Source organism: Paraburkholderia sp. RHO2 (genome assembly GCF_050955445.1).
In the GTDB taxonomy this organism is placed as follows: Bacteria; Actinomycetota; Actinomycetes; order Mycobacteriales; family Mycobacteriaceae; genus Prescottella; species Prescottella agglutinans_A.
The window spans coordinates 1,830,980-1,887,718 of sequence record NZ_CP162617.1; the positions used below are offsets into that span (position 1 = coordinate 1,830,980).

52 protein-coding genes and 3 pseudogenes (2 of these 55 only partly in view) are annotated in these 56,739 nt (G+C 68.1%); 29 read left to right on the forward strand and 26 right to left on the reverse strand.

What is annotated here, in order from left to right:
- The 3 genes from ABTV10_RS08445 to ABTV10_RS08455 form a co-directional block, all read right to left on the reverse strand.
- On the reverse strand, positions 1–334 hold the 5' portion of the coding sequence (locus tag ABTV10_RS08445) for a DUF7144 family membrane protein (protein ID WP_499033956.1). It extends 74 nt beyond the left edge of the window; only the first 334 of its 408 coding nucleotides appear in the window; it begins with the start codon at positions 332–334; its stop codon lies off the left edge, out of view.
- Positions 335–498: 164 nt separating this feature from the next.
- Complete coding sequence (locus tag ABTV10_RS08450) at positions 499–1,920, reverse strand: T3SS (YopN, CesT) and YbjN peptide-binding chaperone 1 (protein WP_499033958.1); 1,422 nt, start codon at positions 1,918–1,920, stop codon at positions 499–501.
- Positions 1,921–2,043: 123 nt separating this feature from the next.
- Entirely contained in the window at positions 2,044–2,742 is a 699-nt protein-coding gene (locus tag ABTV10_RS08455; RefSeq protein WP_499033960.1) for an NUDIX hydrolase, read from the reverse strand.
- 61 nt (positions 2,743–2,803) lie between these two features.
- On the opposite strand from ABTV10_RS08455, the gene ABTV10_RS08460 reads away from it, so the two are divergent.
- Both ABTV10_RS08460 and ABTV10_RS08465 read left to right on the forward strand, forming a co-directional pair.
- Complete coding sequence (locus ABTV10_RS08460; protein ID WP_499033962.1) at positions 2,804–3,784, forward strand: ADP-ribosylglycohydrolase family protein; 981 nt, start codon at positions 2,804–2,806, stop codon at positions 3,782–3,784.
- Positions 3,781–4,290, forward strand: coding sequence for an O-acetyl-ADP-ribose deacetylase (locus ABTV10_RS08465; protein WP_499033964.1), 510 nt, complete (start codon positions 3,781–3,783; stop codon positions 4,288–4,290). The genes ABTV10_RS08460 and ABTV10_RS08465 overlap by 4 nt, the downstream gene beginning before the upstream one ends.
- Before the next feature lie 85 nt (positions 4,291–4,375).
- Here ABTV10_RS08465 and ABTV10_RS08470 read toward each other — a convergent pair whose 3' ends face one another.
- The 3 genes and pseudogenes from ABTV10_RS08470 to ABTV10_RS08480 form a co-directional block, all read right to left on the reverse strand.
- Positions 4,376–5,230 (reverse strand): IS3 family transposase, encoded by an 855-nt coding sequence (locus ABTV10_RS08470; RefSeq protein ID WP_499028888.1) that lies wholly within the window; start codon positions 5,228–5,230, stop codon positions 4,376–4,378.
- Entirely contained in the window at positions 5,227–5,556 is a 330-nt protein-coding gene (locus ABTV10_RS08475; protein WP_499035126.1) for a transposase, read from the reverse strand. Before ABTV10_RS08475 ends, ABTV10_RS08470 begins: the two co-directional genes overlap by 4 nt.
- A gap of 33 nt (positions 5,557–5,589) precedes the next feature.
- Positions 5,590–5,718, reverse strand: a pseudogene (locus tag ABTV10_RS08480) (hypothetical protein); the annotation flags it as partial.
- Between the two features lie 169 nt (positions 5,719–5,887).
- Between ABTV10_RS08480 and ABTV10_RS08485 the strand changes: the two are divergent.
- The 3 genes from ABTV10_RS08485 to ABTV10_RS08495 are packed head-to-tail and all read left to right on the forward strand — an operon-like array spanning position 5,888 to position 8,804.
- On the forward strand, positions 5,888–6,649 hold the full coding sequence (locus tag ABTV10_RS08485; RefSeq protein ID WP_499033965.1) for a (Fe-S)-binding protein: 762 nt from the start codon (positions 5,888–5,890) through the stop codon (positions 6,647–6,649).
- On the forward strand, positions 6,646–8,160 hold the full coding sequence (locus ABTV10_RS08490; protein ID WP_499033967.1) for a lactate utilization protein B: 1,515 nt from the start codon (positions 6,646–6,648) through the stop codon (positions 8,158–8,160). Before ABTV10_RS08485 ends, ABTV10_RS08490 begins: the two co-directional genes overlap by 4 nt.
- Positions 8,157–8,804: a LutC/YkgG family protein gene (locus tag ABTV10_RS08495; RefSeq protein WP_499033968.1), complete on the forward strand. Its 648-nt coding sequence runs from the start codon at positions 8,157–8,159 to the stop codon at positions 8,802–8,804. Before ABTV10_RS08490 ends, ABTV10_RS08495 begins: the two co-directional genes overlap by 4 nt.
- On the opposite strand, the gene ABTV10_RS08500 is transcribed toward ABTV10_RS08495, so the two are convergent.
- Positions 8,777–9,508 (reverse strand): FadR/GntR family transcriptional regulator, encoded by a 732-nt coding sequence (locus ABTV10_RS08500; RefSeq protein WP_499033969.1) that lies wholly within the window; start codon positions 9,506–9,508, stop codon positions 8,777–8,779. The two genes, ABTV10_RS08495 and ABTV10_RS08500, sit on opposite strands and share 28 nt — an antisense overlap.
- A gap of 49 nt (positions 9,509–9,557) precedes the next feature.
- Positions 9,558–11,225 (reverse strand): L-lactate permease, encoded by a 1,668-nt coding sequence (locus ABTV10_RS08505; protein ID WP_499033971.1) that lies wholly within the window; start codon positions 11,223–11,225, stop codon positions 9,558–9,560.
- Between the two features lie 199 nt (positions 11,226–11,424).
- Between ABTV10_RS08505 and ABTV10_RS08510 the strand changes: the two genes are divergently transcribed.
- Genes ABTV10_RS08510 through ABTV10_RS08520 form a run of 3 tightly spaced genes read left to right on the forward strand, consistent with a single transcriptional unit; the run spans position 11,425 to position 14,323 of the window.
- Entirely contained in the window at positions 11,425–12,192 is a 768-nt protein-coding gene (locus ABTV10_RS08510) for a (Fe-S)-binding protein (RefSeq protein WP_499033972.1), read from the forward strand.
- Positions 12,189–13,703: a LutB/LldF family L-lactate oxidation iron-sulfur protein gene (locus ABTV10_RS08515; protein ID WP_499033973.1), complete on the forward strand. Its 1,515-nt coding sequence runs from the start codon at positions 12,189–12,191 to the stop codon at positions 13,701–13,703. The genes ABTV10_RS08510 and ABTV10_RS08515 overlap by 4 nt, the downstream gene beginning before the upstream one ends.
- Entirely contained in the window at positions 13,700–14,323 is a 624-nt protein-coding gene (locus ABTV10_RS08520) for a LutC/YkgG family protein (RefSeq protein WP_499033974.1), read from the forward strand. The genes ABTV10_RS08515 and ABTV10_RS08520 overlap by 4 nt, the downstream gene beginning before the upstream one ends.
- Positions 14,324–14,326: 3 nt before the next feature.
- Here ABTV10_RS08520 and ABTV10_RS08525 read toward each other — a convergent pair whose 3' ends face one another.
- The 4 genes from ABTV10_RS08525 to ABTV10_RS08540 are packed head-to-tail and all read right to left on the reverse strand — an operon-like array spanning position 14,327 to position 16,342.
- A complete protein-coding gene (locus ABTV10_RS08525) occupies positions 14,327–14,872 on the reverse strand; it encodes a hypothetical protein (RefSeq protein WP_499033976.1) in 546 nt (181 codons plus the stop codon).
- Between the two features lie 42 nt (positions 14,873–14,914).
- Positions 14,915–15,298 carry a hypothetical protein gene (locus ABTV10_RS08530; protein ID WP_499033978.1) on the reverse strand — a complete coding sequence of 128 codons (384 nt, stop codon included), beginning with the start codon at positions 15,296–15,298 and terminating at the stop codon, positions 14,915–14,917.
- A gap of 1 nt (position 15,299) precedes the next feature.
- Positions 15,300–16,010, reverse strand: a complete 711-nt coding sequence (locus ABTV10_RS08535) for a hypothetical protein (protein WP_499033979.1) — start codon at positions 16,008–16,010, stop codon at positions 15,300–15,302.
- Between the two features lie 29 nt (positions 16,011–16,039).
- Positions 16,040–16,342 carry a type VII secretion target gene (locus ABTV10_RS08540; protein WP_499033982.1) on the reverse strand — a complete coding sequence of 101 codons (303 nt, stop codon included), beginning with the start codon at positions 16,340–16,342 and terminating at the stop codon, positions 16,040–16,042.
- Between the two features lie 173 nt (positions 16,343–16,515).
- Here ABTV10_RS08540 and ABTV10_RS08545 point away from each other — a divergent pair, with 173 nt between their 5' ends.
- Together ABTV10_RS08545 and ABTV10_RS08550 are read left to right on the forward strand one after the other, a co-directional pair.
- Positions 16,516–16,797 (forward strand): exodeoxyribonuclease V subunit gamma, encoded by a 282-nt coding sequence (locus ABTV10_RS08545; protein ID WP_499033983.1) that lies wholly within the window; start codon positions 16,516–16,518, stop codon positions 16,795–16,797.
- A gap of 12 nt (positions 16,798–16,809) precedes the next feature.
- Positions 16,810–17,235 (forward strand): LutC/YkgG family protein, encoded by a 426-nt coding sequence (locus ABTV10_RS08550; RefSeq protein WP_499033984.1) that lies wholly within the window; start codon positions 16,810–16,812, stop codon positions 17,233–17,235.
- A gap of 492 nt (positions 17,236–17,727) precedes the next feature.
- Here the strand turns inward: ABTV10_RS08550 and ABTV10_RS08555 are convergent, their stop codons facing one another.
- Entirely contained in the window at positions 17,728–18,555 is an 828-nt protein-coding gene (locus ABTV10_RS08555; RefSeq protein ID WP_499033986.1) for a ferritin-like domain-containing protein, read from the reverse strand.
- Between the two features lie 405 nt (positions 18,556–18,960).
- Here ABTV10_RS08555 and ABTV10_RS08560 point away from each other — a divergent pair, with 405 nt between their 5' ends.
- From ABTV10_RS08560 to recD, 6 genes are all read left to right on the forward strand, one after another.
- On the forward strand, positions 18,961–19,242 hold the full coding sequence (locus ABTV10_RS08560; RefSeq protein ID WP_499033988.1) for an exodeoxyribonuclease V subunit gamma: 282 nt from the start codon (positions 18,961–18,963) through the stop codon (positions 19,240–19,242).
- Positions 19,243–19,254: 12 nt separating this feature from the next.
- A complete protein-coding gene (locus tag ABTV10_RS08565; protein WP_499033990.1) occupies positions 19,255–19,680 on the forward strand; it encodes a LutC/YkgG family protein in 426 nt (141 codons plus the stop codon).
- Positions 19,681–20,152: 472 nt separating this feature from the next.
- A complete protein-coding gene (locus ABTV10_RS08570; protein ID WP_499033991.1) occupies positions 20,153–21,643 on the forward strand; it encodes an Ig-like domain repeat protein in 1,491 nt (496 codons plus the stop codon).
- A gap of 291 nt (positions 21,644–21,934) precedes the next feature.
- A complete protein-coding gene (gene recC, locus ABTV10_RS08575; RefSeq protein WP_499033993.1) occupies positions 21,935–25,207 on the forward strand; it encodes an exodeoxyribonuclease V subunit gamma in 3,273 nt (1,090 codons plus the stop codon).
- Positions 25,204–28,536 carry a UvrD-helicase domain-containing protein gene (locus ABTV10_RS08580; protein WP_499033995.1) on the forward strand — a complete coding sequence of 1,111 codons (3,333 nt, stop codon included), beginning with the start codon at positions 25,204–25,206 and terminating at the stop codon, positions 28,534–28,536. Before recC ends, ABTV10_RS08580 begins: the two co-directional genes overlap by 4 nt.
- Positions 28,533–30,386 carry an exodeoxyribonuclease V subunit alpha gene (gene recD / locus ABTV10_RS08585; RefSeq protein WP_499033996.1) on the forward strand — a complete coding sequence of 618 codons (1,854 nt, stop codon included), beginning with the start codon at positions 28,533–28,535 and terminating at the stop codon, positions 30,384–30,386. Before ABTV10_RS08580 ends, recD begins: the two co-directional genes overlap by 4 nt.
- Positions 30,387–30,426: 40 nt before the next feature.
- On the opposite strand, the gene ABTV10_RS08590 is transcribed toward recD, so the two are convergent.
- Positions 30,427–31,110, reverse strand: a complete 684-nt coding sequence (locus ABTV10_RS08590; protein ID WP_499033998.1) for an SRPBCC family protein — start codon at positions 31,108–31,110, stop codon at positions 30,427–30,429.
- A gap of 711 nt (positions 31,111–31,821) precedes the next feature.
- On the opposite strand from ABTV10_RS08590, the gene ABTV10_RS08595 reads away from it, so the two are divergent.
- Positions 31,822–32,880 (forward strand): IS110 family RNA-guided transposase, encoded by a 1,059-nt coding sequence (locus ABTV10_RS08595; RefSeq protein ID WP_499033999.1) that lies wholly within the window; start codon positions 31,822–31,824, stop codon positions 32,878–32,880.
- A 352-nt stretch (positions 32,881–33,232) separates the two neighbouring features.
- On the opposite strand, the gene ABTV10_RS08600 is transcribed toward ABTV10_RS08595, so the two are convergent.
- Entirely contained in the window at positions 33,233–33,820 is a 588-nt protein-coding gene (locus ABTV10_RS08600; protein WP_499034000.1) for a TetR/AcrR family transcriptional regulator, read from the reverse strand.
- Positions 33,821–33,886: 66 nt separating this feature from the next.
- Here ABTV10_RS08600 and ABTV10_RS08605 point away from each other — a divergent pair, with 66 nt between their 5' ends.
- The 3 genes and pseudogenes from ABTV10_RS08605 to ABTV10_RS08615 all read left to right on the forward strand — a co-directional run.
- Complete coding sequence (locus ABTV10_RS08605) at positions 33,887–34,504, forward strand: NADPH-dependent FMN reductase (protein WP_499034001.1); 618 nt, start codon at positions 33,887–33,889, stop codon at positions 34,502–34,504.
- The gene (locus ABTV10_RS08610) at positions 34,501–35,931 is read left to right on the forward strand and encodes a DHA2 family efflux MFS transporter permease subunit (protein ID WP_499034003.1); all 1,431 of its coding nucleotides are present in this window, start codon (positions 34,501–34,503) and stop codon (positions 35,929–35,931) included. The genes ABTV10_RS08605 and ABTV10_RS08610 overlap by 4 nt, the downstream gene beginning before the upstream one ends.
- A gap of 8 nt (positions 35,932–35,939) precedes the next feature.
- Positions 35,940–36,179 (forward strand): annotated as a pseudogene (locus ABTV10_RS08615) (leucine zipper domain-containing protein); the annotation flags it as partial.
- Positions 36,180–36,284: 105 nt separating this feature from the next.
- Here ABTV10_RS08615 and ABTV10_RS08620 read toward each other — a convergent pair.
- Together ABTV10_RS08620 and ABTV10_RS08625 are read right to left on the reverse strand one after the other, a co-directional pair.
- Positions 36,285–36,974 (reverse strand): SIMPL domain-containing protein, encoded by a 690-nt coding sequence (locus ABTV10_RS08620; RefSeq protein WP_499034004.1) that lies wholly within the window; start codon positions 36,972–36,974, stop codon positions 36,285–36,287.
- A 34-nt stretch (positions 36,975–37,008) separates the two neighbouring features.
- Complete coding sequence (locus ABTV10_RS08625; RefSeq protein WP_499034006.1) at positions 37,009–37,773, reverse strand: 8-oxoguanine DNA glycosylase OGG fold protein; 765 nt, start codon at positions 37,771–37,773, stop codon at positions 37,009–37,011.
- A gap of 142 nt (positions 37,774–37,915) precedes the next feature.
- On the opposite strand from ABTV10_RS08625, the gene ABTV10_RS08630 reads away from it, so the two are divergent.
- Both ABTV10_RS08630 and ABTV10_RS08635 read left to right on the forward strand, forming a co-directional pair.
- Positions 37,916–38,383, forward strand: coding sequence for an NfeD family protein (locus ABTV10_RS08630; protein ID WP_499034008.1), 468 nt, complete (start codon positions 37,916–37,918; stop codon positions 38,381–38,383).
- On the forward strand, positions 38,377–39,249 hold the full coding sequence (locus ABTV10_RS08635; protein ID WP_499034011.1) for a slipin family protein: 873 nt from the start codon (positions 38,377–38,379) through the stop codon (positions 39,247–39,249). The genes ABTV10_RS08630 and ABTV10_RS08635 overlap by 7 nt, the downstream gene beginning before the upstream one ends.
- Before the next feature lie 6 nt (positions 39,250–39,255).
- Here the strand turns inward: ABTV10_RS08635 and ABTV10_RS08640 are convergent, their stop codons facing one another.
- Positions 39,256–39,837 (reverse strand): T3SS (YopN, CesT) and YbjN peptide-binding chaperone 1, encoded by a 582-nt coding sequence (locus tag ABTV10_RS08640; protein ID WP_499034012.1) that lies wholly within the window; start codon positions 39,835–39,837, stop codon positions 39,256–39,258.
- A gap of 1,012 nt (positions 39,838–40,849) precedes the next feature.
- On the opposite strand from ABTV10_RS08640, the gene ABTV10_RS08645 reads away from it, so the two are divergent.
- The 4 genes from ABTV10_RS08645 (at position 40,850) to ABTV10_RS08660 (ending at position 44,441) form a co-directional block, all read left to right on the forward strand.
- Positions 40,850–41,740 carry a sce7726 family protein gene (locus tag ABTV10_RS08645; protein ID WP_499034013.1) on the forward strand — a complete coding sequence of 297 codons (891 nt, stop codon included), beginning with the start codon at positions 40,850–40,852 and terminating at the stop codon, positions 41,738–41,740.
- A 7-nt stretch (positions 41,741–41,747) separates the two neighbouring features.
- On the forward strand, positions 41,748–42,680 hold the full coding sequence (locus ABTV10_RS08650) for a sce7725 family protein (protein ID WP_499034014.1): 933 nt from the start codon (positions 41,748–41,750) through the stop codon (positions 42,678–42,680).
- A gap of 154 nt (positions 42,681–42,834) precedes the next feature.
- Entirely contained in the window at positions 42,835–43,710 is an 876-nt protein-coding gene (locus tag ABTV10_RS08655; RefSeq protein ID WP_499034016.1) for an RES family NAD+ phosphorylase, read from the forward strand.
- A 215-nt stretch (positions 43,711–43,925) separates the two neighbouring features.
- A complete protein-coding gene (locus ABTV10_RS08660; RefSeq protein ID WP_499034017.1) occupies positions 43,926–44,441 on the forward strand; it encodes a very short patch repair endonuclease in 516 nt (171 codons plus the stop codon).
- Here ABTV10_RS08660 and ABTV10_RS08665 read toward each other — a convergent pair.
- From ABTV10_RS08665 to ABTV10_RS08695, 7 genes and pseudogenes are all read right to left on the reverse strand, one after another.
- The gene (locus ABTV10_RS08665) at positions 44,404–45,333 is read right to left on the reverse strand and encodes a NaeI family type II restriction endonuclease (protein WP_499034019.1); all 930 of its coding nucleotides are present in this window, start codon (positions 45,331–45,333) and stop codon (positions 44,404–44,406) included. The two genes, ABTV10_RS08660 and ABTV10_RS08665, sit on opposite strands and share 38 nt — an antisense overlap.
- 48 nt (positions 45,334–45,381) lie before the next feature.
- Entirely contained in the window at positions 45,382–46,650 is a 1,269-nt protein-coding gene (locus tag ABTV10_RS08670; protein ID WP_499034021.1) for a DNA cytosine methyltransferase, read from the reverse strand.
- 271 nt (positions 46,651–46,921) lie between these two features.
- The gene (locus tag ABTV10_RS08675; RefSeq protein ID WP_499034024.1) at positions 46,922–47,698 is read right to left on the reverse strand and encodes an HNH endonuclease; all 777 of its coding nucleotides are present in this window, start codon (positions 47,696–47,698) and stop codon (positions 46,922–46,924) included.
- 273 nt (positions 47,699–47,971) lie between these two features.
- Positions 47,972–48,784 (reverse strand): annotated as a pseudogene (locus tag ABTV10_RS08680) (FAD-binding oxidoreductase).
- 93 nt (positions 48,785–48,877) lie between these two features.
- Positions 48,878–49,612, reverse strand: a complete 735-nt coding sequence (locus ABTV10_RS08685; protein ID WP_499034027.1) for a hypothetical protein — start codon at positions 49,610–49,612, stop codon at positions 48,878–48,880.
- A gap of 35 nt (positions 49,613–49,647) precedes the next feature.
- Positions 49,648–52,029 (reverse strand): WXG100 family type VII secretion target, encoded by a 2,382-nt coding sequence (locus tag ABTV10_RS08690; RefSeq protein ID WP_499034028.1) that lies wholly within the window; start codon positions 52,027–52,029, stop codon positions 49,648–49,650.
- Positions 52,029–52,310 carry a hypothetical protein gene (locus ABTV10_RS08695; RefSeq protein WP_499034030.1) on the reverse strand — a complete coding sequence of 94 codons (282 nt, stop codon included), beginning with the start codon at positions 52,308–52,310 and terminating at the stop codon, positions 52,029–52,031. The genes ABTV10_RS08690 and ABTV10_RS08695 overlap by 1 nt, the downstream gene beginning before the upstream one ends.
- Positions 52,311–52,543: 233 nt before the next feature.
- Here ABTV10_RS08695 and ABTV10_RS08700 point away from each other — a divergent pair, with 233 nt between their 5' ends.
- The 3 genes from ABTV10_RS08700 (at position 52,544) to ABTV10_RS08710 (ending at position 55,402) form a co-directional block, all read left to right on the forward strand.
- A complete protein-coding gene (locus tag ABTV10_RS08700; protein ID WP_499034032.1) occupies positions 52,544–53,374 on the forward strand; it encodes a hypothetical protein in 831 nt (276 codons plus the stop codon).
- Between the two features lie 316 nt (positions 53,375–53,690).
- The gene (gene pnuC, locus ABTV10_RS08705; protein ID WP_499034034.1) at positions 53,691–54,317 is read left to right on the forward strand and encodes a nicotinamide riboside transporter PnuC; all 627 of its coding nucleotides are present in this window, start codon (positions 53,691–53,693) and stop codon (positions 54,315–54,317) included.
- Positions 54,314–55,402, forward strand: coding sequence for an AAA family ATPase (locus ABTV10_RS08710; protein ID WP_499034036.1), 1,089 nt, complete (start codon positions 54,314–54,316; stop codon positions 55,400–55,402). Before pnuC ends, ABTV10_RS08710 begins: the two co-directional genes overlap by 4 nt.
- A 9-nt stretch (positions 55,403–55,411) precedes the next feature.
- Here ABTV10_RS08710 and ABTV10_RS08715 read toward each other — a convergent pair whose 3' ends face one another.
- Positions 55,412–56,739, reverse strand: the 3' portion of a protein-coding gene (locus ABTV10_RS08715; RefSeq protein WP_499034037.1) for an FAD-binding oxidoreductase. It continues 52 nt past the right edge of the window; 1,328 of the gene's 1,380 nt are visible here — the last part of the coding sequence; the start codon falls outside the window, past its right edge; it ends in the stop codon at positions 55,412–55,414.

The following is a 56,739-nucleotide window of genomic DNA, read 5'->3' on the forward strand; positions in this document are numbered from 1 at the left end:
ACAACGGGTAGTACGGCAACCAGAGGAAGTTGACGATGATCGACACGGCGCAGATCACCACCGCTCCGATCCGCGCCCACGTTGCGCCCGTGAACAACACGGCACCCACGAGCGTGACCAGGACACCGAGCACGAGATGGATCCATCCCCACGCGGTGACGTCGAATTTGTATGTGTATTGGAGCCCGACGACGAACACGTCGTCCTTGGCTACCGCGGAGATTCCCTGCAGGAACTCGAGCACGCCGACGGTGACGAGGAGGACAGCGGCGCCCATCGAGGTTCCCTTGGCGACGCCCTGTTGGACGATCGATTCACCTGATACCTCTGACATGACCCTTCCTTCCCTCGGGTCCGAAGTGGTCTGGCGAGACTCATTGTCCACCCGACGGCCCTTCGGGGCACCGTGTTCGACGACCTTGATTTCGCAGATTTCGTCGGCACTGCAGGGGATCGGATCGAAAGATCAGTCGCCGGGCACTCGAGCGGGGTGAACACTCACTCGGAGCCCCGCGCGGTGTGGTCCGGGGGTTCGATCGTGTTCGCGTCGAACAGCGTCTGCTCGGTCGGCTCTCCGAACAGATCCATCTGATCGGGCTTGACGGCCGACGGCGTGAGCCGCGGGGGATCGGGGAGTGCGATCACCCGGAGCGCCGCGCGCAGCGATTCGTGCGTCTGAGCCCACACGCGAGCCTCGCAGTCGCAGACGTCTGCTTCCTCCGAATCATCGTCGGCGCGGGCTGTTCTCGAGGACTCGCGCCAGCTGAGCTCCTGTTCCTTGGTGATCTTCAGGAATTCGAGGACAGCGTCGCGGTCGTGTCCGCACACCGCCGCCACCTCGTGTGCGCTCAGCGCCCCGGAGCCGTTCGGGTCGAGGTGGAGCAGCGTCATCAGCGCCGGCGGCAGGTCGCCCGCGTCCTCGTCCTCGTCGCCGCCGACGGCGAGGAGGAGTTGCTCGTCGGCTTCGCCCCGAGGAAGTCCGTCGGCGAACCGCCTGCCGTCGAATCGCGCCGCGAACCCGGCGTCGACCGTGGGCGCGAACTTGCCGAACAGGTCGAGCGCGTCTGCGAGATGACGCGGTACGAAGGGGTTTCCGGAGATGTCGATCGACGCATTGAGTCGGTCGTCGTCCAGCGTGAAGCGGATGCCGGGCCAGCGCCGGGTGAGGTCGCAGACGATCTCGGCGGCGCGGGTGCGCCCCGCGACCGCGTACAGCAGCGGCACCCACACCCGCACGAGCGGCCGGTCGGGATGCGCGATCACGAACACCGGTTGGTCGTCCAGTTCGAGGACGACATCCCCGTCCTCGTCGAGTTCGGGCGGGAAGCCCAGGGCCTGTTCGACGGTGCGGGCGACGAGGTCGCGGAGTTCTCGAGGATCGCCGGGCACGACAGCCGCGGAGTCGTCGAGACCGAGGCCCGCGGGTTCGATGTCGACGTCGGTCGTGTCGGCTCCGATCAGGTCGGTCCCCTCGAGACTGCCGATCATCTCGGTGCGCAGGAAGCTGGGATGCGGGACGTTCCAGATCTCCCGCAGCGTCGAGACGGTCATCGCCGCGATCTGGTCGGCCCAGCGCTGCTCCTTGTCGACGAAGAACGCGGGCGACCCGTCGTCGGGCTCCTCGTGAGGAAGGTGCGTCGGGCGCCCCCACCCCAGCGCGCAGAGTCGGTTCTCGGACTCCGATGCGAGCGTGTACAGCGGCGCCAGGTACGCGTTCGACGACACCTCCGCGCGCACGAACTCGTTGTCCCACAGCAGGAATTGCATCCACGGCGTGAAGCCCTCGACGGTGGACTCCTCGATCCAGTCGAGGATCAGGATGTCGTCATTGCACATCGCGGAAAGATGGTCGGCGAGGTTGTGCTGGAAGGTGATCCACGACCGGTCGACTGCCTCGTCGAAGCTGGTGATCTCGAACATGTGCCCCCCCTGTCTGTCGGGCCCGAGTGTCACGGGCGGGTGCCGGTACGGCGCGTGTCCCGTGTCGAGTTCAACGTAGCGCGGCAGACCGACAAGTCCGGCCCGGCAGGCCGATCGGGCTCGTCAATCGGTGAGGAGTCCCGCGGCGCCGGCCGGAAGCTCGGCGTCGCCGCGGCGCCGGAACAACTCGGCCGGACGTCCGGCGCCGCTGGTCGACATCCGTCCGGTGGGCTCGATCGCGTCGATGACGAGTCGCCGGAACGAGTCCTTGGGCAGCGAACGATCGAACACGGTCTCGTACAGGCGTCGAAGTTCGAGCACCGTGAAGGTGTCAGGGAGCAGTCCGGACGGGTCGATCCGGCGGCCGTAGCGGACACGGAGGTCGTCGACGGCCCGCGAGACCATGTCGGCGTGGTCGAATGCCAGCGGCTCGGACGCGGCGCGCCCGTCGACGCGGACGAGTTCGGCGTCGCGGGGCAGTTCGTCGCGGGGCAGCGTCGCGCCGTGCGCCATCGACAGCACCCAGCCGCGGTCGTCGCGGTCGGGGGCGTCGAACATCGCCAGCTGATGGAAGTCGGCGCCGAGCAGTCCGGCCTTGGTGCTCAGCGCCCGCTCGGCCGCGTCGGCCAGGCGCTCGCCGGGCCGCAGGAACGACCCCGGGAGCGCGAGCCCACCGCGGGGGCTGCCGACCACCAGGACGTGGAGTCGGCCGGTCTGCACGGTGAGGACCGCGACGTCGACGGCCACCGAGGGCCGCGGGTAGTCCGTGAGTGCCTTGCCGCCGGTGTCCCGCCACTCGGAATCGGATGCGCGCTCAGTCACCCTTGCAGATTAGCGCAACGACGATCTAATCTTTAGCGCAAAAACGATCCAAGGGGGTTCGATGATATCGACCGAGGACCGCGCCGACCGCGCCGCGGGGGTGCTGCTGGCCACCGCCGCCGGCGACGCGTTGGGGGCCGGCTACGAGTTCACGACGCCGGCGACGGACGCCGTGATCGACATGATCGGCGGCGGCATCGGCGCGTTCGCCCCGGGGGAGTGGACCGACGACACCTCGATGGCCCTCGCGATCGCCGAGGTGGCCGCGACCGGCGGCGACATCTCCGGCGGTTCGGGACTGGATGCCGTTGCGGCGCAGTTCGTCCGGTGGTACGACTCGGGTCCGGCCGACATCGGGAACCAGACGTCGGCGGTGCTCTCACGGCGACCCGCGTCCGCCGACGAGATGCGGCAGATCGCGTGGTCGCTGCCGGGGCGCAAGGGCGGCAACGGCTCGCTCATGCGGACGGCCCCGGTCGCGTTGGCCTACCTCGACGACGCCCAGGGGTGCGTGCGGGCGGCCCGCGCGATCGGGCTGCTCACCCACCACGACGAGCGCGCCGTCGAGGCGTGCGAGATGTGGACCCACGCGATCCGCCACGCCGTGCTGCACGGTACCTTCGACGGGGTCCGCGAGTACCTCGACGCCGCCCCGGCGGGGGTGCGCGGCTACTGGGCGCCGCGGCTCGACACGGCCGAACGCGGCACGCCGGCCGACTTCCCCAACAATGGCTGGGTCGTCGACGCGCTGCTCACCGCGTGGTGGGCGATCACCACCACAATGGAGACGGGCCCGGCGTCCGAGCACCTGCAGCGTGCGCTGGAACGGGCGGTGCGCGCCGGCCACGACACCGACACCACCGCGGCGATCGCGGGCGGCCTGCTCGGGGCGCGGTGGGGTGCGTCCGCCGTGCCGGACCGCTGGCGGCGGATGCTGCACGGCTGGCCCGGCTACCGGGCCGACGACCTGGTCCGCCTCGCCGTCGGCACCGTCCGTGGCGGCGGTGAGGTCACTGCCACGACACCGCAGGAGGACGCATGACCGTCATCGACATCGTCCAGGGCGACATCACCGCGCAGCGGGTGGACGCCGTCGTCAACGCCGCGAACTCGTCGCTGCTCGGCGGTGGCGGCGTGGACGGCGCGATCCACCGCCGCGGCGGTCCCGCGATCCTCGCGGCGTGTCGCGCGCTGCGCGCGACCACGCTGCCCGACGGCCTGGCCGAGGGGGCGGCCGTCGCCACGACCGCGGGGGAGCTGCCCGCGAACTGGGTGATCCACACCGTCGGCCCGCGCTACTCGCGGAACGAGGACCGCCGCGAGGTGCTGCGCTCGTGCTACCGGAGCTGCCTCGCGGTCGCCGACGAACTCGGCGCCGCGACGGTCGCGTTCCCGCTCATCTCGGCGGGCGCCTTCGGCTGGCCCACCGGGGATGCGGTGGCGCAGGCGGTCACCGCCATCCGGTCCACCCGGACAGACGTCGGGACCGTCACGCTCGTCGCCTTCGATCCGATGGTCGCCGACCTGATGCGCCGCGCGCTCGGCTGAGCCGACGGCCCAGCTGAAGGGACCCTTCGTACGCTCGCAGCGCATGTGAACTGGTCCCCGATTGTTGGACTGGCTAAGTGGGAGCCTAAGCCGCGAGGGCCTGGGTCCGGTATTGCACCGGGCTCAGGCCCTCGAGTTTTGTGGAGATCCGTTCGGTGTTGTACCAGTCGATGTAGTCGTCGATCGCGGTGGTCAGCGCCTCGGTGTCGGGGTATCGGGTGTGGTCGAAGAGCTCGGCTTTGAGGTGGCCGAAGAAGTTCTCCATCACGGCGTTGTCGTAGCAGTTGGCCTTGCGCGACATCGATTGGGTCGCAGCGGCTTCAGCGAGCAGCCGTCGCCAGGACGAGTGCTGGTACTGGAATCCCTGATCCGAGTGCACGAGCGGGGCCTGCCCGTCGTCGAGGGTCGCGAGCGCGGCTTGCAGCGAACTGTTGGTCAGTTGCAGCGTCGGTGACGGGCCGATCGAGTGGGCGACGATCTGCCGGTCGAACAGGTCCATGACCGGTGACAGATACAGCTTGTCGTCGCCGATGCGGAACTCGGTCACGTCGGTGACCCACTTGCGGTTCGGGGCGTCGGCGGTGAAGTCGCGGTCGAGCAGGTTCGCCGCGATCGTGCCGACCTGGCCCTGATAGGCGACGTACTTGCGCTTGCGTCGGACCCGGCAGGCCAGCCCGAGCGTGCGCATCAGCGTCAGCACCGTCTTCTTCGCCACCCGCCAGCCGGCACGGGTCAGTGCGTGGTGGATGCGACGGTGCCCGTAGCGGCCGCGGCTGCGCACGAACGCCTCGGTGATCGCGGCCTTCAACTCGGCGTTCGGGTCCGGTGCCCGCAGACGCGCCTGGTGATAGAAGAACGTCGACCGGGCCACCCCGGTGGCCTCGAGCAGCACATCGATGCGGTGTTCGGCCTTGAGGGAGACGACGGCAGCGACCTTCACCGTCGTTGTTGCGCCCTCAAGGCCCGTAATTTTCCCAGGTAGGCGACCTGCGCCCGCAGCACCTCGTTCTCGCGGCGCAGCTGCTCGAGCTCACTGACCTCGTCCGGCCCGGGATCGGCGGGTTTCGGGGGACGCCCGGCCCGCTTCGGGCGCAGCCCGTCCTCGCCCTCGTTGCGGTACTTGCGCACCCACGTCTCGATCAGTTTCGGCGAGGACAGGTCGAACTCGCGGGCGAGGTCGACCTTCGCCTCGCCGGCGATAGCGCGGCGCACTACGTCGAGTTTCAACTCGAACGAGAACGACCGTCTGTCCCGAGGTTTGGCCACCAGAACTCCTCTTCCGCGAACCCGCCACCGGTCATACAACCGTCTGACGGCTGGCCGACCCACGCCCAACCTCGTCGCGACCGTGCGGTCACCCACACCGACCTCGAACAACGCTACAGCCACCACCCGCTGATCCTCGGACAGTGAACTTCGTGCACGCATAAAACTGCTCCCCGGACATCGGAACCGAATTTCTCAGTCCAACTTCCGGGGAGCAGTTCAATGAAGGGTCCCTTCAGCTGACAGGGCGCGAGCCGAGTTCCGCCGTACCCAGGCGTGGCTGTCGGATCGGCGATAGCGTGGTTGCTGCAGACCGACTGCGGGAGGTCCCATGCGAATTGCCCTGTTCGCGACGTGCATCGGCGACACGCTCTTTCCCGAGGCGTCGAAGTCGACCGCGATCCTGCTCACCCGACTCGGACACGAGGTGGTGTTCCCGCCCGGGCAGACGTGCTGCGGGCAGATGCACGTGAACACCGGCTACCAGCCCGACGCACTGCCGCTGGTCGAGAACTACGCCGACAGCTTCGGGGACGGGTCGATCGACGCGGTGGTCGCGCCGTCCGGGTCCTGTGTCGGGTCGGTCCGGCACCAGCACGAGATCGTCGCCGCCCGGTACGGGACCACCGCGCTGTGCGAGCGGGTGGCGACGGTGAAGGCCAAGACGTACGAGCTGTCGGAACTGCTGGTCGACGTGCTCGGCGTGACGGACGTCGGCGCCTACTTCCCGCACCGGGTGACCTATCACCCGACGTGTCACTCGCTGCGGATGCTGCGGGTCGGGGACAAGCCGCTGCGGCTGCTGCGCGCGGTTCGGGAGATCGACCTGGTCGAGCTGCCGGAAGCCGACTCGTGCTGCGGGTTCGGCGGCACGTTCGCGATCAAGAACGCGGAGACGTCGACGGCGATGCTGGCGGACAAGATCCGCAACATCGGCGACACCGGCGCCGAATTCTGTTGTGCGAGTGACTCGTCGTGCCTGCTGCACATCGGCGGCGGCATGACCCGGCTCCGCATGGGTGCCCGGACGATCCATCTCGCCGAGATCCTCGCGTCGGTCGAGGCCCGTGTGCCCGCGGGGGCGCCGGCATGACCGCCGTCGGTCTGGGGATCCCCGAGTTCCCGCCGCGCGCACCCGACGACATCGGCTTCCTGCGCGGCGACGAGACGTTCCCGCGGGCCGCGCACCACGAGCTCGCCAATCCGCAGCTGCGCCGCAACATCGGCAAGGCGACGCACACGATTCGGGCCAAGCGGCTGGCCGTCACCGGTGAGCTACCGGACTGGCAGGCGCTGCGCGACGCCGGATCGGCGATCAAGGTCGATGCGCTGAACCGGCTGCCGGAACTGCTCGAGCAGTTCGAGGCCGCGGTGACCGCGCGGGGCGGGATGGTGCACTGGGCGGCGGATGCGATCGAGGCCAACGCGATCGTCACCGAGTTGGTGCGCGACACCGGCTCGGACGAGGTCATCAAGGTCAAGTCGATGGCCACGCAGGAGATCGGTCTCAACGAGCACCTCGAGCAGCACGGCATCCACGCCTACGAGACCGATCTGGCGGAGCTGATCGTGCAACTGGGGCACGACCGCCCGTCGCACATCCTGGTGCCGGCGATCCACCGCAACCGCGCGGAGATCCGGGAGATCTTCCTGCGCGGGATGGACGGCGTGGATCCCGATCTCGACGACGACCCGCAGCACCTGGCCGCGGCGTCCCGAAAGTTCCTGCGGCGCAAGTTCATGACGGTGCCGGTGGCGATCTCGGGCACGAACTTCGGCGTCGCCGAGACCGGCACCGTCGGTGTGGTCGAGTCCGAGGGCAACGGGCGGATGTGCATCACGCTGCCGCGGACGCTCATCACCGTCATGGGCATCGAGAAGATCATCCCCACGTACGCCGACCTCGAGGTGTTCCTGCAGCTGCTGCCGCGCTCGTCCACCGGCGAACGAATGAACCCGTACACCTCGATGTGGACCGGCGTCACGCCCGGCGACGGGCCGCAGAACTTCCACCTGGTGCTGCTCGACAACGGCCGCACTGCCGCCCTCGCCGACGCGCTCGGCCGGCAGGCGCTCAAGTGCATCCGCTGCTCGGCGTGCCTCAACGTGTGCCCGGTCTACGAGCACACCGGCGGGCACGCGTACGGCTCCACCTATCCCGGGCCGATCGGTGCGGTGCTCACCCCGCAACTCACCGGCATGGAGGGCGCCGACGACCCCAACTCGACGTTGCCGTTCGCGTCGAGCCTGTGCGGCGCCTGCTTCGACGCGTGCCCGGTCGAGATCGACATCCCGGCCCTGCTGGTCGAACTGCGGCACCAGAAGGTGGAGCGCAGCGGCTTCGGCGCTGAGGCCGCGGCGATGCGGGCCGCGTCGGTGGCGATGTCGTCGGCCCGGCGGTTCTCGTTGGCGCAGAAGGCGGCCGGGCTCGGTCGGCTGATGGCGGGGAGGAAGGGCACGATCTCCACGCTGCCGCCGCCGCTGAACGGGTGGACGTCCGCCCGCGACATCCCGGCGCCGCCGAAGCGGACGTTCCGGCAGTGGTGGGACTCGCCGGAGGGGCGGGCGGCGATCGACGCGGCGCGGAAGGAGGCGCGGCGGTGAGTTCGCGCGACGAGGTGCTGCGGCGGATCCGGGGCGCCCTGGCGCTGGCCCCGCCGACCCCGGTGGAGGTGCCGCGCGAGTACCGCGTCGGACGCACGATGCCCGACGCCGAACGCATCGCCCTGCTGGTCGATCGCCTCGAGGACTACGACGCCCGTGTGCACCGGTGCACCGCGGCCGAACTGCCGGCGACCCTGGCCCGGGTGCTGGCCGACGTCGGCGCCCGCCGGGTCGGTGTGCCTGCGGGACTGGACGATTCGTGGCTGTCCCGGTTCGGCGGCGAGGTGGTGGTCGACGCGGCGGACATTCCCGCCCCCGATCTCGGTGACCTGGACGGGGTGGTGACCGCGTCGGCGGTGGCCTGCGCCGAGACCGGGACGATCTTCCTCGACGGCAGCCCCGACCAGGGCCGGCGGGCGCTGACGTTGGTGCCGGACCTGCACGTGTGCGTGGTGACCGTCGACCGCGTCGAGGTGGGCGTCCCCGAGGCGCTCGCCCGGCTGGTACCGGAGCGTCCGACCACGATGATCAGCGGGCCGTCGGCGACCGTCGACATCGAACTCGAGCGAGTGGCGGGGGTGCACGGTCCGCGGAATCTGCACGTGGTGATCGTGGCTCAGAAGTCGCCGCGCACACCCTCGTAGTAGCCGGTGATGTGGTCGACGATCCGCTTCTGCGCCAGGGGTGCGTCGCCGCGGGTCACGGCCTCGACCAGGCCGCGGTGCTCGTGCCGCAGTCGCGTGCAGGTGCCCGGCCACGCCGCCGGATCCACGCCCGCGACGACGTAGGACTCGATCGACGCGCGCAACCCGGCCATCATCGCCGCGATCACCTGATTGCCCGCCGCGTCCGCCATCGCGACGTGGAACTGGGCGTCGAGGACGAGGAACTCGTCGGCGGTCAGCGTCGGCTCGTCCATTGAGTCGAGCAGTTCGACGGCGGTGGCCAGGTCGACGGACGGCGTCTGCGCGAGGGCGCGCATCACCTCCGATTCGAGGACGAGACGGGTCTGCACCACGTCGGTGACCGGGAAGCCGTGGGCGGCGACCTGCATCCGCATGAGCATCGTCATGCCGCCGGTGGGGCGGGAGACGATCATGGCGCCGGCGTTCGGTCCCGACCCGGTCTGCGCCTTGAGCAGGCCGAGGGCCTCCATGACGCGCAGCGCCTCGCGGACGGACGAGCGCCCGACGCCGAGATCGGCGGCGAGGGTCCGTTCGCCGGGGAGGCGCTGGCCGGGCAGCAGTTCGCCCGAGACCATCATTTCCTCGACCCGGCTGAGCACGTGCTCCCACGCGCGGGGGTGCGTCGCGCTCGTCAGGTCGGTGGTCGGGGACTCGGACGTCATGACACGTCAGCCTAGGCCGTGCGCCGGTCGTGTCCGAGTCCCCGACCGGTCACGGCAACATCCAGCTCAGGACCGGGGTGGACTGCAGGTAGACGAGCGTGCACAGGATCAGCAGCATCGCGACGCTGTAGCCGACGACCTTCCGCAGCAGGATCGGCTCGCTGCCCGGCTGACCCACCGCCGTCGCGGCGATCGTCAGATTCTGCGGGCTCACCAGCTTGCCCACCACGCCGCCGGAGGTGTTGGCCGCGACCAGCAGGGTCGGGTCGATGCCCGCGTGAATGCCGGCGGTCTGCTGCAGCTTCGCGAACAGCGCGTTCGCGGATGTGTCGGATCCGGTGACCGCGGTGCCGAGCCAGCCGAGGATCGGGGAGAAGAACGCGAAGATCGCGCCGGTCCCGGCGAGCCACGTGCCGATCGAGACGGTCTGGCCGGACTGGTTCATCACGTAGCTCAGGCCCAGGACGGTCGCGACCGTCGCGATGGCCAGGCGCATCTTGACCACGGTGACCCCGAACGTGGCGACCGCGTCGCGGGCCGTCAGCCGGAAGCGCCCGCCGCTGGTCCACAGCGAGTAGACGATGGTGACGATGATGCCGGAGATCAGCAGCAGGGTGCCGGGGTTGGACAGCCACGAGAACGTGTACACCGCGCTGGACGCGGGATCGCCGCTGCCGGTGAGCAGGTTGCCGTACAGGCCGGGCCAGTGGATCTTGCGGTCGGTGCCGGCCAGCCACGCGGGGATGTCGACGCCGAGGGTCCACAGCTTGGCGATGCCGAACACCACGACCACGAGGAGGTAGGGGAACAGCGCCAGGAACACGCGGGACGGGCCGAGGCGCTCGGGCTCCACCTGGGACCGCTGATCCTCGGGGGTCGTCGGCTTCCAGAACTGCAGCATGGTCACCGCGGCGGCCAGCCCGGCGAGGGCGGCGACGACGTCGGTGAGCTCGTACGAGAAGTGGGCCGAGCACCAGAACTGGGCCAGCGCGAACACGGCACCGGTCACCAGCGCGATGGGCCACGCCTGCTTCATGCCGCGGCGGCCGTCGACGAGGAAGAGCAGCAGCAGCGGCACGAACAGCGCGAGGATCGGTGTCTGACGGCCGACGACGGCGGCGATCTCGGTCGGCGGGATGTCGGTCAGGTTGCCGGCGGTGGTGATCGGAATAGCCATGGCGCCGAACGCAACCGGGGCGGTGTTGGCGACCAGGACGGTGACCGCCGCGCGGATCGGCGGCATGCCGATTGCGATGAGCATGGCGCCGGTGATCGCGACAGGGGCGCCGAATCCGGCGAGCGCCTCGAGCATGCCGCCGAAGCAGAACGCGATCAGCATCGCCTGCACGCGCATGTCGCCGCGGCCGACCGAGCTGAACACCCGGCGCAGGTCCTCGAAGCGGCCACTGACGACGGTCAGTTCGTAGAACCAGATCGCGGTGACGACGATCCACATCACCGGGAACAGACCGAAGGTGATGCCCTGGAGTGCGGAGAGGCCGGTCAGCGACGCCGGCATGTCGAAGCCGACGATCGCGACCAGGGCCGCGACGGCGAGCGCGCCGAGCCCGGCGTACCAGGCCTTCAGTTTGAAACCGGCCAGCAGGACGAAGAACGTCGCGAGCGGGGCCAGGGCGACGAGTGCCGACGCGGTGAGGCTGCCGCCGACGGCATCGGTCGCGGGCGTGAAGGTCACCGCGAGGATCTCGGATTCCACATGAAACTCCTGGGTTGCGCCGGGTCGCGGCGTCTCGGGGAAGGCGTGCATCGGCCGGTACCTGTGGTCAGACCACAGAGACCGTACACCATGACTCGGGTCACATTCGAGGCCTGAACGAAAGTTGGTGCAGAACGCCCCGTGGGTTGCGTCATCGCGTTGACCATGGCTTACTGTGGTCTGACCACACCGTCGGACGATGCCGGAGATCCGCATGCGAATCGCGATGTTCGCCACGTGCATGGGGGACACGATGTTCCCGAATGCCCCCCGAGCCACCGCCCTGCTGCTCACCCGGCTGGGCCATGAGGTGGTGTTCCCGCCCGGCCAGACGTGCTGCGGGCAAATGCACGTGAACACCGGGTACCAGCCCGACGCACTGCCGCTGGTCGAGAACTACGCCGACACGTTCGGGGACGGTTCCATCGACGCGGTGGTCGCGCCGTCCGGGTCCTGTGTCGGGTCGGTCCGGCACCAGCACGAGATCGTCGCCTCGCGGTACGGGACCTTGTCGCTGTGCGGCCGGGTCGAGACGGTGAAGGCCAAGACGTACGAGCTGTCCGAGTTGCTGGTCGACGTGCTCGGCGTGACTGACGTCGGCGCGTACTTCCCGCACCGGGTGACCTACCACCCGACGTGCCACTCGCTGCGCATGCTCGGAGTCGGCGACAAGCCGCTGCAGTTGCTGCGGGCGGTCCGCGAGATCGACCTGGTCGAGCTGCCCGAAGCTGACTCGTGCTGCGGATTCGGCGGCACGTTCGCGATCAAGAACGCCGAGACGTCGACGGCGATGCTGGCCGACAAGATCCGCAACGTCGCCGACACCGGCGCCGAATTCTGTTCGGCCAGTGACTCGTCGTGCCTGATGCACATCGGCGGCGGCATGTCCCGCCTGCAGATGGGCACGCGGACGATCCACCTGGCCGAGATCCTGGCGTCCACGGAGAACGCGGAGGTGACCGCATGAGCGGCGTCGCACTCGGACTGCCGGCCTTCCCGCCGCGCGCCCCCAAGGGCGTCGGCTTCCTGCGCGGACAGGAGAAGTTCCCGGCCGCCGCGCACCACGAGCTGGCCAACACCCAGCTGCGCCGCAACATCGGCAAGGCCACGCACACGATCCGGGCCAAGCGCCTGGCCGTGACCGGCGAGCTGCCCGACTGGGAGGACCTGCGCGACGCCGGCTCGGCCGTCAAGTCCGACGTCATGGGCCGCCTGCCGGAACTGCTCGAGCAGCTCGAGGCCGCGGTGACCGCGCGCGGCGGCACCGTCCACTGGGCCGCCGACGCCAACGAGGCCAACGCGATCGTCACCCGGCTCGTCCGCGAGACCGGCTCCGACGAGGTCATCAAGGTCAAGTCGATGGCCACGCAGGAGATCGAGCTCAACGAGCATCTCGAGGCGAACGGTATCCGCGCCTACGAGACGGACCTGGCGGAGCTGATCGTCCAGCTGGGCCACGACAAGCCGTCGCACATCCTCGTGCCCGCGATCCACCGCAACCGGTCGGAGATCCGCGAGATCTTCCTGCGCGAGATGGCCGACGTCGACCCGGAGCTGGACGACGATCCCAAGAACCTCGCGGCCGCGGCGCGGAAGTTCCTGCGGCACAAGTTCATGACGGTGCCGGTCGCGATCTCGGGCGCCAACTTCGGCGTCGCCGAGACCGGCACCCTCGGCGTGGTCGAATCCGAGGGCAACGGCCGCATGTGCCTGACGCTGCCGCAGACGCTGATCACCGTGATGGGCGTCGAGAAGGTGATCCCCACCTACCGGGACCTCGAGGTGTTCCTGCAGCTGCTGCCGCGCTCGTCGACGGGGGAGCGGATGAACCCGTACACGTCGATGTGGACGGGGGTCACACCCGGCGACGGGCCGCAGGACTTCCACCTGGTGCTGCTCGACAACGGCCGCACCGCCGCGCTCGCCGACGGTGTCGGGCGCGAGGCGCTCAACTGCATCCGCTGCTCGGCGTGCCTGAACGTGTGCCCGGTGTACGAGCGGACCGGCGGGCACGCGTACGGGTCGACGTATCCGGGCCCGATCGGCGCGGTGCTCACCCCGCAGCTGGCGGGCATGGACGGCAAGGACGACCCGAACTCGACGCTGCCGTTCGCGTCGAGCCTGTGCGGGGCCTGCTACGACGCGTGCCCGGTGAAGATCGACATCCCGTCGCTGCTGGTGGAGTTGCGGCACCAGAAGGTGCAGAAGTCCGGCTTCGGCGCGGAGGCGGCCGCGATGAAGGCGGCGTCGGTGGTGATGTCGTCGGCCAAGCGGTTCACGCTGGCGCAGAAGGCGGCCGGACTGGGGCGGGTGGTTGCCGGGAAGAAGGGCAAGATCTCGACACTGCCGCCGCCGCTGAACGGGTGGACCGACGCCCGCGACATCCCCGCCCCGCCGAAGCAGACGTTCCGGCAGTGGTGGGACTCGGTGGAGGGCCGCACCGCGATCGACGAGGCACGCAAGGAGGCGCAGCAGTGAGCTCACGCGACGTCATCATGGGACGGATCCGCGACGCGCTGACCCTCGCGCCGCCCGCCGCGGTCGAGATTCCGCGGAACTACCGCACCGGCCGCACGATGCCCGACGCCGAGCGCGTCGAGCTGTTGGTCGATCGGCTGGTCGACTACAAGGCCGTCGTGCACCGGAGTGCGCCGGACGAACTCCCCGAGGTGCTGGCGCGCGTGCTCGGTGACCTCGACGTCGACGGCGTCGGTGTTCCTGCGGGACTGGACGATTCGTGGCTGTCCCGGTTCGGCGGCGACGTCCACATCGACTCCGTCGACGTGCCGGCCCCGCAGCTGTCGGAGCTGGACGGCGTCGTGACCGCGTCGGCGGTGACGTGCGCCGAGACCGGGACGATCTTCCTCGACGGCAGCCCCGACCAGGGCCGCCGGGCGCTGACCCTGGTCCCGGATCTGCACGTGTGCGTCGTGACCGTCGACAGCATCGAGGTGGGCGTCCCCGAGGCGCTCGCCCGGCTGGTGCCCGAGCGGCCGACCACGATGATCAGCGGGCCGTCGGCGACGTCGGACATCGAACTCGAGCGCGTCGAAGGCGTCCACGGGCCGCGGAACCTGCATGTGGTGATCGTGGGCTGACTCTCAGCCTTGGCCGGCCCGCGCTGCCGCCGCGAAGTTCGGGTGCGGGTCGGTGACGATCACGGCGGAGCCGTCGGGTGCCGCGGTGGCGTGAAACAGCCTCTCCGGCCGGATCGCGTGAAGCAGCGCGACCGACGCTGGCAGCGCGAGTAGTCCGATCACGAACATCGCGCTGACAATCAGGCCCTCGAAGTCGGCCACAGCGATGACGACAGCGAGGATGATCAGAGCTGTCCCCAGTGCGGCAAGCGCAGCCGCACTGCGCAGGCCCCGAGATCGGCGAGACTCGCAGCGGATACAGAGCGGCCATTCCGCACGCACTGCGGGTCCATGCTGGAGACGGTTGAACGAATTCGCCACACCTTTCCAGAACGGCCCGAATCCGCCTGGAATGTATGAGGAGACCCCCTTCGGAAGGTCGTCAGTGATCTTGCGGGGCGGTCGTATCCATGTCGTCGCGGTGTTCGTCGCGGACAAGCCATGCTCCACGCAGATCTCGGGCAAGGCGGAGGCTGGGAAGTAGTGCTGTCCGGACTCGTCAACTGCCACGGCACTCAACTTGACGGTGGTTTCAGGGGCGGCTGACATCGGTCACCAATCCGAGGACAAGATTCTGGTGGACGTGGGAAAGTCGTCTGGATCATCGCTCGATGCCTGAGCGTATGACGGCGGGTTCGATTCACCCAGACGGAGCAATTGACGTTCACCTTCCGCCGCTAGTTCCGCCTTCGTGTCGCTGTCCAATTCGCGATAGCGCGCAGTAGACTCCGCGATCAAAGGGTTGAGTGTGCGCGCGAACGCGTCCGACGTGAAGACATCACGAAGCTGTGTTCGCCCGCTGAGCACTTCGTCGACGATCTTGGAAAACTCCGGATCGTGGCTGTGCTGCTTGAGGGCTCGGAGAGAACTGGCCAGATGGCGTGCAACACCGCGGTCTCCGCCTGCCAAATCTCGAAATTGGTCGTCGGTCGACATGTCATGCTCCTGGATGGTCGTACGAGGCCTGTGGAAGTTGATGTATCGACACGTTCTCCAGCCCTGCCATGAAGCCCGTGATCAACCCGATCGAGCCCTGAGCGCCGTCCCACGCTTTGCCAGTCGTGTCGACCACCTGCCGCCAAATCGCGGTTGCTGCGGCGATCTCGGCGACCACCGCAGCGCCGCCGACAACGCCTCCGACGCCAGTCCAGCTGGTGAGTGCAGCTGCCGCAAGCGTTACGCCGATCGTAATCAGCCAATCAAAGAGCGTTTGCCACAGTCCTTTGACGGCGTTGGCGGTTTCATACATGCCGACCGCGATCTGGCTGATCTGTTCGCCGATCCGGGTGAAGTCCTGCGATTGGCTGTGGATTGTCGACGCGTAGCCGGTCAGGTAGTTGGACGCGCCGTCAGCTGCTTCACCCCGCCAGAAGCTCGGAATGCCCGCGACATCTTGATCGATGCGACGTGAGTACTCCGCATTGAACTCGCCCAGGGTAGTGATGCTGACGCCTGCACGCTGAACCGCCTCCCAATCCCCTGCGAACTGGGAGGCGATCCATGCCATCGGGTCGGTACCGCACACCAGTTTCGCGGCTTCATTGATCCAGTAGGTCGGGCTCATGTACTGAGCTGCGCCGAGGATGTTTTCGACGAGGTCCGGGACCGGATCGGTCGCGACAGGGTCCTTCAAGTCGATTGTTGTCATTCTTCCCCCAGAAAAGCGGATGATCGAATTCAGTACATGGATTCGATCCGGTCGTGAGACGCTCCGTCGGTCGATCTGTACATCGCAGCTGCTCGCGTTAGTTCGTTCGCTGCGTCCGCAGAGAGCTGAGATATGCGGCGAAAGTTCTCTGACAACACGTCGTGCAATCCGCTCAGTTTCTCGACGACCGGCACGAACATACGGCCCTCGCTGTACCCGATCGCGGTCCACTTCTCGGCGTACTGCCGTGCGGTGTCCGCCTGAGCGCTCAGGTCCGCCATATGTTTCGCGAACGCATCGACGTCGTCCGGCTCTACGAATAATTCTGACATCGCGCCCCCCTGGCTCCTGTTGTCGCGTGGCAGCGTAGCAGCGGCACCTCTAGGGCTCGCGGGGTAGATGGATGGATACTCTCCTGGCTCTCGGCGACCTCCAGGAATGTCGGATCGGTGTGATAATCCTTGGCCGATGCCGCACTGTCGACGACACCGCTAGGAGATGCGCATTGCCGACGTTGCACCGCGCCGAGAGCGCCGGCACGCTCGCGTCCGCGCTCGCCGATGTGCTGGTCACGCCCCTCGCGGACCCGTTCCAGCGTGAGGTGATTGCGGTTCCCGCGAAGGGCGTCGAGTGCTGGCTGACGCAGCGCCTGTCGCACGTGCTGGGCGCGGGTGACGCCGGCCATGGTGACGGTGTCGCCGCCAACATCGACTTCCCGTCCCCGACGCGGCTGATCGACCAGGCGCTCGCGACCGCGACCGGCTACGACGTCGAGGGCGACCCCTGACATCCGTCGCGGATGCTGTGCACGCTGCTGCAGGTCATAGACGACCGCGTCGGTGTCCCTGCGGGACTGCAGGATTCGTGGCTATCGGGGTTCGGTGGCGAGGTTGTCGTCGATTCCCCGGACATGCCGGCGCCGCAGCTGTCCAACCTGGACGGCGTCGTGACCGCGTCGGCGGTGACGTGCGCCGAGACGGGGACGATCTTCCTCGACGGCAGCCCCGACCAGGGCCGCCGGGCGCTGACCCTGGTCCCGGATCTGCATGTGTGTGTCGTGACCGCCGAGAGCATCGAGGTGGGCGTCCCCGAGGCCCTGGCCCGGCTGGTGCCCGAGCGGCCGACCACGATGATCAGCGGGCCGTCGGCGACGTCGGACATCGAACTCGAGCGCGTCGAAGGCGTCCACGGGCCGCGGAACCTGCATGTGGTGATCGTGGGCTGAGGGCGATCATCATCGCTCGATGCCTGAGCCTGAGGCGGCGGGTTCGATTCACCCACGCCCGGCGGCGCTCCGAGCACCGGCCGCCGCGTCCGTCGAACCCGTGCCGCCGTCGCCGCACCAACAGCGTGGCGGAAGTGGTGCTATTCGCCGGGCCGTTCTCCGGGGGGTGAGGGCGGCAATGATCTTGTGGATCGTGCCGCTGCAGTCTCTGCCCGCGGGTGGTATCGACAGATCCTGCCGTGCTCAGGTACGGCCCCGGACGGGTGTGCCCCGCTCACCCGGTTCCAGTGCCACCCGGATCGCTCTCACGACCTCACCGCGCCGCAACGTGTGGCGTTGCCCCGAACGTGCCGCCCGACCTTCACTGCCGATCCGAGCCGGCGGCCACAGTCGACGCTACGCGAAATCGCTGATCGCGCAACGGGATGAACGGTGCGTTGACGTGCAGATACGACGTATCAGGAGGCGTATTGCAGGACCCGGACCGATGGATCAGATACCGGTGATTTCCTGTGCGATGGCGGCGAGGCGTGTCTGTGCTGCGGAGACGACACGGTGCCGGTTCTTGTTCGCCTCTTCGTATTCCATGATCGTCCGGATATCGGCGGGTGCGGTCAGTTCCTTGACTGCGGTCACGGCAGCGGAGCCGTTCAACGTTTCGTAGTCGGGGATTGGCAGCTGGTCCGGTTCGCTCTCGCCGGTGTGAGCGCCTCGGCTCAGTAGCTGGCTGATCCGGGGTCTGGTGGAACGTGCTGCGTCCATCGCCCGGTCGATGCCCATCGTCGACCAGGACACCGGAGTGTTCATCCAGCGCACCGCAGCGCCGGCCGCCGCCTGGACCGGCGTGCGGCGTAGCGCCGCCGGGCCGCCGAGCGCGTCCTCGGCCAGTACGGTTGTCAGCCATTCCACGGTTGCCGAATGTGCGGTGATCAGCTCGTCGGCCAGCTGGACGATGTCGCCTCGGTGTCCGGCCGTGGCCAGGGCTTTGAGATACCGGGAGCGGTCGAGGAGTTGGTGTTCGAGGGTGAGGTCACCGAGGAGTGCTTCGTCGAACGGTTGCATCTGCTCTGTCACGGTCTTGAATGCCGCCGCGGCGCGCCCGAGCAGAGGTGCCACGAGCGACGGGCGCCCACCCAGCTCACGCAAGGCCCGCTCGATGTTGTCGGCACGTCCGCGGGCGTTGTCCGCATTCTCGGTGAGTTCGGTGGCCACGGCCTCGGTACGTGCCTGTGCCCGTCGGGTGTCCGCTATCTGGGTCTCGGTGTTCGTCAGCTCGAGCAGCGCACGCAACTGCACGATGAGGGTTGAAGTGTCGGTCATAACAGGCTCCGTTTCAGCCGATGATTACCTTCCTCCGGCGCGGATACCCACTTGCCGGCCAACACAATCTCCTCACCGCGTCAGTCCGCGACTGCCGCCGTGCACCGGTGCACTACGTCGGCGCGCGATTCGAAGTAGTCCGCCCTGGCGAAAGCGTCGATCCATCGGGACGCGCGGTGTCCGCCTGCGCGCTCAGGTCCGCCATATGCTTCGCGAACGAGTTGACGTCGTCCGGCTCGACGAATAGTTCTGATCTCTCGCCCCTGGCTCGCGTGGCAGCGGTTCCTCCAGTGCTCGCGGGTCGATGGATGAGTCCGGCTGGTCGGCGACCTCCGGGAATGTCGGATCGGTGTGATAATTCTTGGCCGATGCCGCACTGTCGACGACACCGCTAGGAGATGCGCATTGCCGACGTTGCACCGCGTCGAGAGCGCCGGCACGCTCGCGTCCGCGCTCGCCGATGTGCTGGTCACGCCCCTCGCGGACCCGTTCCAGCGTGAGGTGATTGCGGTTCCCGCGAAGGGCGTCGAGTGCTGGCTGACGCAGCGCCTGTCGCACGTGCTGGGCGCGGGTGACGCCGGCCATGGTGACGGTGTCGCCGCCAACATCGACTTCCCGTCCCCGACGCGGCTGATCGACCAGGCGCTCGCGACCGCGACCGGCTACGACGTCGAGGGCGACCCCTGACATCCGTCGCGGATGCTGTGCACGCTGCTGCAGGTCATAGACGACCGCGTCGGTGTCCCTGCGGGACTGCAGGATTCGTGGCTATCGGGGTTCGGTGGCGAGGTTGTCGTCGATTCCCCGGACATGCCGGCGCCGCAGCTGTCCAACCTGGACGGCGTCGTGACCGCGTCGGCGGTGACGTGCGCCGAGACGGGGACGATCTTCCTCGACGGCAGCCCCGACCAGGGCCGCCGGGCGCTGACCCTGGTCCCGGATCTGCATGTGTGTGTCGTGACCGCCGAGAGCATCGAGGTGGGCGTCCCCGAGGCCCTGGCCCGGCTGGTGCCCGAGCGGCCGACCACGATGATCAGCGGGCCGTCGGCGACGTCGGACATCGAACTCGAGCGCGTCGAAGGCGTCCACGGGCCGCGGAACCTGCATGTGCTGATCGTGGGCTGAGCCGATCTCGGCGTCGCCCGGCCCAGCGAAAATGAGCCTCTTGGGCGGTGCGCCTCTGCGGTCCGCGGTCCCGTTGCGTTCGGAAACGGACCTGCGGATTCTCCGGTCCTCGGCAGTCCGGTCCGCGAAAGCCCCACGGTAGTTGGACGATTGTCTGTATAAAGGTGCCCGTGCGTGATTCGTATCGCGCACGGGCACCTCTTTTGCTGGGGGTCCTGCAGTCACATACTGCGGAATGCGCTTGATCGAACGGAGATCTGTGTGGCCCGATCCGCAGTCTGTCGTATCGCCGCCCCGTCGACGGCCGGCTCAGTTCAACCGGCCCGGTCAGCAACGTTCTCGGGGGATGGTGGCTAGCCCCAGCGTGTAGCCGTGTGGTCGGCGCCCGACCGCCGGGCTCAGCACACGGCCACTCAACCAACGCTGCGACCTCGATGTCGACGGTCGCGACACCAGCGAGCAAAGGAAACACATGACATCACGAGCGATGACGCGTGGCATCGCGGTCGGCGCGGCAACGACACTGACGATTGGTGCATTCGCCCTTCTCGGCGCAGGTGTCGCCGGCGCAGCCCCCGGGTCGATCACCTGGGACGACGGAAGCTCCCGTTTCACCCGCACCGTCAGCAACACTGCCCCCGCGGTCGGCGACACGATCACCGTGACGACGAAGTTCGACCGGACCAGCTGGGTCGACGAGTTCATCTACAACGTCAAGGACCGGCACCCATCCTGCATGACCTACGTCCCGGGTTCCGCCAAGATGATCGGCCAGAGCGAATACCCTGTCTCCAACCCCGAGGTCGTCGCCGACGAGGGCAACGGGACCGGCTACGTCCGCGCCTCCTGGGGCATCACCGACTGGGTGGTTCAGAATCGCCCCGGTTTCTTCCGGAACCCCGTCTTCAGCGTCAGCTACAGGGTCGGCCAGAACTGCGCCCGTGATACCGCCCTGGCCACCGGCATGGACTACGGCGGATCGCTCGGCAGCGGCAACTACGGCACCAAGGGCCCGTCGATCACTATGGCCAAGACCGCTACCACGACCACCCTCGCCCCCGTCGCCGGCGCTCGCGTCGGCGTGCCGAGCACGCTGACCGCCACCGTTACCGGCGGCGCGGCGGGTGACACCGTCGAATTCCGCGACGGCGCAGCCGTACTCGGCCAGGCCGCCATCGACGCCGGCGGAACCGCGACCCTCGCCTGGACCCCCACGCTCCGGGGCAGCCACGCACTCTCGGCGGGCTTCCTCGGCACCGCGTTCTCCACCGCGTCCCAGTCGGGGACGATCACCGTGCAGGTCGCCGAGCAGAACGTCACCTCGACGATCAACCTTGCGCCGGTGACCGGCGCCCAGGTCGGCCGCGCCTCCACCGTCACTGCCACGGTCAGCCCGACCGCGGCAGGTGGCACCGTCGAACTCCGCGACGGCACCACGACACTGGCGACGCTGCCGGTCGGCAACGACGGGAAGGTCACCTACCAGTGGGTGCCCACGGTGGCCGGCAGCCACACCCTCACCGCCACCTTCTCCGGCCGTGACGGCGTCACCGGATCGGGCGCCACCGCACAGGTCAACGTCGCCGAGGCACCCGCCTCCACCACCGACTCGACCACCACCCTCAACCCGATCGGCAGCGTCACCGTCGGCACGACCACGACCCTCACGGCAAAGGTCAACCCCGCCAACGCCGGCGGTACCGTCACCTTCAAGGACGGTGGCACCGTCATCGGCACCGGCCAGGTCGGATCCGACGGGACTGCCACGACTGCGTGGACCCCGGCTACCGCCGGCCAGCGGACCGTCACCGCCGAGTACTCGGGCCAGGGCACCGTCAACGCCTCCGCCGATCAGGTATCGGTGATCGTCGCGCCCGGCGGAGACCCCGGAGGCCCTGGAGACCCTGGAACCGGCGGAACCGGCAGCCTCGGCTCGCTCGGCGGATTCGGATCCAACAAGTAGCAGTAGCGCGTAGCCACCGACAACGACGGGGTCTGTTCCCGGCCGGCAACGGCCTGGGAACAGACCCTGCTCGACCTCGTGCCGAGAATATTCTGGCGGGAACCGGGAACAAGTGAGGCCCGTCGATTCCGCAAGATCTGGTTTTGTACAAAACTCTGTCGTGCACAGAGGTGAGCTGGCGGCTCGGACCAACAGCCTTCCGGATAGGCTGAGTTGTCCGGAGCATGTGATACTCCTAGGCCCTGGAATTGCCCAACGACACGGTGCGGGGACGCCGAGGGGGTACGAAATTTGCTGACGCTGCACCGCGCGGAGAGCGCTGGAACACTGGCGTCCGCCCTCGCCGATGTGCTGGTCACGCCCCTCGCGGACCCGTTCCAGCGTGAGGTGATTGCGGTTCCCGCGAAGGGCGTCGAGCGCTGGCTGACGCAGCGCCTGTCACACGTGCTCGGCGCGGGTGACGCCGGCCACGGTGACGGTGTCGCCGCCAACATCGACTTCCCGTCCCCGACGCGGCTGATCGACCAGGCACTCGCCGCCGCGACCGGCTACGACGTCGACGACGACCCGTGGCATCCCTCCCGCATGCTGTGGACCCTCCTGCAGGTGATCGACGACTGCCTGGCCGAGCCGTGGTGTGCCGTGCTGGCCCGTCACCTCGGGCATGGTTCCGACGACCACCGCGCCGGGCGCCGCTACGGCACCGCCGCGCACCTGGCCGAACTGTTCCGCTCGTACGGGTCGCAGCGTCCCGCCATGCTCGTCGACTGGGCCGCCGGACGCGACACCGACGGCGCCGCTCCGCTGGACGACGACCTGCTGTGGCAGGCGCAGCTGTGGCGGCGGCTGCGGGAACGGATCGGCAGCCCGAGTCCGGCCGAGCGACTGGAGGGCGCCTGCACGCGCCTGCGGGCGGAGCCCGACCTCCTCGACCTGCCGGAGCGGCTCTCGCTGTTCGGACCCACCCGCCTGGGCGCCGACCAGATCGAGGTGCTGTCCGCGATCGGCGCGAATCGTGATGTGCACCTGTGGATTCCGCACCCGAGCATCGAGATGTGGGGTGCGCTGGCGGACACCGATCCGCCGCGACGGCGGGCCGACGACCTGCGGGCGCTCGACGTGGCCCACCCGCTGCTGGCGAGTCTCGCCCGGGACGTGCGCGAGTTGCAGTCGCGGCTCGCGGCGGTCGGGGTGGTCGACGTCCATCACCCGGGTCCGGCACGACCGCCGACGCTGTTGGGGCGACTGCAGTCCGACATCGCCGCCGACCGGGCGCCGTCGACCTGCCCGCCGGACGACACCGTCGAGATCCACTCCTGCCACGGGCCGGCCCGGCAGGTCGAGGCGCTGCGGGAACGCCTGCTGCACCTGTTCCAGAACGATCCCACGCTCGAGCCGCGCGACGTGATCGTCATGTGCCCCGACGTCGAGACGTACGCGCCGCTGGTCCGCGCGGCGTTCGGGCAGGGCGTCCACGGCCCGCTCAGCCATCCGGGCCACCAGCTGCGGGTGCGGTTGGCGGATCGTGCACTGCACCAGACCAATCCGGTCCTCGGGGTCGTGTCCACGCTGCTCGATCTCGCGGACTCCCGCATCACCATCAGCCAGGTGATCGACCTCGCGGCCACCGGTCCGGTCCGCCGCCGCTTCCGGTTCGACGACGACGCGCTCGAACGTATCCGCGAGTGGACCGCCGCGGCCGGCGCACGCTGGGGCATCGGTATCCGCGAGCGGCGGGCGTTCGGGCTCGACGGCTTCGAACAGAACACCATCAAGGGCGCGCTCGACCGGATCCTGCTCGGCGCCGCCGCGGACGATGCCGCCGGCGATTGGCTCTCGCTCGCGCTGCCGCTCGACGACGTCGAGAGCAACGACATCGACCTCACCGGCCGCCTCGCCGAGTACGTCGACCGGATCGACGTGTCGCTGCGCGGGCTCGCCGGACCGCAGTCCGCCGAGCAGTGGTCGGCCGCGCTGTCCCGCGCCCTCGACCTGCTGGTGGACGTGCCCGACGCCGACGCCTGGCAGCTCGGGCAGGCGCGCCGCGAGCTGGCCGCCGCCGTCGAGTACGGCGGCGCCGCGCAGCTGCGCCTGGCGGACGTCCGGGCGATGCTGCGGTCCCGCCTCGCCGGCCGGCCCACCCGCGCCAACTTCCGCACCGGCGAACTCACCGTGTGCACGATGGTGCCGATGCGCTCGGTCCCGCACCGCGTGGTCGTGCTCCTGGGACTCGACGACGACGTCTTCCCCCGCGGCACCAACATCGACGGCGACGACGTCCTGGCCCGCGATCCGCTTCTCGGGGAACGTGATCCGCGCAGCGAGGACCGGCAGCTGCTGCTCGACGCGATCATGTCCGCGGCCGAACGGCTGCTGCTGTTCCACACCGGCGCCGACCCGGTCAACGGCACCCCGCGGCCGCCCGCCGTGCCGCTGAGCGAACTGCGCGACGTCCTCGAGGCGATGACGGGATCGGACGCCGTCGTGACGCGGCACCCGTTGCAGCCCTTCGATCCCCGCAACTTCGACCCGGTCGCCCCGCGGAGCTTCGACGCGGCCGCGCTGGCGGGGGCCCGCTCGGCGCAGCAGCCGCCGGCCGCCGAACCGCCGTTCCTGCCGGAGCCGTTGCCCGCCGCGGAGATCGGCGACGGCATCGTCGACCTCGCCGATCTCGTCGCGTTCCTCGAACACCCCATCCAGGGGTTCCTGCGGCAGCGCCTGGGGTTCCGGGTGCCCGATCTCGACGAGGACACCGCCGACGCGCTCGACCTGGAACTCGATCCGCTCGCGCGGTGGGGGATCGGTGACCGCATGCTCGCGGCCCGCATCGCCGGCATCGACCCGGCCGCGTTCCGTGCGGCGGAGTGGCGGCGCGGCACCCTGCCGCCCGCGAAACTCGGCGAGACGGCGCTCGCCGACATCGAGTGGACCGTCGAATCGCTCGTCCGCGCGGCCGCACCCGTGCACACCGGGCGCGCCGAGGCCGTCGACATCGACGTCGACCTCGGTGGTGGGCGCCGGCTCGTGGGGACCGTCGACGGCGTGCACGGCGACGTCGTCGCCCGGACCACGTTCTCGCGGCTGGCCGCGAAGCATCGGATCGGCGCGTGGGTGCGTCTGCTCGCGGTGGCGGCGACCGGACGGTTCGCGACCCCCACCGCGGTCACCACCGGGCGCGGCCGGGGCCGGTCGCCCGTCGCGCGCTCGACGCTGGTGGCACCGGAGAACGCGCCGGAGATCCTGCGCCGCCTGGTCGACATGCGCGATCGGGGCCTCCAGCATCCGCTGCCGGTGGCGCCCGGCGCCTCGGCCGCGTACGCCGACCAGCGGTTCCGGGGCCGATCCATCGAACTCGCGCTGGTGGCCGCCGACCGGGAATGGGGCGGCGACTTCGGTGACGGCAAGGACCGGCACATCCAGTACGTGCACGGGGCCGGCGCGAGCCTGTCGGCCCTCACCGCCGAGCAGGCGCCGCCCGGCGCCTGCGAACCCACCCGCTTCGGCACCGAGGCCGCCGTGCTGTGGGGCCCGCTGCTGGCGGCCGAGACGCTGGGGGAGCCGTGACGACGGGAGTGACCGAGATCGACACCGCCTTCGACCTGTTCGCGCCGCTCCCGACCGGTACCACGGTCCTCGAGGCCAGCGCCGGCACCGGCAAGACGTACGCGATCGTGGGGCTCGCGGCCCGCTTCGTCGCCGAGCAGGGGGTCGACCTGTCGCAGCTGCTGCTGGTCACCTTCAGCCGCGCCGCGACGAAGGAACTGCGCGAGCGCACCCGCGAGCGGTTCGCCTCGGCGGCAGCGGGATTGGCGGATCCGGCGGCCGCACGCGCCGGCGACGACCGGCTGGTCGCGCACCTGGCGAACGCCGACGACGTCGAGATCGCCGAGCGCCGGCGACGCCTGGTGCAGGCGCTCTCGGACTTCGACGCCGGCACCATCGTCACCACCCACAGCTTCTGTCAGCGCATGCTCGACGGTCTCGGCATCGCCGGCGAGCGTGACCCCGACGCCGTCCTCGTCGAGGAGGCCGACGACCTCGTCGAGGAGGTCATCGCCGACCTGTACGTGCGGCACTTCGGCCGCGCCGACACCCGCACGCTGCGGCCCGGCGACGCGCGCGCGGCGGCCCGCGCGGCGATCTTCGACCCGCAGGCGGTGCTCGCGCCCGAGGACGCCGACGGCACCCGCGCCGGCGACGCCGTCCGCTTCGCGACCGCGGTGCGCGAGGAGACCCGCCGCCGCAAGCGGTTGGCCGGGATCCGCGACTTCGACGACCTCCCCGCCCTGCTGCACGGCGTGCTCACCGACCCCGAGCACGGCGCGGCGGCCTGCCGCCGGGTGCGCGAACGCTACCGGGTGGTGCTCGTCGACGAGTTCCAGGACACCGATCCGCAGCAGTGGGGGATCCTCAGCGCCGCCTTCCACGGGCATTCGACGCTGGTGCTGGTCGGCGATCCCAAGCAGGCCATCTACGCGTTCCGGGGCGCCGAGGTGCTCAGCTACCTCGACGCGGTCGACGCCGCGGATCGCCGGCTGGAGCTCACCTGCAACTGGCGCAGCGACGCGGATCTGGTTGCGGCGCTGCACTATCTGCACGGCGGCGCCGCGCTCGGGCACCGGGACATCGTCGTGCACGCCGTCGACGCGGCCAAGCCGGGAACGCGGCTGCACGGCGCGCCGCCGCTGCGGGTGCGCTACCTGCCGCGGGCCGGCGCGGGGCGGCTGAACAACTCCGGATTCCCCGTCGTCGGGCGGGTGCGCGAGCGCGTCGCCGACGACGTGGCCGCCGACATCGTCCGCCTCCTCGACAGCGGCGCCACCCTCGACCTGAACGGCGTCCGCCGCCGGGTCGAACCGGGCGACATCGCGATCCTCGCGGGCACCAACGCGCAGATCGCGCTGGCCCGGGAGGCCCTGGACCGGGCCGGTGTCCCGTCCGTGCTGGCGGGCGGCAGCAGTGTGTTCGAGACGCCCGCCGCGCACCACTGGCTGCGGGTGCTGCAGGCGCTCGAGCAACCGCACCGGCCGGACCGGGTGCGGCTGGCCGCGCTCACCCCGCTGTTCGGGTGGACCGCCGAGCGGATCGACGCCGCCAGCGACAACCTGATCGCGACGGTGGGCGGCCGGCTGCGGGACCTGTCCGCGCTGTTCGGCCAGGCCGGGTTCGCGGCGCTGTTCGAACGGCTCGCCGCCGAGACCGAACTCGAGAAGCGCCTGCTCGCCGTCGCGTCCGGGGAGCGCGCGCTCACCGACCTGCGGCACATCGCCCAGCTCCTCGGGGCCGTCGCGGTCGACGAGTCCCTCGGCCTCACCGCGCTCACCGGCTGGCTCACCGACCGCATCGAGGACCCCAAGTCCGGGGGCGGGGACCGCAGCCGCCGCCTCGACTCGGACGCCGCCGCCGTCCAGCTCGCCACCGTGCACGCCAGCAAGGGCCTCGAGTACCCGATCGTGTACGTGCCGTTCGCGTGGAGCACCGGCCGCTACTCCGACCCCAACCGGCTGCTGCTGCACGACGAGCACGGCCGCCGCGTCCTCGACATCGGCGGTGAGGGCAGCCCCGAGTACAACGACCGCAAACGCCGGCGCGACGCGGAGGCGGCGGGCGAGGACCTGCGGCTGCTGTACGTCGCGCTCACCCGGGCCAAGTGCCAGCTGGTGCTGTGGTGGGCGCCCGCCTACGGCACCAGCGAGGGCCCGCTGCACCGGATCCTGTTCGGGCGCGACCCCGGCGAGGCCGAGGTGCCGCAGAAGGTGGGGGTGCCGGAGGATCCCGCCGTCGCGCAGCAGCTGACGCGGTGGGCCGACGCGGCGCCCGCCGCGATCTCGGTGGAGGCCGTCGGCGCCGACCCGATCCCGCGGCTGTCGTGGACGCCGCCGCAGGAGGAGTCCGGCGCGCTCGCCGCTGCCGTCTTCGACCGGGTGCTCGACGCCGGGTGGCGGCGCACGTCGTACACCGCGCTCACCGCGTCCGCGCACGAGCATCCCGGCGTGACCAGCGAGGCCGAGGAGCCCGAGACCGACGACGAGCCCGAGGAACCCGCGCTGATCGCCCCCGCCGCCGCGGCGGATGCGATCCCGTCGACCATGAACGACATGCCGTACGGCGCGGTGTTCGGCACCCTCGTCCACGAGATCCTCGAACACGTCGACACCGCCGCCGACGACCTCGAGACCGAACTGCGGCGGCACTGCGCCGAGTCGGTCGCGACGCGGATGTCGCAGGTGGACCCGGTGGCGCTGGCCGACGCGTTGCTGCCGGTGCTGCGCACCCCGCTCGCCGGGGGCGGCGGCACGCTCGCCGACATCATGCCGCGGGACCGGCTGCCGGAGTTGGACTTCGAGCTGCCGCTCGGCGGCGGCGACGATCCCGCACAGCTCACCGTGACGCTGCACCGGATCGTCGAGTTGCTCCGCCGGCACCTGCCGGCTGACGACGTCCTCGCGCCGTACGCGGACCGCCTCGCCACCCTGGAGCCGACGCCGCTGCGCGGCTACCTCACCGGCAGCATCGACGCGGTGCTGCGGCTGTCGGGGGCGGACGGGCCGCGGTTCGTGATCGTCGACTACAAGACCAACCGGATCGCCCCCGGCGAGCTGACCACCGCCGACTTCACCCGCGACGCGATGGCCGGGGAGATGATGCGCTCGCACTATCCGCTGCAGGCGCTGCTGTATGCCGTTGCGCTGCACCGGTATCTGCGGTGGCGGCTGCCCGGCTACGACCCGGCGACGCATCTCGGCGGGATGCAGTACCTGTTCGTGCGCGGCATGGTCGGGCCCGACACCCCGGGCGGGGCGGGCGTGTTCGACTGGGATCCGCCCGCCGCGCTGGTGGTGGAGCTGTCGGATCTGCTGGCGGCGTCCGGCGATCGGGAGGGGGACCGGTGATCGAGGCGCGGGTGGCGCAGCGCGGCAAGGGCGTGCTGCGCGAGTTCAACGAGGCCGGGGTGCTCGAGGCCGCCGACGTGCACGTCGCGCTGCGACTGGCGGCGCTCGGCGGGGAGACCCGCGAGCCGGTGCACCTGGCGACCGCGCTCGCGGTGCGGGCCGTGCGCTCCGGGTCGGTGTGCCTGGACCTGAGCCGCCTCCGGGAGGTGACCGTCGACGAGGAGTTCGACGTCGACCCCGCCGCGCTGCCCTGGCCGGACGACGCCGTCGTCGCCGAGGGGCTGGCGTCGAGCCCGCTGGTCGTCGGCGGCGACACCGGACCGTTGCGACCGCTGCGGCTGGTGGACGGCCTGCTGTACCTGGACCGGTACTACCGGCAGGAACAGACCGTGCGCCGGATCCTCGACGAGCGCGCGCACGGGCATCCCGCCGTCGACGAGGCCCTGCTGCGGGCCGGGCTGGACGAGTTGTTCCGCGACTTCGCGGATCCGTCGCGGCCGTCGGACGCCCCGGACCGGCAGCGCATCGCGGCGGCGGTCGCGGCCACACACCGGACGTCGGTGATCGCCGGCGGCCCCGGCACCGGCAAGACGCACACCGTCGCGCGCGTGCTGGCGCTGCTCGAACGGCAGCAGCCCGGGCTGCGCATCGGGCTGGCGGCGCCCACCGGCAAGGCGGCGGCGCGGCTGCAGGAGTCGGTGCGCGAGCAGGCCGACGCGGTGGGGCTGCGGGCGGACCTGCCGGCGATGACGCTGCACCGGATGCTCGGCTGGCAGCGGGGGACCAGCCGCTTCCGCTTCAACGAGACCAACCACCTGCCCTACGACGTGATCGTGGTCGACGAGACGTCGATGGTGTCGCTGACGATGATGTGCCGGCTGCTCGAGGCCGTGCGGCCGGAGGCGCGGCTGGTGCTCGTCGGCGACCCGGACCAGCTGACGTCGGTGGACGCCGGCGCCGTGCTCGCCGACCTGGTGGCCCGGCCGGTGACCGGCGTCGAGAACCCGGTGCTGGCGCGGGTGGTGGGCGCGGACCTGGCGGCGTCCGACGACCCGGCCGAGGCGGCGCTCAGCGCGACCGAGCGGGACCGGTTGCGGGGCGGCGTGATTCGCCTCAGCCGCGGCCGCCGGTTCGGTGGCGCGATCGCGCAGCTGGCGGTGGCGGTGCGCGACGGCGACGAAGAACGCACCCTCGAGATCCTGCGCAGCGGCGCGGCGGACGTGTCGTTCGTCGACCCCGAGGACCTGGCCGGGCTACGCGCCGACGTGGTGGCGACGTCGGCGGAGGTGACGGCCGTCGCCCTCGCCGGTGACGCGGCCGCCGCGGTGCGGGCGTCGGAGAAGCATCGGCTGCTGTGCGCGCACCGGGAGGGCCCGTTCGGGGCGTCGTGGTGGGCGCGCAACGCGATGACGTGGATCGGCGAGGCCACCGGCAGCCGGCTGGATCCGGACCGCTGGTATGCGGGGCAGCCGCTGATGGTGACCGCGAACGACCACGAGATGCGGATCTACAACGGCGACACCGGCGTTGTCGTCGCCGACGGTGTCGACGGTGTCGACGGCGACCTGGTGGCGGCGTTCGCGCGTGGCGAGGAACCGTACCTGCTGCACCTGAGCCACCTGGCGTCGGTGCAGACGGTGTACGCCATGACGATTCACCGCAGCCAGGGCAGCCAGTACGACGTGGTCTCGGTGATCCTGCCCGGGGAACAGTCGTCGCTGCTCACCCGCGAGTTGCTCTACACCGCGATCACCCGCGCCCGCACCCACGTCCGGATCGTCGGGACCGAGGAGTCCGTGCGTGCCGCGGTGGGGCGGCGGGTGTTGCGGGCGAGCGGGCTGCGGAGGTAGGCGAGGGTTTCGCGACCCCGCCTACCTCCGCGCAGTAGCGCTACAGGGTGCCGTTTTCGATGTCGCGCTTCATGGCCTGCTGGTTCTCGATGTGGGAGGACACGCCGTTTTGCACGGTGTAGTCGATCAGCACCGCCGGCGCCGAGAACGTCAGGTGCTCGGTGACCGTGGTCGCGCCACCGTTTTCGGTGAACGTGACCTCCTGGTGGGTGATCACGCCGGGCATGTCCCAGGTGTCGGTGCTGTACCAGTGGTCGGCGGCGTACACCCGCTGCTGCCCGACAGTGCGTCCTGGGATCGACAGCGAGCCGGCCGGGACGTCCTCGAGGGCGATGAACTCCCAGACGTCGGCGCCACCCTCGGTGTACCGGCGGTGGTCGAGCACATCCTTCAGGAACGGGTGCCGTCCGAGGCTGTTGGAGAGGTTCGAATACACCGGGAACACCCGGTCAACGGGCGCGTCGATGGTGACCGGCAGGTCGACGGTCACGGTCTTCAGCGCCGAACCGGCCAGGCTCTTCTCGAACTGGTAGGCGGCCCACGAGGACTCCCATTCCGCATCGACGCTGGAGGAGGAAGCGGAAGAACTCGAAACGGATTCGGCCCCTGCAGTTCCCGTGCTCCCCATCAGGATCCCGGTGGTGGCCAGCACGCACGCTGCGAGAACCTTGGGTGCCGAGCCCCCGGCCCACCGGCCATCGAGCTGCACAGGACGTTCGATCATTCGCGTTTCCTCCCCGTCGAAATCGTTGGCGCCGATCGGCAACCGGGCGAATGATACGCCGCCGGTGGCTTCGATCGACCCCGTATGGGATCAGGTCCGGCCGAGCGGATTTGGGTTGCCAGAGAGACCCGAGGCGATCGCGACCTTGGGCGGTGCGACCAGCGATTTTTGATGTTCGCCGCCCCTGGGCCGATCAGGGTGGATGGTGCTCCAGTCGAAGTCGGATATCGACCACGTCCGCCAGGCGAGTGGAAAGTTTCGAACCCGCGGAACGGGAGATGCCACGGCCCCTGCGAGCGCGGGCGCCGACACAGCGTCACAAGCCCTGCGCGAACATCGCTTGAAACGCGCCGGTGTCGTGATCCAATTCGCCGCTAGCCGGTATGGAGTGACACACGACTTGTCGTGAGTTCGCCCCGAGTGGGTCGGCGCCCCTCGATCGGTGAGGGTGCGCCCGGCACGGGGCCGACGTCAACGTCGTTCATGCTCGCTGCGCTGCGCGTGCTCCACGTTGACATCGACAGCCTGCGCCGGGCGGGTCGGCAGTGATCGAGAAACGCCCCGGAAGGGCCGGCTGTGGACCGCTCTTGCGGGCCGGGGCCTCACGCACAAGATTCGTGGGTTACCGAGCAGACGAACCTGTCTGTTCGGCCTATCCGACAATTGTGGGAGGCCCCGGTGTTTACCGAGCGTACGAGCGTTGGACTGGACGTGCACGCACGTTCGGTCGCGGCAGCGGCCATCGACGGTGTCACGGGTGAGGTGTTCGCGGCCCGCCTGACTCCGTCCTACGACCACATCCGATCCTGGATTTCTGGGTTGCCGGGACCGGCAGCGGCGGTCTACGAGGCCGGACCGACCGGGTTCGGGCTGTATCGGGCGTTGACGGAGTCAGGGATTCGGTGCGAGGTCGCCGCCCCCTCGAAGCTGCAGAAACCGTCCGGGGACCGGGTCAAGACCGACGCCCGGGACGCGGTGCATCTGGCACGGTTGCTGCGCCTCGACGAGATCACCTCGGTGTCGATCCCGACCGCGGATCAGGAAGCGGCCCGCGATCTCGTGCGGGCCCGTGAAGACTGCCGCGGTGATCTCATGCGGGCGCGGCATCGCCTGTCGAAACTGCTGCTGCGGCACGGCATCGTCTACTACGGCGGCGCCGCCTGGACCGGAGCGCACGACCGGTGGCTGCGCACCGAAGCGGCACCGCAGTTGACCTCACCCGCGACGCGGATGGCGTTCGACGCCGATTACGACCACGTCTTGACGATGCAGGCCCGGCGCCGGCGACTCGACACCGCGATCGAGGAGATGGCCACGGCGAGCGAGTTCACCCCGACCGTCCACCGGATGTGCTGTCTGCGTGGGGTGAGCACCTTGACCGGGTTCGGGTTGGCGGTGGAGATCGGGGACTGGAATCGGTTCACCGGCAACACGATCGGATCCTTCGTCGGGTTGGTGCCGTCGGAGTACTCGTCGGGTCCGTCACGTGTGCAGGGCGCCATCACCAAGACCGGGAACACCCACGCCCGCAGGCTGCTGGTCGAGGCGGCCTGGCACCACCGGCCGCGGTATCACGTCGGTGCGGTGATGCGTTCGAGGTGGGATCAGGCGCCGGCAGCCGCCCGGGCCCGTGGGGACGAGGGCAACCGTCGCCTGCACCAGCGTTGGGTGGGTTTCCTCGAACGCCGCAAGCGCTCGACGGTGGCGAACGTGGCGATCGCCCGCGAGCTGGCCGGTTGGTGCTGGTCGTTGGCGGTCATGGACGACTGACCGTCCAACCTGATCGGCTTCCTTCCCGGGCCGGTGGTGGCAGCGCGTGGATCGACCCGCGACACAACTATGAGCAGACCCTGCCGGGTCGACGCTCGACTCTAGACACGCGGATGCGATCCAGCCGAAACACCGTCCTGCGGTAGCCAACCCGCGCATATCAGACTGACCGCGCGTCGCCCACCGACACGCTCACCACACGGCTCGGGCGAGGAAGCAACGAGGCGCCGTCGGGGTCGCTCCCCGGCGGCGCCTCACCATGCCCTCTTGACAAAGCTTCTCTACATATATCAGTTGTTGCGGTTCATGAGGTTGTTGCGGGGAACTGCGTACTAAGAGCTCTGCTTACGGCTCAGCGTCCATACGCGGCGAGGAAGACGTCGACGCCCTCAGTGACAAGGTGCTCGATATCGGTTGCGGAGGCGATTGAGTTGACCGTGCCGGCGGTGAGTTGGATCAGGTGAACGGCCGCAATCTGGCCATCCTGCACCTTCAGCAGGCGTTGGCTGCTCATGGCGAGTAGATGTTCGGCGATGGCGGAACGGACGCGCTCCGGACCGGCGCGGCGCCACGCCGCCAGGACGTCTGGGTCGATGTGGTCGGCGTCGGCGGCCACCTGCCGGATCATGGCGAAGTGGGACAGCGATGCCGGATCCGGTGTGGCCCAAGCGACACCGAACGCGATCAGGTCACGGCGGAGGTCCGTGATGCGGCCGAGTAGCCGATCCGCCAGTACGATCTCACGCTCAGCAACGCGGTTGGCGCTGTCGAGGATGACCGCGCGGAACAGTGCTTCCTTGCTGCCGTATCGGTTGTAGATCGTCCGAGTGGAGACGCCGGCCTCGGTTGCCAACGACTGGATGCTTGCCCGGCTGTAGCCGTCGCGCGCAAATACGCGCAGCGCTCCGTCGAGCAGTGCCCGCTCCTTGTAGCCGTTCACACGAGACCTCCCGATCGAGTACAACGACCATTGTACTAAGTGCAATGATCGTTGTACTTTGAGTGCATGGATACCAACGCCGCAACCACATCTGTGCCCCGCATCGCTGTCATCGTCGGATCCACCCGCCCCCACCGGAGGGCGAGACTCGTCGCCGACTGGGTACAGGAGAACGCCGAGAAACACCTTCGTGGGCGCGCCAAGATCGAGATGGTGGATCTCGCCGAGTACGACCTGCCGCTGCTGGACGAACCGGTGCCCGCCGCCATTGGCGCCTACACCAAGCCACACACTCGTCGCTGGGCCGAACGAATCGCCACCTACGACGGTTTCGTGTTCGTCACCCCCGAGTACAACCACTCGCTTCCGGCCGCATTGAAGAATTCGGTCGATTTTCTGTTCGCGGAGTGGAACGACAAGGCAGCGGGCTTCGTGAGCTACGGCCTCCATGGCGGTGTGCGCGCGGTCGAGCAGCTGCGCCTGACGCTCGCCGAGGTCAAGATTGCGTGTGTCCGCAGCCAGGTCGCGCTCAGTCTCTTCACGGACTTCGACCTCCCGGACATCCAGCAGCCGGGGCGGCTCACTCCCGCGCCCCACCACGGGGAGATTCTCGTGCGGATGCTCGACGAGGTCGCGGACTGGTCCGAGGCACTGGGCGCGCTTCGATCGGGGCGCAGGCCGTGACCTCGGCGGCGGTGAGTGGCGCCGGAGAGCAAACCGATCGCATCGATGCGCGGACGTGGCGGCTCTGCTGGGTGATCGTGCTCGGTGCCTTCGCGAGTGGCCTCGATGCATCGATCGTCAATGTCGGCATGGACTCGATCAGCCGTGCGTTGGGATCTTCGCTCGCGGCCACGCAATGGGTTGCGAGCGGTTATCTGCTGGCTCTGGCTGTCTCTCTTCCGCTGGCAGGATGGCTCGCCCGTCGCTACGGCAGTAGACGACTGTGGCTGGCATCTCTCGCGGCGTTCACCGTGGCGTCCATCGGGTGCGCCGCCGCGCCGACAATTGGGTTCCTCATTGTGGCGCGCGTGTTCCAAGGCCTTGCCGGAGGTGTCCTCATTCCGACCGGCCAAACGGTCCTGGGCCAGGCAGTCGGACCGGACCGTCTAGGGAGAGTGATGGGCACCCTCGGCATCGCCGTCAGCGCGGCGCCCGCAATCGGGTCCTTGTTGGGTGGATTCATCCTGCATGGCGCTGCCTGGCCGTATCTCTTCCTGATCAACATCCCCATCGGCGTGGCAGGGCTCGTACTTGGTAGCCGCCTGATCCCCCCAGACGCCGGATCATCGACGACCTCCCCGCTGCACCGGACCGGGCTCGGGCTGATCAGTGTCGGGCTCCCCACCCTGGTGTTCGCGGCCAGCCGGTGGGGAGAGGCCGGCCAACTGGCCACCGACATCGTCGCGGCTGCAGGGATCGCGACCCTCGCGTTGACGGCGTTTGTTGCTGTCACCCTCAAATCCACCGATCCGCTACTCGACCTCGAGATGTTTCGGGTGCCAGGATTCCGTGCCGGTGCCGTGACCGCGTTCTTCTCTGGAGCGCTGATCTTCGGAAGCGGTGTCCTTTTCGCCCTGTACTTTCAGGTCGGTCGAGGACAGACACCACTCGACGCCGGGGTCAGCCTCCTCTGCTTCGCAGGCGCAACCGCGGTCACCGCCCCGATCACCGGTCGCTGGATCGACCGCCGCGGTCCCGGTCGCGTCGCGCTCGCCGGTGGCGTGCTGGCTGCGGCGACTACCGCAGGCCTGACGGCTCTGCCTTTGGACGCGCCGATCTGGGTGCTCCAACCCCCACTCATCGTCTTCGGTGCTGCCGTCAACATGGTTGCGATGCCGGCCGGCATCACCGCCTACAGGTCCGTCAGCGCTACGCATCTCGCCGACGCGATCGCCCAGATCAATATCCTCCAACGCGTCGGCGGATCCCTCGGTGGAGCGATCTGCGCGGTACTCGTCGCCAGCAATCAGAGAGGTCTTGCAGCAGCTTTCACCCACGCCTATCTGGCGCTTCTGGTCGCTGCCCTGGGAGCCACCGCCGGAGCCTGGCTCATCTACCGCGCAACAAGACCAGCCCGGACCTCACAACCATCGGACAGGGATCGCTAGTGGCGAGATTGCATGTCAACGCACCACTGTCAGTCGAGGGACGCAGGCGGCTGATCGAACGGTACGAAACCAGACCGATCGCACACGTCGCCGCGGAGATGGGCATCTCGCGTGCCCGCACGAGCAAGTGGGTGGGCCGCTATCGCGAGTGCGGCGAACTGGGACTCCATGACCGCTCCTCCGTCCCTCACCACCAGCCCACAACCACTGCGCCCGACGTCGTGACACGGATCGAGACTCTGCGCCGAGACCGCCTGCACCGCTGCCCGCTGAGAAGTCGGTCACCGCAATCGAGTTCATGCGCCGTGCCTGATAGACGCCCGGCATGACGGCGTCGCGTCCTCTGCCGTCGGTCATACCGCCTCGAACCGGGCCTCCACGTCGGCGCGGACGCGGATCGGCTCGGGCTTTAGCTCGATCGCCGGCCGATCGGCATGGTTGTCCGGGGCCGGGGCGGACGCGGCCATCATCCGAGCGGTCGGTTGTCCGACGTCCGGGTGATGTCCGGCGTTCAGCATGCCGGGATCGGCGATGGCCACCGCCTCGATCCGGCGGCAGCCCAGGCTGCGGGTGTAGCCCTCTGCCTTCGCGAGCGCGTCGCGGACCGCGAGGTCCCGCACCCGGGCGACGGCCTTCGCGTGCGCCTTCCGGGTGAGCGTCCACTCCAGGTGCGCGACGTTGACGCCCTCGATCGCGGACGCCAGGTCGACGAAGGCCGCGACGGCGTCGAGGTCGCAGAACGTCACCGAACCGGACGCCGTCGACTGGTAGTTCCACGGCAGCTTCTTGCCCTGCGGGTGGTACGGGCGGAAGCGGGCGTGCTGGACCTGGTCCAGGGACCACCGGCGGAGCGGCCGTGCCGAATCGCCGTCGAGCGTGCGGATCAGTTCGGTCAGCGCCGCGGCGGCTTCGGCCGCGTGATCGGCGGCCTCGGCGCGGGTGGTGCCGTCGAACGCGATGTTCAGATGCACCACACAGCGATTCGGCACGAACGTGCGCTCGGCGTGACCGGTGACGGTGATCGTGACGGGATTGGTCGGCATCAGGCCAGTGTCCCCGAGAACGCCGGCGGGTGGTTCAGAACAGCGTCGGCTCGGCGCGGGCGCCGCTACGTGCCTCCTGGACCCGCGCGTTCCAGCGCTGCACCAGCCACATCTCGATCAGTTCCGGCTCGGTGCCCACCCGCATCGCCCAGTCGCTGAGCAGTTGCAGGTAGCGGTCGTAGCGGCGGATGGTGAAGCCGCTGACCGACGGCTCCTCGAGCCAGCCCTCGTGGATCAGCGTCGAGACGCCATGCTGGTCGATCAGCTGGGCGCGGATCCCTTCCCGCCGGACACCGGCAGCCCACAGGAACAGTGCCATGAGCGGCACGCCGACGCCGGGCATGTCCGGCCAGCCCGACCACGCGTCGCCCGATGGATCGGGGATCCGCTTGTCCTTGGCGCACCGGTCCAGGACCTGCTTGATCCTGCCAAGTGGGTCCTGGTCCGCGTGCGGGTGGAAGACGTCGGGCAGGCGACGACTCGCGCGGCGGCTGCGGTGGGCGCTGCGCCAGGCCGCGCACAGGAACAGCAGACCGAGTGCGTCGTGGTCGGCGTCGACCAGTTCGCTGCCGAGTTGCAGGTCGTTGCGCTGCACGACCGCGATGCCGCGATCGACCACGTGGCCGTCGAGATCCCGCCCGTGCAGGACGATCTCGTGCTTGTGCTCGCGCAGGTGGTGGTTCCACCAGTCGAGGTCGACGTGGGCGCTGTCGTCCAACACGTGCAGCGGGTAGGCCCGCGCCCGGCACCACTGCACACAGGCCTCCGGAGGCGCGAACCCGTCGTCGAGCAGATGCATGCGGCGATGATCGCACCGATCAGCGACAGTGTCGGTGCACGACACGGTGGCACCCCGGCGCGGGCGGGCATACCTTTGACGTGAGGGCTCGATCGCGGGTGGCTACGCGAGGCGACCGGGCCCTCGCCGCAGGTGAGTGCAGATGACCGGGTTGGGCGCGTTGGCGCTGGTAGTGGGCGTGCTGCTGATCGTGATCGAGGCGCACGTGCCGACCTTCGGTGCCCTCGGCGTGGTCGGGACCCTGCTGGCCGGGACCGGGGCGTGGCTGCTGTTCACCGAGGGTGGGCTGGGGATGGAAGTCGCGCTGCCTGTCACGCTGGGCATCGGCGTCGTCGGATTGGGTGCCGCGGCGGTGGCCGGCCGGAAGGTGCTCACGGCGCGTCAGACGCCGGTGCAGACCGGGGTGCAGTCGCTGGTCGGGTCCGCGGCGACCGTCCGCAGCTGGGACGGGGCCCACGGGCAGGTGGAGGCCGACGGCGGATTGTGGCGCGCGCAAATGGAATTCGGCTACACCGAGATCCCGCGGGTGGGGGAGTCGGTGGTCGTGGAGGGCGTGCGCGGGCTCACCCTGAGCGTGCGGCGTCGTGAACCGTGGGAGCTGCCATGTTGACCACCATCGTCCTTGCCGTCATCGTCGTCGCGCTGCTCGTCGTGATCGTGGCCTCGGCCGCGGTCCGGGTGCTGCGCGAGTACGAGCGCGGTGTGCTGTTCCGGCTCGGGCGCCTCGTCGAGCTACGGGGGCCGGGCTTCGTGCTGCTGATCCCGGCCGTGGACCGGATGGTCCGGGTGAGTCTGCGGACCGTCACGCTGAACGTCCCCATGCAGGAGGTGATCACCCGGGACAACGTGCCGGTGAAGGTCACCGCCGTCGCCTACTTCCGGGTGGTGGACGCCGACCGGGCGATCGTCGGGGTGGAGGACTACTACGCGGCGACGTCGCAGATCGCGCAGACCACGCTGCGGTCGGTGCTCGGCAAGGCCGAACTGGACGCGCTGCTGGCCGAGCGCGAGCGGCTCAACGAGGACCTGCAGAAGGTGATCGACCAGCAGACCGAACCGTGGGGCGTGAAGGTCACCACCGTGGAGATCAAGGACGTCGAGATCCCGCGGGACATGCAGCGGGCCATCGCGCGGCAGGCCGAGGCCGAGCGCGAGCGCCGCGCCAAGATCATCAACGCGGAAGCCGAGTTCCAGGCGTCGGCACGGCTCGCCGAGGCCGCCGACGTCATCAGCCGCAACCCGACCACCCTGCAGCTTCGCTACCTGCAGACGCTGGGGGAGTTGGGTGGGGAGAACACGTCGACGGTGGTGTTCCCCGTGCCCATCGACCTCATTCGGCCGTTCCTGGCCGGCGACAAGGTCCCCGCGCCATCGACGAGTTCCGAGATGCCCGCGCTGCGGGGCCGCAGAGACATGGAGTCGCTCATCGCCGGCTGGACGTCGGTGCGAGCCAACGCCCAGCCGGCCGAGAAGTAACGAGCGTCAGTTCGACGGCTGCCCGACGGGGATCGTCTCCCCGAGATCGCCGGCGTCGTGGCCGCCGCACGCGCAGTCGTCACCGCAGCCCCCGCAGCCGCCCGCGTAGGAGTCGTCGTCAGCGTCGCAGTCGAGGACACCACCGAACTTGGCGGCGAAGTCGTCGTCAAGTTCGTGGGTGAGCTCGTGGATCTCATCGACCAGGTTGATCAGGTGCTGCGGCGCGAACGGGTCGGCGTCGACCAGCGTCGAGACCAGCAGGTGCCCGTCCTCGATAGTGAAGCGCAGGCGCGGCCACTCGGCGGAGAGCTCCGGCAGGTTCTTCGCGGCGGCGGCGCCGTCACCGAGCTCGGAGAGGATCGACGCCCACACGTGCAGCTGCGGGCCGTCCTCGGCGACCGTCACGTAGAGGCCGAATCCGTGGACCGGGACCGCGATGTCGCCGTCCTCGTCGACCTCCGGTGCGCTGCCCAGCAGCTCGGTCAGCGTGCGGACGGACAGGGCGTGCAGCTGGTCGCGGCTGTCCGTCGCAATCGCGAACGCGCCATCGAGCTGCAGCGGCTGGTCGGTGGTGTCGTGGTCGGTCATTTGTTCCCCTGTCCGGCGCCGGCCGGATCTACGGTTCGGGCGCTGCAAAGTCGGTGTTCTGTGGGTGTCCACGGTATCGCGTGTAACCCGTAGCAGTCGGGGGCGGGCCATTGCGGTGAGAGCAAGTGGATTGAGCGACGTCGAAGGTGGGTCGCAACTCGGCGACGGGCAGTGGCAACAGTGGGCCACACCCAACAAGCACCACGGGCGGTATCCGGCTGGCATCAATGCCACCGCAAGCTGCGCCACCGCAGACTGCGAAGAGCTACGTATACAACCCGGGGCACGTCGAGGATATACAAAGTCGGCTACCCGAAACACATCGGTTCCTCCGGACAGACCTGACGCCGAATCAATTCCACGACGCGCTCCGGTTGCGAATCAGTGACCGATGTTCACTTGCTCTTGCCGCGGTGGGGACCCCCGAGATCAGGGCCGATGTTGCCCGCCTGTCGTTCGACCGTGCAGCGGGCGGGCTCCTGCACGTGTGTGTCGACGATCGCCAATTGGTCGAGCTCCGCCCCAACGAAGGCTGATTCGATCTTCTAGATAGCGTTGGCGCTTGATTTTCGACCTTTAGTCCCGATCCGACCCAGCTTCTGGGCTGTGTCGCTGGCAGCAAATGGGATGCGTGCTTGCGTCGAGTAGGTCGCGACGCGCTCAGCTCAGCAGAGTTTTGTCGAGTCGATGCCGAACTTGGCGGCGACGGACTTCGATCGCCGCCGACTGCGACGAATACTCGTCACGAGCCGCCGTGACCGGCGCCGACCGCTCGCGCAGCTCGTCCGGACACTTCCTTGAACTTGATAGGAGTCCCTCCTCACGAGAGATCGCGCCTCCATAGTCGCCAGGAGGACGCAGTCCCGGCGTCGTTCATCACCCGGACCTGAAGTTGTCGGACTTGCCCTGGCGATTACCACCCGTGACATGGACGACCCCGCCGACCTGCAAGTGGTTGAGCCCGCCGCGACTATGATAAAACAGACCGCAAGCCGCCGCAGGGGAGGACATTATGAGCACTCCCACGAAGCGTGAGTTGGCGGCTCTTTCTCGGATTTTCTCTCCCGCCGTACTTCGGGAGATCGGAAAGACAGGTCGGTCTCCACTTCTAGCGCGATTGCTGACCGAATCCGGTGTTCCCGCAATGCTTCCGGAAGAAGCGACACTGGCAGATGCCTTCGAGCTGGGCTTCTCCTCTCTGTGCAAAATGGGCAACCGTGACGACTACGTCTATCGCATCGCGATTACGCAGAAAATCGTCTTGGGGAGGCATAACCTCCGAACCGCCACGGTATTGAACGAACTGCGGGCGGGAAGCTCAAGGGCCGATGTCGTCGTCCTCAACGGGACCGCCACGGCATACGAGATAAAGTCCGAGCGAGACTCATGCCAGCGCCTCGCCGGTCAGCTCGCCGATTACCGCTCCGTTTTCGCGAGCGTGAACGTGGTTACAAGTCCGGCGCAGGCCGAATCTGTCCTAAGGATCGCTCCGGAGGATGTGGGCGTACTTGTCCTCTCTTCTCGGTTCCGCCTCCAGGTCGTAAGGGAAGCAGTCGACCTGCCGGAAAGAACCTCCCCACTTGCGGTCCTCTCGACGCTTCGCATAGATGAAGCCATCGACGTGCTCACTGACCTCGGAATCGAATTCCCTGACGTGCCGAACACCCGACGGTGGGGAGTGCTTCGCGAGATCTTTGCCGGATTGGATGCATCGACTGTTCATGCCAGGGCGGTGAGCGTGCTTAAGTCCGCCCGCTCGCGCGCCGAGCTTGAGCCTTTCGTAAAGCAGCTTCCCAAGCCGCTTAGTGCGGCTATCCTCTCTACCGATCTGTCAGCAGCAGCGCGACGGAATCTGAGCGCCGCGACGTGGCAACCGCTCTCATCCGTACTCGCTTGGAGTTAGGACCCCCATGTACTATCCGTTCTTCCGCGGTAAGCAGTTCGAGCTCCTTGCGATTCGAGAATCGGCGAAGGTCATCGCCGACGCTTCTTTCAATCCGATCATCGAACCGGTCCGCGAAACTTTCAGCGGCCTCCAGCGGACACTGCAAGAACTCGTCGCACAAGGGGCTGCTGCCGCAGTCATTGTCAATCCGCGCCACGGCGACCACAAGAAGGACAGCGAGAACCTCGCCGCCTACTTGGCGGAGAGTTACGGTGACAACGACGCGATCTCGCCTGCCTTGCTGTTGACGAGCACTATGGGCGTCGACGATGCGCTGGCGAAGATCTCGCCTTACGAAGAACACCCACTGACCCTGGTCCATGCAGGCTTCACGGATGGCAGAGGCCTTGCTGACAACCTGCCCGAAGGCGATTACACCCACGTCTTCTTGGATGCTCGAAATACCCTGTACAGGCGGCCGTTCAAGGGCGGTCGCCGAATCCTCGTCGAGGACGGATTCGAGCGCAAGAAGAACGCTGATTACGACTTTAGAGATAGGTTCTCGGATCTGCACGTGACATTCGACGAGCTCGGCGGCGACGGATACGGTGACTTCCTGACAGTCGGCGATCATTACGCGGAAGGCGGCGGACCGGCCTACGCGGTGGCGATTCATCTGACATTTATAGATCCGAAGCAAGACGACGCAATGTTCGTCTACCACTTCGTGTCCGACACCAACGACACTCCGGTCGACCCGGCGGGGAAGTTCTCACAGGCGCTCGGAAAACTGATCGCAGAGGTGGACCGCGACAGCTCGAACGTTCTAGAAACTTCTGCGTTGCGAGAGTTTAGAGATCTCCATGCCCGACGCCATTTCCCTGGGCTCGGGTACGTGAAGAAGCTGTCGATCAAGCATCATCTAGAGACGCTGGCTGACTACCATGCGCATGCATAGTCGCCGATGCTGTGCGAATTGCTTCGGGGACCGTCTGATCCGCGAGGAGTACATCGACCAGTGCAATCCCGTCGTCCAGACATGTGACTACTGCGGCGCATCGAACGCCTCGTGTGTGGAGCCGCAGAGTCTCGGTCAGTGGTTCTCGACGCTCATGGCGACCTACGAAGAGGTCGATGACGGCGAGCCGATAGTAGAACTCCTGACCAACGAGTGGAGAATGTTTCGAGACTCCGGCCTTCGCCCAGCGGAAGCCAAGGATCTTCTTGCGGACGTGCTCGACGACGGCGAGGTCGTCCGCAGGTCGTTCTCTCCAATCGCGCATTCCGAGGGCGGGAACCTCAGGCGCTGGGACGATCTTCGCGACGAGATGATGCACAAGAACCGTTGGTTCCTTGCGGAACCGATGGATATGGATCGCATCGAGGAACTACTGAACCAGCTGATCACATCGCCGGCTTCGCTCGGTGATCTATCTTGGTACCGAGCTCGTTTGATGAGCAACGATGACCCCTACGAGCTTACGAACATGGGGGCACCGCCTCCACACCTCGCCGGGCACGGACGCGCGAACCCGGCTGGCATTCCATACCTCTACCTAGGTTCCACTCGCGCTACCTCGGTTGCGGAACTGAGGCCGCACACTGGCGAGCGGGCATGCGTCGCTGAGTTCGAACTGGCAAGTCCCGATCTGAAGCTCGCAGACCTCAGAGAGCCAAGAGGACTGATCTCGCCGCTATTCGGCGATGAGAGTCAGATCATCAAGCTCCGCGCCGACCTGCCGCTCTTAGAACGGTTGGGCGACGAGCTGACCCGTCCCGTCCAACCCCGCGGGGCCCCATACGAGTACATCCCCACGCAGTATCTGTGCGAATTCGTGAAGACCTGCGGGTTCGACGGCGTCCTCTATCGAAGCTCTGTCAGCAGCGATGACGGAATTAATATCGCGATATTTAGGCCCGAGCTCGCTAGGGCCATGCGAGTCGAAGAGGTGTCCGTAGAGCAGGTAAGCGTTCGGATCAGCCTCTAGCGTCACGCGCGTCGGTTCGGAGGACCGCGCCTGGGGGCGGCAGCCGGAGGTCAAGCACGAATCCTCGCGAAGGAGGCTGCGAGATTCGACGGCCGAAATCCACACGAGGTTCGACGGGAGTGCCTTCCGGGTACTCGCCGGCTGACTTCGCCCACTAGTCGGGCCCACACTCAAGCTCGCACCCGTGCAGCACCGGCGCTGAGTATCTTCGGAGTATGCGGAGCCGTGAGAACGGAATCGACGTAACGAACGGCACTGGCAACGAGGAGGCATGCAGGTCGCAGCGAGTACCTCGGCCAGCGACTGCGGGCAGGGCCCGCAACATGCGGGCAATCCGACGCTCAGATACCAAACCGGAGGTCGCGATCAGGAGTGCTCTGCACCGGCGGGGTTTTCGGTTTCGCAAGGACTTCAGGCTCGACCTCGGTGACGTCAAGGTGCGGCCTGACGTCGTTTTCACCTCACGGCATGTAGCAGTGTTTGTCGATGGCTGTTTCTGGCACTCGTGCCCTCAGCATGGGCGCCCACCGACATCGAACGAGTGGTATTGGGCTCCAAAACTGCGGCGAACTGTTGAAAGGGACCGCGCTGCCGACGTGGCGCTCAGCGGGGCGGGATGGACGGTGGTGCGGGTGTGGGAGCACGAGCCAGTAGCCGATGCGGTCGGGCGGGTCGTTGCAGCACTCGACGGCCCTACCTCTGGGGCAGCACCGGAGCTGGGGCCTCGATGACGTCCATATCGTTGGCAAGCGTCCACGTCAGTCCGTCTATGACGACGGACTGTTGGTTGCTGTGATCGACGGGTTTTACACGGACACTGACGAATTCACCTGGCTCTGGAACTTCGGTACCGAGCTGGATCGCGATGTCGCGCTGGATGCTGTAGTCACCGCCGAGGATCAGATAGCCCTCGGGTCGAAGCGTGGTTCGTGCGCCGCCGTTGGCGCGCACGCGCTTCATGTAATCGTCCTGCTGGGCCACGGTGGCCACGGTGTTTCTGCCGATTCGCCGGTTCGTCACAAGGCGGAAGAGCTCGTTCACCCGCTGCTGGCCTGATTTTGGTTTCAGAACCCTCTCGGTGAGTTCCGATGACACATGTAGCAGCACATTTGGTGGAAGGATGGCGTCGCGGTGAAGCCATACGATGTCGCTTCGACCCACCGCGGATAGGCTTGTCTTTCCGTCGCGGTTCGTGGAGGTTCTGCGATTGCCCTCGGTAACCCGCACCACACCCATGTTCCACGTACCCGCTTGATCGTCGGCAGTGCAGCAGAGAATCAGCTGGCCGAAGGACTCTGGCGGCAGCATCCATGCTCCGAGCTTCTGCGAGTACTTGCAGTCAACCTCGTGTGTGCAAATGGAGTAGTCCAGGATGTCACCGTCGCGGATCACACCATCGAACTCACGGCGCAGGTTGATCTCGATAAGAGTGCCGTAGTGTGTTTTCTCGGTCTTGAAGAGCTGATCCCAGCAATATCGCCCGGTTCGCTGGCCATCGTAGAGCTGGTCGAAGGTGTCTCGGAAGACTTTGGCGGACCGGCTCCCGTCTGGGTCGGCATTTCGCAGTGCGTCCACTACATCGCTCATCGCAACGTCATCGTGGTCAACCCAGTCGATACTCATCCGGGAGACAATACCTACGCCGAGGGCGCTGACCTCATGGCACGGCGGTCAGCTGACCTTCGACGTGTTCATGCGCAAATAATCGTGACGTATGTGATCGTCCTGTCCTACGAATCCGCGGAATCCGTGGAGCTTGTATGCAAGCCCTGTCGACCGTTGCTCCTTCTCAATCTCGAAGTCGGCGCCGAGGACACTGATTCGGCGGTCGATCTCCGGATCATCGAGCTCGACTCCAGACTTCTTCACGATCTGTCGAGCGGTCAAGAAGTCAGTGGCATCACGCAACACGCGGTAGATCGGGTCGGTATCGGGTTCGAGGTCAACTGCGCGTGCCTGCCCACGACGGGCGAGCGCATCGACAATCTGCCTGCCGATGGCGTAGGCAACCGGCGGCGGGAACGCATTTCCGATCTGCCGGTACACCGAAGTCTTTCGTCCGGTGAATTCCCATCTGAATTCGTTGTCATTCCAGCCCTGCAGTCGTGCGACCATTTCGCATGTTAGCTTTGGCCCGATTTCGAAGGTGTCCTCCCTCCCAGGGGCCTCGTCGGCGATACCGAGCCCGTTCACGCCGAGTGCCGCCCAGGCGCGCTTCGCGCGGGTGGGGCCGAGGTCGGCGCCTCCGTGCTTCTTCGAACCGCCGACAATTGTGGGGGCGATGGTATTCGCCTGTCGCGCCCAGGCTTTCGCTCCTCGCCACTTGTTCGCCGCCATCAAGGGAAGGAGCGTCTCACCAACGGTGGCAATGCTATTGACCGGGTCAGGCCAGTGGAAGTATGCGAAGTCTTCGGCTTTCAGTGCCACCAGGACAAATCGTGGGCGCAGCTGTGGCACGCCAAAATCGGCGGCATGGAGAAGTCGCCATTCTGCTGAGTAGCCGAACTCACGGAGTCGGTCAAGGACATGCTGACGATACCCGGCGAACCGCGGCATGCTGAGTCCACGAACGTTTTCGAGCAGCAGTGCACGCGGTTGCAGGACGGAGACCTGTTCGACGGCCCACGCGAAAAGATCGCGTTCGTCGTTCGCGCCGAGTTGCTTGCCTGCGATGCTGAATGGTGGGCACGGAACGCCACCCGCCAATAGATCCACCGGGCGACGGCCATCAGCGGGCGCGTAGTCGGCAGGGTTCCATATCTCTGGGTTTGCGACGTCGCCGATCGCGACTTTCCAATGAGGCCGGTTGTGCGTGAGGGTTGCGGCTGCATTGACATCTAGTTCGACCGCGAGCTCGTGCTCGAAGCCTGCACGTTCGAGGCCGAGCGCTTGACCGCCGGCGCCAGCGCAAATCTCGATGACGCGGAGGTCGTTTGTCACCAGTCGTTCCCTTCGCTTGTGGTGTAGGCAATGAAGATCTCCCGCGGCGGCCTTACCGACCGCTCCGAGTCACCCGAGCATCTTCTCTCAGACCGCGCCGCGACCCTCACGCTGGGGGAGGCGTTGGGATCGGTGCGTCGGCAATCGAACATATGTGCACCGTACCGGGTGGTGCCGACATGTTCCCCCAAACCCATCAGCCTGGTTTGACAGGACGTGTCCAACCTGGCCCGGCTGGTACCAGGGGTGGATGTGTGGAGTAGGCGCCAGGCTAGGCCCCGGTTGACTTCTCCAGCCTCGCGACCAGCGCCTCGCGATCTTCCCAGCTGAGCTGCCGCGCGCGATCGTAAGCGATGTCCAGCCGTGATCGCGAACGACGTTGATGTCGGAGCCACCGCAGGATGGTCGCCCGCTCGTCCCTTCTTAGCCCCTTTATCGTCGCGTACACCTCGTCCAGGGTCTCCGGGAGCCCGCCCGCCTGCCGAAGGGGCTCGTTGCAGCGCTTGCATTCTGTCTGAAGGTTGTCGAGGTCATCGGAACCGCCGAAATCTTGCGCAGTCCGATGCCCAACAGTGATGACAGCCGGACCGTGGGGCGGATCGGGGTATTCTTCGCCGCGGCCGACTCCACAGATAACACAACGATAGCCATCCCGCTTGAATACCTGCCGACGAATCGTCGGCCCGATATTCCCGGTTGTCTTGGGTTTCGGACCGTCGCCAGGATACCAGCCAACCTTGACGACTCGGTACTCATCGGGTTTCAGTGATGCGTCTTCTTGTGCCGATGGTATCGACCAGTCGAACTTGCGCAGCTGACGCATTCGGCGGTTGAGATGTTCGGCAGCGTCCGGAGCCTCGGCCTCACCCAGGGCGGCCCGGATCTCCTTCATAGTGAACGTCGACCCGACAGGCTTATTGATACGAAGCCATGCTGCAATCTTCTGCTCAGCGCCGAACGCTCGCCTCGTGCCAGGGTGGTTCTTGAGTCTCCACCAAAGCTGGCCGTTGGGGGCGTATGCGGCGGCGGGGAAGGAGATGTCGGTCATGAATGCTCCGCGAATCTGTTGGTGTGACTCGAGTTTGATGGAAGTGTGGACGTGTGAGCGTCCAGCCTTGCTTTCCTGCTTTGAGAATGAATGAAATCGGATTCTTGAAGGTGGCTCACGGGGTGAGGTTACCCGCCGCTGGCGTGCAGCAGCCACTTCGCTGTCTTTTGACTTGCCCTGTCTCAGGTATGCACCCAGGAATCACACGGTGGTCCGGGTGGCCTAAACAATTAGGAGCAGTTGTGGCGAGAGTTTGTAATTAGGGAAGTTTGGTTAGCCCAGCACCGCCCCGGGATTGAGGATCCCCAGCGGATCGAGCGCCGTCTTGATCCGCCGGTTGAGCTCCATGACGTCCTCCCCAAGCTGGCCGGGCAGCCAGTCCCGCTTGAGCCGTCCAACCCCGTGTTCGCCGGAGATGGTGCCGCCCAGGGCGATTGCGAGATCCATGACGCGGCTGAATGCGATGCGGGCGCGTTCGGTCATGTCGGGGTCGGTGGGGTCGAACACGATCAGGCGGTGGGTGTTGCCGTCGCCGGCGTGGGCGACGGTGCAGATGAGGACGTCGCAGTCCTCTGCGATGGCCTCGACACCGGTGATGAGGGCGGGCAGTTGCTGCATCGGCACTCCGACGTCCTCGAGTAGCAGGTTGCCCATCGCCTGTACGGCGGGGAAGACGGATCGTCGTGCGGCGGTGAAGGCGTCGCCCTCGGCGGCATCGTCAGTGGCGAACACCTCGGTTGCGCCGTTCTTTTCGCACGCCGCGACGATCGCCTTGATCTACTGTGCCCCGGCATCGCCGGGCGCGTCTGACTGGGCGAGCAGTAGCGCGCGGGCATTGCGGTCCAGGCCCATGCGGACCGCGTCCTCGACGGCGTTGATGCTGGCGTGGTCCATGAACTCGAGCACCGCCCGACGCATTACCCGCGTGATCGCGAGGACGGCGTCGGCCGCGGACTCCACCGATTCGAACGACGCGACGACCGTCGACGTCGCGGCGCCTCGGGTCGCACGTTCCGTGCGGGCGGGTGCGGTGGATGGTTGCAGCGGTTGAACAGATTGAAGGCGCGGTTGTATTCGGTGCGGCACCCGCAGCGCGCGTCACCTGGGGTGACTCGAGACCCGCGTTGTACCGATGTGTGCCGATGAGACGGCGTCAGAAACCACCGTGGTCGCCGGAATTCACCAACCAGGGTAGAAGGGTTCGATCGCCGGCGGTTCGGTCTCGGTTCGGGTCGGGGCGGGTGGATTCGGTCCACCCCAGAGCTGCTCGATCCAGGGCATACAGAGGCTGCGTGTCGCGATCGAGTAGTCGCCTTCGTACTCGGCGATCTTCCAACCTCCGAAGATGTCCTCGTCCGGGCGCGGGGAACGGCCGGGGGGCCCGGTCATTTCGGGTGACGTCGCCTCTCGAAGGGTGACAGGTGCGTCGCTGGGGATTGCTGCAGAGGTCTGGTTGGGGGAGTCGGCCCGTTCAACGGAGACCCGCGTCGCCCAGAAACCGAAGGCCTGGGTGGTGGGAGGCAGCGGGTAGCGGCCGCCTGCGCTGCGGGTCACACCGGTGTCGTCGCGACAGACGACGGCGTCCACCGACGTCGGCGTGGCCTCGCGAACGATGATCTTCAGGCGCAGTGTTCCTACCGGGTCTGCAGGATCATCAGTCGAGGCCTCGCCGCCGATCGTTCGGTTGAGTCCGGCTGCGTCGATGTACCCGGGATACGTGTACGGCTTTCCGATCCCGACCTCGATGGCATCGCTTTCCACGGCACCGCGGATGGCGCGGATGGCGGGCGTCGACAGATCGACGGTGGGGTCGGCATCATCCCATTGGAAAGAGACCGACCACCGCTTCGCCGGCTCGATGTCCGTGGGCCGGTCGGTCTCACAAGCCGCGGTGGTGAACACGGCCAGTGCCATTAACGCAACCACGCAGGCTCTGAATCGAGTTCCAATCACTGTTCCCCCAACAGGATTCGGCTTCGGTAGTAGTCGGCGTCCGTGGTGTAGCCGGCAAGGTTGCCCTGTGATCTGTCGAGTGCATCAGTGAACCGTTCCATGCGGAGTCCCTGGCGATCGAGCAGTTCCTCCGCGATCGTACGAATCTTGTTTCCTTGGCTCGAACTGTTGTTGTCGGCGATGATTTCCTCGAAGCTCCGGAGGCGCCCGTCCCGGACCCACCCGGATTCGTCGCCGATAATCGGGGTGAGTACCTCTGGATTCTTGTTCGCGACTGCCTCGAGCATCCGATAGGCACGCTGCGCAGCGAGGGAATCTTCGTTGACCTTGTATGCCTCTTCGGGCAGCAGTGCAGCGTTCGGCTCGATCCCCGCCTGGACCACCGAGGACGCCAGATCGAGGGGAATGGCCGCCGGGCCGCTCAGTCCCACGATGGTCTTGGTCGCGAGATCGATCGCAAGTTTCGTCTTCGTCGCGGTCTGCGCGGCTGCGCCCGCATCGTCGAGCCCACTGTCGTACGCTTCCGCGCGTAGGCCCTGGTCCATGTAGCCGAGCAGGCGTCCACTCGCCTCGCCGAGCTGGTGTCGGATGAGGGTGGGCTCGCCGTGCAGTTCGCCGAAACGTCCCGCGTAGGCGTTCGTGCGGTCGACGATCGCGCCATTGAAGAGGGCGGATGAGACGTCATCTGTATTCATCAGGGTGGCCAGCCTGATCGCCCGGACGTCACCACCCTCGCCGATCGCAGCGCTCCTGTCGAAGCCGTGGGTCTGGAGTTCGGGTGCGACCGCGATATCGTCGAGATACGGCACCACCGCCTGCGCGATCTGCTGCGTCAGTGCGGGATTGACCTCGCCGAGCGCGCGGCCGTCCTGGCCGGGCAGATTCATCATCGACTCGAATGTGCCCGACTGAGCGTCGGTGATCAGCGAGATCAGGCCGGTCGCGGCCCGCCCCGCCTGCTCAGACTGCTCGACGCTGACCCCAGGTCCGGTAACAGCGTCCTCAGTGATCCAGCCGAACAGGTCCGGGGCGCCGCGGTCGTCGGACCAGTCGAACTGCAGCAGCGGCGTGATGGTGTCCGACCGCTGATATCCGTCGTCGAGCGGTACCTGCGCCGACCCGTCGCCGGTGAGCAACTGCGTCATCGCCTCGTGGTTACGGCCGGACACCTCGAGGTAGTCCCTCATCGGCTGCTCCACCAGCTCGGGGCTCACCCCCGAGATGCCGCTACCGACAGCGAGATTCGCGGCCTGACGGGTCAACTCCCTCGACAGCTCAGTGCCGGGAAGATATCCGGGCTCCGATTCTTTCAGCAGCGCGCCGAGGCGTCGGGTGTCCTCGTGGAAGCGATACTCGTCGGCCAACGGGCCGGCGTCGCCGGGGTAGCGGACGGCGTTCGCGTCGGCGCCGTGGGTGCGGGTCGAGATCAGCTCCCGCAGGTCGTCCGGCAGCTGTGCGTACGAGCCCGGCAGGCGCAGCGACCCGTCCGCTTCGCGGCCGCTGCCGATGTGCTCGTTGGAGACCACCATCAACCCATTGGCGAGGGAGTTCAGCGCGCGCCCAGAGGTCGGGCTTCCCGCTGTCTCCTGCGCCTGCAGGTGGTCACTGAGAGCGAGGACGCCGTCCTTGCCCGCGGCCCGGTACAGCTCGGCGTAGTAGTCGCGCACCGAGCGGGGAAGCGTGTCGATTTCGCCGCCCGCGGCGAGGGTTTCCAGCTCGGAGGAGGTCAGGCCCTGAACGGGAAGCTGACCCGCGATCCGGTCCAATGCCGCCATGTCCCCGCTCGCCGCGGCCGCGGCGAGTGCCTCGCCGTCCTCGCTGCCGAGCCGGCCCGCCCCGTCCAGTGCGGGCCGGGAGGTGTCGGCGCCGTCGCCTACCTCGTCGCCTCGGGTGCGAACGCGTTGGGCGGCGTCCTCGATCAGCCGAGCGACCTCGCTGTCCTCGCGGGCTACTGATTCGGCGGCGCGCAGGACCGCCCAACGGTGCGCTTCGAGAAGTTCTTCAGCTTCCGGTCCGGTCCCGACCACGGTCCCGCTGACCGACCAGTCGTCCCCGACGACGAGACCGTCGGCGCGCGCGGCCTCGACCTTCGCCAGCGCGGCGTCCCGGGCCCAATACAGCCGCTGGGAGCCGTCGGAGAGTGTCTTCGCGAGTTCGTCGATCTCCGAGGAGATCTTGGCGGCAGAGGTTCGTTCCGCGTCTACACGGTCGCGCGCGGCGTCGTAGGCACTGCCGTTCCAATCGGTGTGCAGATTGTCGATGCACCGCGACATTCGGGCCAGCTCGTCGACGAACCTATCGTCGGCGGCAGTCACGCGGGCCGCCGCCTCCGACAACAGTTCGGTGTTCCATCCCTGAACCTCGGACAGACTGGGCATCAGGCGTGTTCTCCCATGGCGGCGAGCTGGCCGGTGAAGTCGGCCTCGGTGACGTCGTAGTCGTCGGCGTTGCCGCGCGCGATCGTCGCCATCTGCCGCACGCGGTCCGCGACTCGCAGGTAGGCGCCTTCGACGAACTCGGTTGCCTGGTCACACGCCAGCGCCGCCGCCGAACCGGGCATTGCGGTGCCGGGCCCGATTGCGTCCAGCGCGTCGATCGCCGCCCCCACGTCGTCCATGGCGGATGCGAATGCGCGCAGGTGTGCGGTGTCTACCTTCATCTGTTCCCCCCCGAAGCCGGCGGCGCCCTCCCGGCGGCCGATCCCCCTGTTCGAACGGACAACCTATCGCATGGGCCGAGGATCATTCGGTACCTGGCTCCTGTGCCCGCGACAGCGGCGGAAGAGGTGCGACGCCGCGCGTCAAGCGCATCCCCTCCGGCACCTACAACGCCAAGTCCGTCGCGCACGAGTTGCGTTCGGTGCCCGACCGCGGAGTGGTGAAGGTGGACGGAATGTCGAAATCTGGTCGAGTGCAGCAGCCGGTCGAATGGCCGAGGATCGGGTTCTCTGCGCGAGAGAAGATCTCGATCGCGGCCCTGTTCGGGATCGGTTGTGTTGCAGTGCTTGTGGGCATCGCGGGCGGACTCGGCGGCCAGCCTGCTGCGCTTCGATACGGTCTCGCCTACGCGTGCCTGATGTTCCTCATCGCGGTGTTCGGCGTACTGGTCAGACGAACAGGTGCCCGGGAGACGATTCGCAGCGTTCCCATCGAGTCGGGCCAAAGTGGCGCCACCGAGATCCGGCAGTCCCGACGACTCTGGTCCACGTTGGTTGCGATGACGGTGTGCTGCGCCGTTGTCACGGTCGGTCCGGCCATCGAGATTTATTTTAACGCGCCGACTTCCGGAGTTCCTGGCGCGTCAGTGATCTTCGGTGTGCTCGGAGCTTTGTTCGTGTCCTTCCTCGTCCTGGTCGCGTTGCGGTTGGTTCGTCCGGGCGCGGTGCAGTTCACCCCTGACGGGATTCGGCACCGAGGCTGGAGCTTCGACTCCTACCTGCCGTGGGCGTCGGTGGCGGGCGTCAAGCCTGCCTACAGCGGGCACCGCATGATCCTGCTGATCAGGTTCGCGAACGCGCACTGGGCCCGCCGATACACCACGCCGATCTGGCGGATCGACGAACTCCCGCCGGTTCCGATGGTCGAGCTCGACTGCCGGAAGTTCGCGATGGACGATGTGCTGCTGCTCCACTTCGTCAGCTTCTACGCGAGCAATCCTGCGATGCGTGCCGAGTTGGGGATCGATGCTGCGCGAGTCCGTTTCGAGTCACGCGCCTTCACGTGACGCCGGATAGGTGAAGCACTGCGCCCGGATCCCGCTGAGCTGGCGGCGGCCTGGATCAGCGGGCTCAGCGAGGGTCGGGACGGTTTACGTCTCGGAATCCGGTCGTCGTGATCTGGCGGATGCGCCGCACCGTTGTCGTTCGTCGGTCCGGGCCTCCTTGACTCCGTGGCCAGCCTGCGAATCCGGGTGCGACAGGCGATTTGGCGACCACTTCGAGTGCTGTCGGGGATGAGGTCCGAGCGGCTGGCGGGATACCCCCAGTACGAATTAGCGCAAATATGCGCTAATGTTTGCCGCGATGAGCCAAGGAGGGGTGATGATCGATTTTCTGAACTCGACGGCGTTCACCGCATTCGGTGCGCCGACGAGCTGGGCGGAGGTGCTGGGCTTCGTGACCGGGGCCTGGTGCGTGTGGTTGGTGGGCCGTCAGTCGGTGTGGAACTGGCCGATCGGGATCGCCAACAATCTGGTGTGGATCCTGCTGTTCGCTACCGCAGGGCTTTTCGCGGACTCGGCGCTGCAGGTGGTGTACATCGCGCTCGCTGTGTGGGGGTGGCGGAACTGGGTGCAGGGGCGCGCGGGGGACACGCTTCCGGTCACCGGCACGACCGGGACCGAATGGGTGTGGCTCGCCGCCGCGGGCATCGCCGGAACCGGTGCGCTGACGCTGTTCCTCGACGCGGCAACGTCGTCGACGGTTCCGTTCTGGGATGCGGTCACCACGGTCCTGTCGCTGCTCGCGACGTGGGGGCAGGCGACCAAGCGGTGGGAGTCGTGGCTGCTGTGGATCGCCGCCGACCTGATCTACATTCCGCTGTACCTGCACAAGGGGCTGACGCTCACGGCCCTGCTCTACACCGGGTTCCTGCTGCTGTGCGTTCGCGGCCTGCTCGCCTGGCGGCGCAGTCGCGCAACCGAACCCGTGCTGGCGGTGGCGCGATGACCACGATGTACCGGCACGCCCTGGTGATCGGCAAGTTCTATCCGCCGCACCGCGGACACCACCACCTGGTCCGGTCGGCCGCGCGGATCGCGGACCGGGTGACGGTCGTGGTGATGGCCTCGGAGGCAGAGACGATCCCGCTCGCCGACCGGGTGTCCTGGATGCGCCAGACGCACGCAGGCGACGCGGCGGTGCGGGTCGCCGGAGTCGCCTGCGACGCCCCGATGGACCTCGAATCGACCGCGGTGTGGGCGGCGCAGGTCGCCTGCATGCGCGCGGCGGTCCGGCAGCTCGACACGACACCGATCGACGCGGTGGTGTCGAGCGAGAAGTACGGCGACGAGCTGGCGCGGTGGTTCTCGGCCACCCACGTGTGCGTCGACCCGGACCGGGTCGCGCACCCGGTGTCGGGGACCGGGTGCCGCGCCGACCTCGCCGGCCACTGGGATCTGCTCGACGAGGCCGCGCGGGCCGGGCTGACGACCCGCATCGTGGTACTCGGAGCCGAGTCGACCGGAACCACGACGGTCAGTCGCGCACTGGCGCAACGCTATCGGGACCGCGGCGGCGTGTGGGCGCGCACCGAATGGGTGCCCGAGTACGGGCGGCAGGCCACCCACGACAAGCTGGACCGACTGCGGGCGGCGCGCCCCGACGCCGCCGTGGAGGAGCTGACGTGGACCGGTGACGACTTCGCGGACATCGCCGCGGAACAGACCCGGATCGAGGAGCGCGCCGCCCGAACCGGGTCGCCGGTGCTGATCTGCGACACCGACGCCTTCGCCACCACCGTCTGGGAGCGGCGCTACCTCGGCACCGGCAGCGGGCGCGCCTGGGAGGGCGTCGTCGACCGGCCGGCGCTCTACCTGCTCACCGATCACACCGGCGTGCCCTTCGTGCAGGACGGCATCCGCGACGGCGAGCACGTGCGGGCCGAGATGACGCGGTGGTTCGAGGACGCGCTGACCGCGACCGGGCGGTCGTGGGTGCTGCTCACCGGCCCGCTGCCCGAGCGGGTGGATCTCGCGGAGCGGGTGGTCGACCTTGCGTTGGCGCAACGGTCGTCGTTCGGGGCGCCGCTGTAGAACCCGGGGTCAGGACAGCACGGCACCGGGATTGAGGATCCCCAGCGGATCGAGCGCCGTCTTGATCCGCCGGTTCAGCTCCATGACGTCCTCGCCGAGCTGGCCGGGCAGCCAGTCCCGCTTGAGCCGCCCGACGCCGTGCTCGCCGGAGATGGTGCCGCCCAGGGCGATCGCGAGGTCCATGACGCGGCTGAACGCGATGCGGGCGCGTTCGGTCATGTCGGGGTCGGTGGGGTCGAACACGATGAGCGGGTGGGTGTTGCCGTCGCCGGCGTGCGCGACGGTGCAGATGAGGACGTCGCAGTCCTCGGCGATCGCCTCCACGCCCGTGATGAGCGCGGGGAGCTGCTGCATCGGCACCCCGACGTCCTCGAGCAGGAGGCTGCCCATCGCCTGCACGGCCGGGAAGACGGATCGCCGTGCGGCGGTGAAGGCTTCACCCTCGGCGGCGTCGTCGGTCGCGAACACCTCCGTCGCGCCGTTCTTCTCGCACGCCGCCACGATGGTCTCGATCTCCTGCGCCCCGGCGGCGCCGGGGACGTCGGACTGGGCGAGCAGCAGCGCGCGGGCGTTGCGGTCCAGGCCCATGCGGACCGCGTCCTCGACGGCGTTGATGCTCGCGTGGTCCATGAACTCGAGCATCGCCGGCCGCATCTCCCGCGTGATCGCGAGGACGGCGTCGGCCGCCGACTCCACCGACGGGAACGACGCGACCACCGTCGACGCCGGCGGCTGCGCCGGGATCAGCCGCAGCGTCAGCTCGGTGATGATGCCGAGGGTGCCCTCGCTGCCGACGAACAGCTTGGTCAGCGACAGCCCGGCGACGTCCTTGAGCAGCGGGCCACCCAACCGGACGGCGGTGCCGTCGGCGAGAACCACCTGCATGCCGAGCACGTAGTCGGTGGTCACCCCGTACTTGACGCAGCACAGCCCGCCCGCGTTGGTGGCGGCGTTGCCGCCGATCGAGCAGATCTCGTACGACGACGGGTCCGGCGGATACCAGAGCCCGTGCTCGGCGGCGGCCCTCTTCACCTCGGCGTTGAGCAGCCCGGGCTGGGTGACGGCGACCCGGGTGACTGGGTCGACGGTGATCTCCCGCATCCGCTCGGTGGTCAGCACGATCCCGTGGTCGACCGCGCTCGACCCGCCGGACAGTCCGGAGCCGGCGCCGCGCGGGACCACCGCGATCCGATGCTCGGACGCCCACCGCATCACCGCCTGCACGTCCTCGGTGCAGGTCGCGCGGACCACGGCGAACGGGGTGCCGGCGTTCGGGTCGGCGGCCCAGTCCTGGCGGTAGCTCGCAACCAGGTCGGGGTCGGTGAGCACCGCACCGT

Coding starts and splice junctions, on each gene's coding strand:
- ABTV10_RS08685 (WP_499034027.1), bottom strand. CDS start 49,612: ATGGCACTGGCCGTGTTCACCACCGCGGCTTGTGAGACCGACCGGCCC.
- ABTV10_RS08450 (WP_499033958.1), bottom strand. CDS start 1,920: ATGTTCGAGATCACCAGCTTCGACGAGGCAGTCGACCGGTCGTGGATC.
- ABTV10_RS08645 (WP_499034013.1), top strand. CDS start 40,850: ATGAGCACTCCCACGAAGCGTGAGTTGGCGGCTCTTTCTCGGATTTTC.
- ABTV10_RS08660 (WP_499034017.1), top strand. CDS start 43,926: ATGCGGAGCCGTGAGAACGGAATCGACGTAACGAACGGCACTGGCAAC.
- ABTV10_RS08655 (WP_499034016.1), top strand. CDS start 42,835: ATGGCGACCTACGAAGAGGTCGATGACGGCGAGCCGATAGTAGAACTC.
- ABTV10_RS08690 (WP_499034028.1), bottom strand. CDS start 52,029: ATGCCCAGTCTGTCCGAGGTTCAGGGATGGAACACCGAACTGTTGTCG.
- ABTV10_RS08565 (WP_499033990.1), top strand. CDS start 19,255: ATGCTGTGCACGCTGCTGCAGGTCATAGACGACCGCGTCGGTGTCCCT.
- ABTV10_RS08590 (WP_499033998.1), bottom strand. CDS start 31,110: ATGATCGAACGTCCTGTGCAGCTCGATGGCCGGTGGGCCGGGGGCTCG.
- ABTV10_RS08620 (WP_499034004.1), bottom strand. CDS start 36,974: ATGCCGACCAATCCCGTCACGATCACCGTCACCGGTCACGCCGAGCGC.
- ABTV10_RS08500 (WP_499033969.1), bottom strand. CDS start 9,508: ATGACGTCCGAGTCCCCGACCACCGACCTGACGAGCGCGACGCACCCC.
- ABTV10_RS08460 (WP_499033962.1), top strand. CDS start 2,804: ATGATATCGACCGAGGACCGCGCCGACCGCGCCGCGGGGGTGCTGCTG.
- ABTV10_RS08630 (WP_499034008.1), top strand. CDS start 37,916: ATGACCGGGTTGGGCGCGTTGGCGCTGGTAGTGGGCGTGCTGCTGATC.
- ABTV10_RS08710 (WP_499034036.1), top strand. CDS start 54,314: ATGACCACGATGTACCGGCACGCCCTGGTGATCGGCAAGTTCTATCCG.
- ABTV10_RS08675 (WP_499034024.1), bottom strand. CDS start 47,698: ATGACCGACATCTCCTTCCCCGCCGCCGCATACGCCCCCAACGGCCAG.
- ABTV10_RS08635 (WP_499034011.1), top strand. CDS start 38,377: ATGTTGACCACCATCGTCCTTGCCGTCATCGTCGTCGCGCTGCTCGTC.
- ABTV10_RS08650 (WP_499034014.1), top strand. CDS start 41,748: ATGTACTATCCGTTCTTCCGCGGTAAGCAGTTCGAGCTCCTTGCGATT.
- ABTV10_RS08640 (WP_499034012.1), bottom strand. CDS start 39,837: ATGACCGACCACGACACCACCGACCAGCCGCTGCAGCTCGATGGCGCG.
- ABTV10_RS08510 (WP_499033972.1), top strand. CDS start 11,425: ATGCCGGAGATCCGCATGCGAATCGCGATGTTCGCCACGTGCATGGGG.
- ABTV10_RS08555 (WP_499033986.1), bottom strand. CDS start 18,555: ATGACCGACACTTCAACCCTCATCGTGCAGTTGCGTGCGCTGCTCGAG.
- ABTV10_RS08530 (WP_499033978.1), bottom strand. CDS start 15,298: ATGTCGACCGACGACCAATTTCGAGATTTGGCAGGCGGAGACCGCGGT.
- ABTV10_RS08490 (WP_499033967.1), top strand. CDS start 6,646: ATGACCGCCGTCGGTCTGGGGATCCCCGAGTTCCCGCCGCGCGCACCC.
- ABTV10_RS08695 (WP_499034030.1), bottom strand. CDS start 52,310: ATGAAGGTAGACACCGCACACCTGCGCGCATTCGCATCCGCCATGGAC.
- ABTV10_RS08485 (WP_499033965.1), top strand. CDS start 5,888: ATGCGAATTGCCCTGTTCGCGACGTGCATCGGCGACACGCTCTTTCCC.
- ABTV10_RS08665 (WP_499034019.1), bottom strand. CDS start 45,333: ATGAGTATCGACTGGGTTGACCACGATGACGTTGCGATGAGCGATGTA.
- pnuC (WP_499034034.1), top strand. CDS start 53,691: ATGATCGATTTTCTGAACTCGACGGCGTTCACCGCATTCGGTGCGCCG.
- ABTV10_RS08535 (WP_499033979.1), bottom strand. CDS start 16,010: ATGACAACAATCGACTTGAAGGACCCTGTCGCGACCGATCCGGTCCCG.
- ABTV10_RS08700 (WP_499034032.1), top strand. CDS start 52,544: ATGTCGAAATCTGGTCGAGTGCAGCAGCCGGTCGAATGGCCGAGGATC.
- ABTV10_RS08515 (WP_499033973.1), top strand. CDS start 12,189: ATGAGCGGCGTCGCACTCGGACTGCCGGCCTTCCCGCCGCGCGCCCCC.
- ABTV10_RS08540 (WP_499033982.1), bottom strand. CDS start 16,342: ATGTCAGAATTATTCGTAGAGCCGGACGACGTCGATGCGTTCGCGAAA.
- ABTV10_RS08625 (WP_499034006.1), bottom strand. CDS start 37,773: ATGCATCTGCTCGACGACGGGTTCGCGCCTCCGGAGGCCTGTGTGCAG.
- ABTV10_RS08550 (WP_499033984.1), top strand. CDS start 16,810: ATGCTGTGCACGCTGCTGCAGGTCATAGACGACCGCGTCGGTGTCCCT.
- ABTV10_RS08465 (WP_499033964.1), top strand. CDS start 3,781: ATGACCGTCATCGACATCGTCCAGGGCGACATCACCGCGCAGCGGGTG.
- ABTV10_RS08605 (WP_499034001.1), top strand. CDS start 33,887: ATGGATACCAACGCCGCAACCACATCTGTGCCCCGCATCGCTGTCATC.
- ABTV10_RS08570 (WP_499033991.1), top strand. CDS start 20,153: ATGACATCACGAGCGATGACGCGTGGCATCGCGGTCGGCGCGGCAACG.